This is a genomic window from Solibacillus sp. FSL W7-1436, assembly GCF_038007305.1.
GTDB lineage: Bacteria > Bacillota > Bacilli > Bacillales_A > Planococcaceae > Solibacillus.
The window spans coordinates 435172-492842 of the sequence record NZ_JBBOWV010000001.1 but is presented as its reverse complement, the minus strand read 5'-3'; the positions used below and the strand labels follow the sequence as shown (position 1 = coordinate 492842).

Below are 57671 nucleotides of genomic sequence, written 5' to 3'. Positions count from 1 at the left end.
TTACACTCTGACCGATGAAGCCTTGTCCAACTTCAAAGCTGTCACGTCCTACATCATCGCCCGTTTCCGCAAAGGCAGAAATTTTATTGAACTTGTTATGGTTGCGGATATCCTGAATGTAAAATGCGCCGTATACCGAATGTGTACGAGTCGTTAATGATTTAAGCAGTACTTCACCCAATTCATCCAGTGTATCGACACCTTGGTAGGCTGTTACAACTTCGGCCAAGTTCGTTTGGTACCATTGACGGTTTTCCATAGTTGTAAGAAGGGAATTCGTCGCCAGTACAAGGTCTTTTACTTCATCATTCGTTTTGGCAGTTATACGTTTTCGTACTTTACCGTCGGAAGCATTCATATCCTGAATCGCTTCGGTTACTTCGTTGATCGATCCGGCAATATTACGTGAAATAATTGTGAAAATAACGATCGTTACTGTCGCAATTAACGTTAAGATTGCAAAAAGACTATACGTTAATGCCGTGTTTTCATCATTAAGTTCAGTAACTTTTGCTTGAATCGCTTCTGTTTCAAATGTACGGAAAGTGGTGAAATCTTGCTGCAGGTTACTAATTGCCAAGCTGCTTTCAACACCATCGAACATTGAAAGTATTTCTTCGTTATCATTAGCAATTATCGCATTCATGAGAGGTTGACCGGTATTTTGAATCCAGTCTACGATACCGCTATGGACTACTTCCAGCTGTTGCTGACCGCTTGAAAATTCATTTACAATGGTGTTTAACTCATCATAGGAAGATTTCCATGTTGCCATTTCTTCATTGAATTTATTTAAATGCGTTTCATCGTCTGTAATTAAATAGCGATGTAAAGAGGATTCCATATTAAGAATTTGGCGTTCCAGATTATTTGACATCATACGCATTTGAGAATCATATTTAATAATGCCATTCCGTTCTGTTTGTAAACTTGTTATTTGATTATTCAAGACAAGCGCCGCAACGATTAAACATACTATGAGAATAATATATCCACTCGTAATTTTGAAGCCGATGCCCAATTTACGTTTTTTCTTCATGATGTTCTACCCTGCCTTTATTAAAATTTCTATCATCTAAGTATACTATAACTTACTAGAGTGTACGAATATGATGAATTAAAAAGTAGAAAGAATTCCAATGTTAATCGGGGACTCAATCAATTCGTATCTATTTTCCCGTAAATTCCGCCCCCGCCTCCGGTGATGGCAATTTGTCCTTTTCTTGATAAGTCGATCAGCACCGCAAGTTTTTCGGGAATAACGTTTTTCAGTTCTTCCAACGAAGCCTCGTGCAGAATATTCATCTCGGTTCCAAATACATCCAGCATTTTCTCGATTGTTTTAGATCCAATACCGGGGATAAAGTCGAGTGGAACTTGATGAATATATGGAGGCCTGCTGATTTCCAGTAGGGGGTTATCCGTTAATTCCACAATTCTTTTGGCAACGCCTTTAATCAGCTGTTCCTTTCCGCAATGAGGGCAGCGGCTATGACCTTCTTCTATTAATTGTTCACCGCAGTTGGCACAAACCGTTTCATGATACTTGCCAAGAAGGGGATTGAGTCCGTAATTGGCTATGATTTGTCTGCCTTCAATTTGATGGAGCGCTTTTCTTAGCTCTTCGAAATTAGCATCCATGACCCGGATTTTCTGATATTCACGGGCAAGCTTCCCTAAAGAGTGGGCATCCGAATTTGTAACAAAGCTATATGGGGCCAATTCACTGATTCCTTTAACCATCATTGTGTCCGAACTTAAACCGAGTTCAATTCCATCAATGAGTGTCGGATCAAAAACTTCCGTTAAGCTGCTTTTTACACCTTTTCCGAAAAGACTTTTAAACGGTGTAAATACATGGGCCGGTATAAACAGCCCGCCGAGTTCTCGAACCTTTTCCTGCAGTGTCCTGCCGTCACATCGCGAACGCTGTGTACTCAAATGGATATTCTTCTGATGAAGGCGCAGCCAATCTGAAAACTGCTTCATCTTTGTAAGTGTCGGGATATAGCAAAGGACATGGATCGGTCCGTGACAATTCGCATCATAAATCTCGATTTCCGTCCCTAAAAGGAGCGTCGTCTTTTTATAACGGATGCCGCCTTCAGTTAATTCTGTTGCTTTTTGTTCTTGAAGAAGCTGTTCTACTTCTTCGATTACTTCCGGTGATTGACAATCGATAATGCCGATTAAATCCAATCCTTTTCTAGAAGTAGCGGTTTCCAGAATATTTGTCAGCGTCAGGTTTTTGCTTCCTGTTATTTTGACTGCCCGTCCTTTATAAGTACGCCCGATATGTATATGTAAATCCGCATAAATTTCCTTCCACATCCTACCCACATCCTTAAAAGAGTTGTCTAATCAAATATACCCGAATTTCGAAGTTTATTTGCAACGGGAGAAGTTTTATTTACGACAAGCGGCCTAAAACGGTTTCATCCGAAATAAACCGATTGCCAGTATAAAAAAATCCTGCTGACAGGGGATTTGCCGATCAGCAGGACTACAACTATTAATTTAAATGACGGATTTTATTCCTTGCCATTTTTCCATTACGACATCTTCCTCAAATGTACTGATGATTCGATAGTTTTCGTCGTCTAAAATGCGGTAATGTTTGCTTAAAAGATTTTGCTGAAGTCGGTGATTTTTATATTCATCGATGTTCTTCCACCATATATAGCCGCCCATCGTTTTTTCACGTGGGGCAATGATGACATTATGCGCGGTAAGTTCGATGACTTCCATCGGATCGCCGCCAATACGGTTTTGCAATGTTTCACTATGACGGAATAGGGCACAGATCGCAATCGTTGTTGTCCAGTTTGCATAAGTCCGCTCTTTTTCGATTTGTACGAGCGTCTTTTTTGAAATACCCAAAATTTCGGCCATTTTATCTTGTGTGTAATTATTTTCTGTGCGGATAAGTTTCAAACTTTCCGATGTTATTTGTATGATAATATCTCGATCCATCGAATCACCTCGTGTAATAATACACTAAATATAACATAATACCATTTTAATTTCGACGAATTGAAATAAAAAATAGCCTGAGCAAAATCGCCCAGACTATTTTCATATCAGCAACTATTCGTCTTTTCCTTTTCCGAGCAGCTTGTTTGAAATGACAAGTCCGATTGCACCGATAATAATGAACGAAATCGAACGAATCAGAATGTCGAGCTCTGATAAATCAAAGAAAATCATCTTAATAATCCCGAAGAACAATAAGCCAATACCGACCATCTTCAGATTAGAGTAGCTTCGTTTTGCTGCAAGGAACAGCGAGAAGCAGGCGATGATGAAAATGAACACCGTATTTAGAATAACCGCGAAGTTCCAATTGATAAGATCATGGAAATTCATGAAATTCGTAATACTGAAAACCCATATAATCGAAATTACCATACTGGCGATCGTCAGTTTCTCAGTATTTTGGCTGAAAAATGCTGTGTAGTTTTTATAAATCCACCCTTGTTCCCAAGCATCTGCAACTATTGCCCACAGAATGGCAAAGTATAAAATGCGGACGATAAGGGCGACAATCACTGCCTGGTCGTCAACCCATACAGTGGAAAGTAAAACAAGTCCCGCAAACATGTAAACGCCAGTAGCAAGCCAAGGTAGAAATTGGCCGACGATCTCGCGTTTGACGACTAAAACAGCTGCAAAGGCAAACGCGATTACACTAAATGCTAAAAACGTTGTATAATGCTGCGGCATATACGCCCAGTCCAGTTTCCAAACATAAAGCAGGGCAACTAAATATAATAGGCACGGATAAATATCTTCCAATTTGAAAAGTTTCTTTTTCCCTTCAACCGGTGCAGCTTTATACTGAAGCAGCACTTTATAAAGTAAGACAAGCATTGCAATGACAAGAACGATGTTCAAATGCCTCAATGAGAAGAATGGCTCTACTCCATAAAACATTAAGACGAAAAAGGCGAGTACTGAAAACGTAATGCCCTTAACCCATTTCATGAATAAAATCGCATGCTTCACCGCAATGACCAGTCCGCCAAATGTGACGACAATCATCAGAAGGAGTGACAATTCGCTTGAAATATTGAGCTGTGTAATAATATTCAGCAGTACAATAGCCGATAATGTACCGAACATATCGATCAGCAGCCGTTCTGCACGTTTAAATACGATATATAAAGCACCTGCTACAATCGCAAAGAACAAAACAAGAGCGATGAGTAACGGAGTCTCTTCAGGAGATAGAATTCCGTTTATTACGGACAAGACGATGACAGTATAGGTGAATAGTAAACTGGCATGCAATTTAGTATTGCTAGAATATAACCGTAAGAAGCTTACAAGAAACAGACTGTATACAGCAATGATCGCAAATGCAAAAAAGACGAGGCGTTCATCATGGAATATCGAAACAACCGAAAGTGCTAAAACTGAAAAAGCAGTTCCGATAAAAAGTGCTCTACGCTGTGTATGCTTTAAAATAACGACTTGCACGACAGCGAACAGCAGCACGACGAAAATACCGATAATCACACCGCTAAACTGCATGTATTCCAGTAAATACGGCAGTAATAATGACGTAAAGACAACGAGTGCCGTCAATGCTTCATTTCCTTTAACATAGCTGATGAAAACTCCGTAAACAATGTAGATTAGTGCAAAAATCAGTGCTACGTACAAACTGAGGACATCATATAAAATGGCCCCCGCGGCAGTTGTCAATATCCCGACGATGAAGGCACCGCCGTATAGGGATAACGCGACAACCCGCGACCCTTTTTTCCTTTTCTCCATATAATAGGCACATGCGCCAAGACCAATCGATAATACAAAGCCGGCAATAATTTTGATGCTATCAGATAAAAAGCCGTAATCACTAACGAGTTTCAAGCCCCAAAGAACACCGAGCACTAAAATGACCGTAAAGATTCGCGGCAATGCACGAGTAAACAATTCTTCCAGTGACCGCTTTTCCTTTTTGGGAATCGGGTCTTCTTTAGGGGCAGCGACCGTACTGCTTGGTACAGGTAGTTTTTTGCGTACAAATGGTTTTACCGGTTCTTTTTGAAGGGGTACAGCTTGCTCTATTTTCACATGCTGTTTTAAATGCTGTACTTCTGTTTTTAATGAGCGTACTTCCTGTTCCAAAGCCGCAATCCGTTCCAGCATTTCTGGATCTCTTTCCACACAATCACCTCTTTCAATAAAAGTAATGATACTCTATTAGTGTAATTTTACACTTTTGTATTGTGGAAGTAAATGTTTTTGGAAAATTCATTTACTATAAAACGATTCTATCAATGAGGAGCGGGAAAAATAGTACAGGGATTATTTATGAGAATGTCATGCATATTATTTATCATTTGAAACTATAATTAAGTAATATAGAAATAAGTATGGTTAGTAGGGGGTAATATGGGCAATTTAATTATTTTTTCAATCATTTTTCTAATCGTCCTAGTAATTTTCATAAAACTGTTTTGTTCCTTTACCGCACAATTATATATTCGGAACCGTATACGAAAAGGAATCAGGCAGCATTTTAAACAGATTAAATTGGCAAAAGGCAATAAGCAACAGCTTTTTGACGTATATAAAAGTGTTTATAAAAGCGCCACAACAAAACCAAACCGAATATTTGCCTCCAGAGACCGGGATAAATTTGAACTGAAAGCAAATACGGAATTGAATCGTATGACGAGAAATCCTTTTACAAAACTGTATGCAAGCGCATTAACGTATTCAAAAGGATTGTTTACATGCCTTTTTCTCGTGGCGACAATTCTTTCGGGCGGAATTTTGAAAGAGGAAGTAAAAGCCTCTTCATTGACTTTACCCACAGTGGACGAAAACATTCAACTGAAACTGAATGTTAACCTGGAAGATAAAATCGATCAGATCGTGACCAGCTTTATGCAAGGTGAAAATAAACTGCAAAGCTTTAAATTTCAGGATTTGGCGAATAAGAAGGTTGTTCCCGTTTATGATGTAAAAGATTTACCGCAGGCAGTGACAAATGTAGAACAGTTAGGGCAGGCAATCGCCCACCATATGTCGCAGTTTGAACATCAGTTTACGGTGTACTATGAAGGGGACGTTTCCGATTTTGAAACGACTATAGATGAAGTATTTGCATGGCTTGAGGTAAATGAACCGTATTTATGGGCGGTCATGGGCGAGTTTTCAACACGTGCCAAATACTATGGCAATAAAGTCGAATGGCATGCAACGGTAAACTATGATTTAACAGCAGAAGAAAATGCCGTTGTGCTAGGGAAAATCGATCAGATTATAAGTACAATTCCGCAGGACGCAACGGAATCGGAGAAAGTGAAATTTGTGAATGATTATTTAGTCGTGCACACAGCATACAATGTGAACAGTAAAGCGAATCCGCATACACCTTATTCTGTTTTAATGAATGGGGAAGGCGTCTGTGAAGGATATGCATTGGCCGCCTTATTAATGTTTGAAGCGCTCGGCATCGAGGCGAAATATGTTGTCGGTAATGCCGGCGGACCACATGCCTGGAATTTGGTGAAAGTGGATGGACAGTGGTATCACCTCGATATTACATGGAATGACCCGGTTCCGGATCAGGGAGACCGAGTCCATTATCAATATTTCCTCATAAGCGATGAAAAACTGTCAAATGACCATGAATGGACTAAATCGGATTATCCGAAAACATCTGTAAATGATTACCTTTAAAAAATAATATTGACAAAGGAATGTATTAACCACATAATACACTTATTAGGTGTATGAAGTGCTTAATACATTTTTTTATACATACTGTATTAAGTGGTTAGTACAGATTACCATTCGTCGTATTTTTTTGCGGATAGTGTACTAAGTGGGTAATACACGAAAGGAGCTGAATAAGGTGGATGTGAAATTCAATAACCGGGATCCTGTATACGTGCAGGTTATCCGTCATTTTAAGGAACAAATTGCAAAAGGTTCGTTTGCGCCAGGGCATGTTATCCCATCTAGACGGGAGTTGGCCAATCAGCTCAAAATCAACCCGAATACAGTGCAGCGTGCCTATAAGGAAATGGAGGAGCAGAAATTGATTTATACAGAAGGAAATATGCCAAGTTGCATTACGAAAGATGAAGCTGTACTAAAAAGTGTACGTGAAGAATTAATCAGTGAAGCGGTGCAAGTATTTATCAGTTCCATAAAATCAATCAATGCGCCACTTCCCGAAATAATGGAGCTCGTACAGAAACAGTATGAGGAGGCGGAGCAGCGTGATTGAAGTTAAAAATGTCTCTAAAAAGTTCAAAAGAAAGCAAGTCCTGAAAGATATGAGCTTTACTGCAGAAAAAGGGCAAATAACATGCCTGATCGGAATTAACGGTGCAGGAAAAACGACCATTATGAAATCAATCATGGCGCTCACTCCGATTGACCGTGGCGAAATACTAATCGACGGCAAAAAAATAAGCAAAGATGCTTTTGAAAGAATTACGTATATTCCGGACCGTCTGACAATGTCACCAAACTATACAATTGCGCAAAGCTTCGATTTTATGGCCGATTTTTATAAAGTGTGGAATGAACAGCGGGCAACAGAACTCCTTGCCTTTTTTCAACTGGATCCGAGCGATAAAATTTCAAGCCTGTCAAAAGGAAACACGGCAAAAGTCAATTTGCTGCTTGGCTTGGCACTGGATGTGGACTATATATTGATGGATGAGCCGTTTTCAGGAATCGACATCTTTTCAAGAGAACAGATTGCCAATGTCTTTACAAGTCATTTAATTGAAAATCGCGGCGTCATTATTACAACACATGAAATTAATGATATTGAACATTTAATCGATAAGGCAGTGCTCATTGGGGACGGCCGTGTATTAAGAGAAATGAATGTAGAAGAGATGCGGGAAACAGAAGGCAAATCCGTAGTAGATGTAATGCGGGAGGTGTATGTCGGATGAATCACTATATAAAGCTCGTCAATTTTGAAGTGAAACGATTCAGCAAACTTTTTCTAACTTTAATCATTGCGGTAATAGCAACCCAAATTACCGGGGCCATTGTCACCTCTTCGCTTTATGTAAGCAATGCGGAAACAACGATGGTGCGTGACCAAATGACAGTAAGCAACTATATACAAACCTATGGTGCGTATTCACTGCAGAACTTTTTATTTTCGGAATACTTCTTTCTATCCGTTATATTTGCAGCAGCTTTACTTATGATTTATGTGTTTTTTATTTGGTATCGTGACTGGTTAGGGAAGTCATCGGTTATTTATCGTTTGCTCATGCTGCCTACAGCACGCAGAAATGTGTATTTCGCCAAATTGACAACAATATTGCTTTTTATTTTCGGTTTAACAGCAATGCAAATCATCTTACTGGAAGTTGTGAATCAAATTACTCAACGAATAGTACCTGACCAATTATGGATGGATGAAAGTATAATTTATATTTATTCTACTGAAGTACTGGATTTATTGTATCCGCAATCACCTTTATTGTTTGTTTTCTATTATGTAATTGGCGTTACAGCTGTTGCAGTAATTTTCACCTCTATTTTATTTGAACGCAGCTATCATATTAAAGGGATTTTCCTGGCATTCATCTATTGTGTGATTTCAGTAGTCATTGTAATGATTCCAGTGATCATTCAAATAATTACCAATTATTTTTATACGAATGAGATTTATTTAATCGTTACAGGATTCAGTATTTTAACGACTGCACTTGCGATTTATTTAGCAGATTATTTATTAAAACGAAAGATTAATGTGTAGAGGAGGGGAATGACATGAAAAAATATTGGCAACTTTTTTTAATTGCCGGAATAATCGTTGTAACGTTTACTGTGCACTATATACAAGTAGCGAACGCAAAAGGTAAAGAGTATGATTTTACATTCGAAAAAATTTCAGGCGATGATAAATATATAGATTCATTGATGTTCAAAACAAGCCTTCAATATGGCATGGTCTACAATTCACTTCTTATTAGTAAAGATGAATCCTCGTTAATCGAATCTGTCCATAACCGGGAAATTCCTTTGATGTTTCAAAAACTTATAGATGAGCATAAAAACTTCATGCGAGGTAAAGCATTAATTGCCAATAACTATTTTGAGGACGATACGAAGCTTATTTATATGAAGGAACCTGAGGAAGGCTGGAAAGTAAAAGCAGGGGACACATACAGTTATGAAGTTGATGTACTGGATAAAGTAAAAGATGAGAAAACGTCATTTTCCATCAAGTCACAGCTGGATAATAGATATAACTGGGTTTTTTACAGTGATATTACAGTTGTGAATAATGAGCTTAAACTTATTGTAAAACAAGTTGATAATGACGGAAGCGAAAAAATGTATCATGTAATTATTGATTTGAAAAAACAGCAGCTGCTGAGTGAAACTTTACTTGAAGAAGCAACAATGGACGAAACGACAAGAAGAAGTATTGATTCCCACAATTCTTATTCAAATTTAGGTCATGAAAAATACCATGTCTATTCTATAAGTTCTGTTGATTTGAAAAGTCCTGAACAAGATGTTACTTCACGTCAGTTCAGCGCATTAAATACGGAAACGAATGAAATAACAGATATTCAGTTACCGGAAGGTTTAGATCAGAACCTGCAAAGTATTGAAGTGGATGATAATTATTTAGTTATCGCCTATTCAACAAAAGAGGAAATAGTCATTTACAGATATAATATCGGACAGCAGAGATGGCTTGAACCGATTACTGAACCGTATCCTGGAAAGATATTAATCCCTGAATTTAACAGCACGACTTCACTAAACGGAAAATTTTACGTCATGACAGAAGTGAATAACGATTATGTACTCAAGATTTTTGATATTGAACAAGGTACATTATTATATGAAGGAAAACTTATCAATAATAATATGAAACAAAAATATTATATTCACATAACTGATGTATATGAATCAGAAAAGTAATTGAAAAGACTTAAAACTCAATGAATTTGGCTACCAACAGATTTTTGGAGTATATAATAGAAAGACGCTTAATCGAGGCATGTGCGGGAAATTTTTAAGATATTCCGACAAACCGTTATAAATTAATGTATTATCTTCAATTCAATTATTCCATTCAATGGGTAAAGAAAAGAAATAAGCTTAGATGTACGTAACAAATCCCGCTATCTTTTATGTTAGCGGGATTTTTTATCTTCATAGAGGTATGTTCGTTTACCGAGAGTATTTAATGCTTAAGCCAAACTTCAACTTTTTCTTTACACCCAACACCAATTTCAACTCTCAATAGTATAGTCTTAAACAAATGATTGACTGAATATTCACATTTATTTACACTGAGGAAAATAGGCGACATAGAGAGACAGCTAGAACGAGACAAAGGAGAGGGTATGTTGTGTTTAAATGGAAGAGCAAAGAGCAGTTAAGGCAATTATTATGTGAACTTGTACAAGTAAAAAGTGTTTCAGGTTCACAGGCAGAAAAGGATTTTCCTGATATTGTAGTGAATAAACTGTCGGAGCTGGCGTATTTCAAAGAAAACCCTGGCCATTTAAATCGAACATATTTGAGTGATGGGCGCAGTTTTATTAGCGCATTGGTCAAAAAATCTCCAAATACTAAAAAAACAGTCGTATTAATTAGTCACTTTGATGTAGTGGATGTGCAGGACTACGGAAAATGGAAACAGTTTGCTTTTGATCCTGAGAAGCTAACGGAACAATTTTACTCGATAAAAGACGATTTGCCTGAAGCAGTGCGGGGTGATATGGAAAGCGGAAACTGGCTATTCGGCAGAGGAACAATGGATATGAAGTGCGGGCTTGCCTTGCATATGTCTATAGTTGAACAAGCGACATTCGGAGAGTATGACGGCAACATTCTTTTATTGACTGTACCGGATGAAGAAGTAAACTCTGAAGGAATGCGGGCAGCGGTTCCAAAACTTGTGCAACTTTCGGAAGAGCATAATCTTGAATATACAACAATATTAAATTCAGAGCCGATGTTCAGTAATTTTCCTGGCGATAAAAATAATTACTTCTATACCGGATCTATCGGAAAAGCATTGCCGGGCTTTTTATGCTACGGGAAGGAAACCCATGTCGGGGAACCGTTCGGAGGACTGAATGCAAATTATATGGCGTCGGTGCTGACAGCTGAAATGGAATTAAATACGGATTTTTGTGAAAAAGTGGGCGAAGAAATGACGCCGCCACCAACGAATTTAATTTATCGCGACTTGAAAACGGAGTATTCCACACAAATTTCACATCGGGCTGTGACACTATTTAATTTATTGTTATTTGAAAGAAGCATGACAGACGTTGTTTCATTGCTCCAGCAAAAAGCGATCAAAGCGGCAAATGAAATCGAACAGTCCTATATGAACAAAGCTACGAAGTATTCACAGCATACGGAATTTACACCGCAGCAATTGAAAGTGAAGGTCATGACGTACGAAGAAATTTACGAATATGCGCTGGAGAAATACGGGGAAGAGCGGGTTGAAAAACTATTGTCCAATTATGACAGCGAAAAAGACGACCGGGAACGAACGATTGACCTCGTTGATCAACTAGCTGCGTTATGTAATGAACTGGCACCGATGATTGTCATTTTCTTTGCGCCGCCATTTTATCCTGCAATCAGTTCAGGGAAAAATGGACTCATCAGTAATCTTGTAAACGAGTTGAAACAATATATGCATGAAACATTTAATATGGAGTTTACCATTCAAAACTACTTTGCCGGAATATCGGATTTAAGCTATGTAGGGTTGAACTATGAAAACAGTTCGATTGAGTCGCTAATAAACAATATGCCGGTTTGGGATAAAGGCTACTCGCTGCCGATCGGGGATATGAAAGAGCTGACTGTACCGGTGCTGAACATCGGTCCGGTTGGAAGAGACCCGCATAAATGGACAGAGCGGCTTGACGCGGATTTTGCATTTGGAACATTGGTGGATCTACTGCAATTGACGATTGAAAAATTATTCGCTGCGCATTATGAGGTGAATGAACAAATAGTGAGCAATTAATAATCTGCCTTTAAGGTTTATCGTTAAATTTATGATACAGTGGGAATACTAACCGCGAAATAGAGCGGAGTTGGAGGATTATGATGACAAATACAGTAGACGAACTATTAGAATCGCTCGTGGCAGCGACAGTAAATAATGAAGTGAAATGGAGTAAAGGTACGGAGCAGCTGGAAGAGGTGTTGGAAGAAGTATACGGCAACACGGAAAAGCTTTATTTCTTCTTTGATGAAGAAGAAGGTTCAAACATCGTTGTAGCAACGTATCAATATTACGAAGGCGAAGTAGAAGCCGATGAATTTTTAAAAGACGGCATGAGCCTGTTTGTCATTGACGCAGATGATTTTGAGATTTTAAATGAAGTAACAGATGAAGATGCGGATGATGCAAAATTATTCCCGGCTTTAATGGAAGCAATTGAAGAAGTGAAGTAAGCTTAAAAAAATGTAACGGGTGTGAACGGTTTTAGAATCGTCTGCATCCGTTATTTTGTTATGGCGGATCCTATATTCCGGGTGAGAAAAAGCGTGTGTGGATTTTATTAGAACAATAGAGTGGTTTATTAGAAGAAATTCAAGTGATATTAGAAGAACGGGGCTGGATATTAGAAGAAATACATACTTTATTTGAACATCCGGGACACTTATTAGAACAAACCGCACTTATATTAGAAGATCGGCAATATATTAGAACAAATAAATTTATATTAGAACTTCTGCGGATATATTAGAGAATCCGACCAATGCCCGCTGGATCATAGTGCACCCCAGCACCCCCACCAAAAAAACGCCCGGTAACCAACCCGGGCGCTCCACTTAAACAATCAATAACCGCTATTCAGCACATCGAACCCTTTCACCGCTAATGGCACTTCACCAAAGGACTTCTGGCCGAACTGTTCCTCGATATAAATTTCCGCCAGCAGCTGCTCGCGTTCACCGGCCGTTTCACCATGCTTCACCGCAACAACTGCTTCGTATAGACGAGCAAGCTCCTGCATGAGCGGTTTCGCCTCCACTGTTTGCATTGCCGGATCCAGTGTGACAAATACTGCAAAGCGCTGCTCCACGACAGAGGCCAGCTGCTGCAAATAAGGATGGTTCGTCTGCTGCAATTCATTCAGCAGCGTAATATGCGCATTCTTTTGTACGAGGCGAATAAGCTCATGTGCCAAAATGTTCGCTGTTCCTTCCCAAACGGTTAATACTTGGGCATCGCGAAGCAGGCGAGGGAGTACGAAATCCTCGATATAGCCATTGCCGCCATGAAGTTCAATCGCTTCATGCGTAAACTCGATCGCCCATTCTGCTGTTTCCTTTTTCACTAACGCAATTAACAGGCGGACAATCTGCTGTTCTTCTTCTGAAGCATTCCCGCTTACAACTTCATCATAGCGCGACACTAAATCGAACAACGCGACAAGTGAAGCATGCCATTTCGCGTGCAATGCGCCTAACGTATGCTTCACCATCGGAAACTCGGCAACTGTTTGTCCAAAGGCGATACGCCCGTTTGTATAATGAACCGCTTCATCCAGCGCACGTTTCATAATGCCGACCGATGCTGCGGCATTACAGATCCGGGACAGGTTGAGTGCCTCGAGCATATAATAGATGCCTTTGGAAGGATCCCCGACAACATATGCTTTTGCACCGTTAAACTCGACTTCTCCTGACGGGACCGCCTTTACGCCAAGCTTATCTTTCAATCGGCGGATCGTAATGTGATTAAGCTCACCATCGTCGTCACGCCATGGGACAGCAAACAATGTTAAGCCGCGTGAACCTTCTTTGGAATTGGTTGTCTGACGGGCAAGCACCATCGCAACTCCGCACATCCCGGCATTCGATGCAAAGTACTTTTCACCGTATAAACGCCATTCACCTTGTTCAAGGCGTGCCTCCACGACATTCGCACCAACATCTGATCCACCTTGGCGCTCCGTTAAAAACGTAGCCCCTTCAAATAATTCCGTTTCGCCTGTTGCACAAATATGCGGCATAAACTTCTGCTTCAGCTCTTCGGATGCATAGTGCTCGAATAAATACGCTGTCGCCATCGTCAATGTGACAGGACAGTAAAAACCTGGTTCGGTTTGTGATAGCAAATAGCCTTGCGCAAAGCTGTATACATAATTGCCTTTATGGCCTAATTCGGGAATGTCTTTATGGATATAGCCGACAATCCCTGTTGCATAAGTTTCGGCAACCGTTTGTTTATAGCCTTCGTTCACAATGACTTCGCTTACTTCATCGCCGTATGCATTATAGCGGCGTAATCGTGGTTCGCCTTCCCGGTCCGTCACTTTGGCACGGGCATCGATCGGTCCGGCACAAAGCGCACCGAATGCCGTCAGCCGTTCATCCGCATAATTATAAAAAGACGGAGAAAGTTTTTGCTGTAGTAGCTGATGCAATGTTTGATCGGATTCATAAAAATTCTGGCTCTTTTCACGTTTATTGGCTAATACTTGCATTTGCTTCACCTCTTAGCTGCTGTTTTAATATTTTCCCGGAAGCATTGCGCGGAAGTGCTTCCGCTTGTTCAAAGATTTTCGGGATTTTAAATGCGGCAAGTTTCCCTTCCAAGTGCTCGCGGATTTCCTGCTCGGAAACAGGGACTTTTGCACAGTAAACCGCTTTTACAGTTTCGCCCCATTCAGGATGCGGTACACCGAACACCGCTACTTCAAAAATAGCGTCATGCAGCAGCAGCTGATCCTCTATTTCTTTCGGGTAAATATTGACGCCGCCTGAAATAATTACATCTTTTTTACGGTCGACGATGTAAATATAACCTTCCTCATCGATGCGGGCTAAATCGCCCGAACGCACCCAGCCGTCAACGAAAATGTTTTTCGTTTCTTCCGGATTTTTATAGTATTCTTTCATATTGCCTTCACCATATAAAATGATTTCGCCAATTTCACCAGGTGCCACATCTTCATTTAATGCATTAATCACACGCAGCTCTGTTCCAAACGGTGCTCGCTTACCGATGCTTCCTGCCTTGTGAGGGTGATCCGCAGCATGTAATATCGACCCGCTCGGACCGGCTTCCGTTAAACCGTACACACATACTAAGTTGTCCGTATTAAACTGCTGCTGAATATATACGACTTCTTTTTCGGAAAGCGGTGCGCCTCCGTACACCCACCACTTCATTGACGACAGGTCCGCACTTGCGATACGAGGTGAGCCGGCAGTTAGAAGGTAGGCAACAGGTGCCCCGAAGAAGTGCGTCGTTTTGTATTTTTCTACCGTATCTATTAACAAGTCAGGCGTAAATGTCGGTGTGAGCACAGCTGTTGCCCCGACTAAAATGACCGTGACCAAAAACAAATTCAATGGAGCAGAATGAGTTAGCGGCATCATGATGAGCATCCGGCTTTCGGGTTTTACTTCCATTTCAATGGCAATCATATGGGATACTGCGAGGACATTGCGGTTTGTCAGTAAAACGCCTTTTGGATTGCCGGTTGTGCCGGATGTATAAAGTAATGTTGAATCATCATCCTCCACTAGATCACAGCAAACGACCTCATTTTGGCCAGCTGCCTGGAATTGATCGAAGCTTTGCCAGTCATGGACAGCAGGACCTGTTTTTACTTTTAGACCATTGAACATAATCGTAGCGGCCTGTTCGAAAATCAGCTCATGGACAAAGATCGCCTTCGCGTCACTATGATTGAGCACATACTCAATTTCGCGTGTGACAAACTTGGCATTGATCGGTACAACGACAGCCCCCATACGCTGAATGGCAAAGTAAAGCGCGACGAACTCTTGCACATTTGGCATGAAAATCCCGACTTTATCGCCTTTTACGATTCCGCTTGCACGCAATGAACCGGCGATTTTATTAACTTGGTCATCCAACTGTTGATACGTCGTTTCCTGGCCGAGACTAATGACAGCAGTTTGATTCGGATACTTTCTTGCATGACGAGCTAACAGATTAGAAATATTCATGATTGGTCCTCCAATAATAGAATTAGTTTTTCCTGAAAAATAGCTTCCGTCTTTTCGATTTCTTGACGGATTTCATACAACTCTTCAATCTTTTGGTCAATTTCCTTTATTTTTTGCTGACCGTATTCGATTGTCCGCTCCAGCTGTTTAATACCTGTACGATCAAGGTCAAAAAGCAAAATCATTTCCTTAATTTCTTCCATAGAAAAGCCATACTTTTTTCCTCGGATAATTAGCTTGATCTTTGCCTCCTCCCGTTTGGAATAATGGCGCATTCCATGATGAGGTCGTGTCGGTTTCAATATTCCGAGCTCTTCATAGTAGCGCAGTGTTCTCGGTGTGAGTGCATATTCTTTAGCGATCGTTTTAATGGATTTCACATAAGACACCCCCATTGGAAAAATTATACCATTTACGTTAACGTCAATTTAAAGAGAAATAAAGTATAAAACAGAAAAATATTTATTGAAGGCAGAAATAAGGGGGAAGTAAAGGGCGGGTATTTAGTCCGGCGAGTGGAAAATAAGTATAAAGCATATTAAAGACAGCGAGTTTCTCAATGGAGAAGCCGCTTTTTTGCTTGAATTCTTATAAATTTCTAATTATATAAATAAATAATACGAATTAAGCGATAATCTCATTGACAATCATTATCATTTAGATTTATTATTTAGGAAGCGATAATGATAATTGTTATCAATAAATTCCAAGGGGCGCTATTCAAATGAAAACGAAAAAGTTCTATTCTTTAATGACAATACTTTTCGTAGCGATTGGTTTACTGGTTGTTGCGGGTTGCTCGGATAAAGAAACAAGTACAGAAGTGAATAAATCAAATGAAACAACAGGTTCTTCAAATTCAGAAGATTCGGCAACGCAATATCCAATCGTAATCAAACATGCATTAGGTGAAACAGTAATTGAAGAAAAACCGGAGCGTGTAGCAACAGTTTCATGGGCAAACCATGATGTAGCACTTGCTTTAGGTGTTGTACCGGTAGGGTTCTCGGCAGCAAACTACGGTGTACAGGATGAAAGCGGTATGCTTCCATGGACAGCAGAAAAATTAAAAGAGCTTGGTGAGGAAAATCCGAACATCTACCAAGATACAGATGGCATAGATTTTGAAGCAGTTTCAGATTCAAATCCGGATGTGATTTTAGCGGCATATTCAGGGCTTACTCAAGAAGAGTATGATACGTTAAGCGAGATTGCACCGGTTGTTGCATATCCGGAAACTCCGTGGGTTATTACATGGCGTGACCAAATCCTATACAACGCAAAAGGTATGGGTATGGAAGAAGAAGGTCAACAATTAATCGCTGATACAGAAAAATTAATTCAAGATAAAGCAAATGAATTTCCTGAAATCAAAGGTAAAAAAGCAGCGTTCGGTATGTTTAACGCGACAGATTTATCAAAGTTCTATATTTATACACCAGCTGATCCGCGCGGTGAATTACTGGAAGAGCTAGGTATGGAATATCCGGAAAGCATTAAAGCGCAAGTTCAGGATGAAAGCAGCTTCTACATCGAATTAAGTGCAGAAAATGCAGATGCTTTAAACGATGCTGATATTCTGATTGCATATGGTGATGACAACACATTAGCAGCACTTCAGGCAGATCCGATTTTAGGTAAAGTACCTGCAATCAAAAATGGCACGGTTTTAATCATTCCTGACAACACACCACTTGCTGCTGCAGGAAATCCGAACCCGCTGTCAATTCAATATACAATCGACGAGTATGTAACTTTAATTTCGGAAGTTGCGAAAAAGATAAAATAATATGAAAAGTACATCCGTTTTAGAAAAGAAGCAAATTATGATGCCGCGAAATTTTATCAAAGTATTATTACTTTTGATAATTTTACTCGGGCTATGTATACTAGCATCACTTGTATTTGGTTCGCGGATGATAGGCTGGACAGATCTTCTGAATGGGTTATTCCATTCAGAGGCTCAGTCTCATGAAGCGAACGTCGTAAGGCAGCGTGTGGTAAGAACTATTTTCTGCTTACTATGTGGTGCAACATTAGGAGTTTCCGGTGCGCTTATGCAATCGGTAACACGTAACCCTATTGCAGATCCAAGTATATTAGGTGTCAATACAGGGGCATCCCTTTTTGTCGTTTGTGGCATTGCCTTTTTAAATATCAGTTCAGCAAATCAGTATATTTGGCTTGCGATAGCGGGTGCTTTTATTACCGCTATTTTTGTATTTGGGATCGGTTCAATGGGGAGAGGTGGCGCAACACCATTAAAGCTTGTGCTTGCAGGTGCTGCTACAAGTGCAATTTTATCCTCACTGGTCGTTGCAATAATGATACCAAGAACGAATGTAATGGATCAGTTCAGATTTTGGCAGGTCGGAAGTGTCGGTTCCGGGAGCTGGGATTCCATCACATTATTTATTCCATTTATTGTAGTAGGACTATTTGTTGCCTTAATTACAGCTCCGGCATTGAATGCGATGGCATTGGGTGATGATGTTGCGACAGGGCTGGGTGTACGCACGGGTACTGTAAGAATTGCAGCGGCATTAGGTGGCGTATTATTATGTGGTGCTGCGACGGCATTGGCAGGTCCAATCGGCTTTATTGGTTTATTAGCTACACATATCGTACGTCTCGTAGTAGGTCCTGATCTACGTTATATTATTCCGATGTCAGCATTGTCGGGGGCAATTATTTTAACCTTTTCCGATGTGATCGGAAGGCTTCTTGGCAGTCCAAGTGAGCTCGAAGTTGGAATTGTGACGGCCTTTATAGGTGCGCCGATTTTAATTTTAATTACGATGAAAGCGAAAATGCGTGCAATATGATGAATGAAACGATGAAGATGATTAAGACGTCAAGATTAAAAAGAAAACGCCGGTTTATAATGATGACTTCCTTGCTGGCAATCATTTCGCTAGTTCTTTGCGGTTTGATGCTTATGCTCGGCAACACGATTTATCCGGTGCAGGATGTCATAAAGGTTTTACTAGGTGAACAAGTGAAGGGAGCATCCTTTGCGGTAAATACAATTCGTTTCCCTAGAATGGTGGCCGGTTTGTTTGCAGGCTTTGCATTTGGTGTCGGGGGCTATATTTTCCAGACGATGCTGCGCAACCCGCTGGCAAATCCGAATGTAATCGGGATTACAACAGGTTCAAGTGCTGCAGCTGTATTTTGCATCATTGTATTAAATGCAAGCAATACGGCCGTATCCATCGCAGCTGTAATCGGAGGGCTTGCAACAGCTGTCTTTATCTATCTGCTGGCAAAAGGCACTTCCTTTTCGATCGGTCGACTAATTTTAATCGGTATCGGGATTCAGGCGATGCTGACGGCCTTTATCAACTATCTGATGCTCATTGGGGATACACATGATATTCCGGCTGCAATGAGGTGGCTGAGCGGCAGTTTAAACGGTGCAAAATTAACGAACTTATATCCGTTAATTCTTATCGTGTGTATTTGCACACCGATTTTAATGTATTTTGCAAAGCGTCTGGAAATGCTGGAGCTTGGTGAACAGGCGGCGACGTCTCTAGGCGTCAATACAAATCAAACGAGAGTCATTCTTATTATTACGTCGGTGCTTATGATTGCATTGGCGACAGCTGCAACGGGTCCGATTGCCTTTATTTCATTCCTGGCAGGTCCTATTGCCAAAAAATTAACAGGTGTCGGATTTTCGGGTCTTATCCCTGCAGGTTTAATCGGGGTCATTTTAGTACTGGCGGCAGATCTTATCGGACAGTTTGCTTTTGAGACACGCTATCCGGTAGGGGTTATTACAGGGATAATCGGTGCACCATACTTAATTTATTTATTAATCCGTATTAATCGGAAAGGAGATTTATGATGAAATCGACACATACATTCCAAACGGAAAATCTTGTTGCAGGCTATGACAACAAAGCGATTTTACAAGGTGTCAGTCTAGCGATTCCAAGCAATAAAATCAGCATTATTATCGGTTCGAATGGGTGTGGGAAATCGACGCTTTTAAAAACGATGGCACGATTAATCAAGCCGATCTCCGGCCAAGTATTGTTGGATGATAAATCGATTAACAAAATCCCGCCAAAACAGCTTGCACGTGTTTTAGGACTTCTTCCGCAATCACCGATCGTTCCTGAAGGGATCACGGTTGCAGACTTGGTTGGCCGCGGCCGGTTTCCGCATCAGAGCTTTTTAAAGGGCTGGTCAACTGAGGATTATGATGCAGTTGCGGAAGCGATGGAAATGATGAACATTACCGAACTTGCCGACAGTCATATCGATGAGCTTTCAGGAGGGCAAAGACAACGTGTATGGATTGCAATGGCACTTGCACAGCAAACCGACATTTTGTTTTTGGACGAACCGACTACATACTTGGATATTACGTACCAAGTTGAGATTTTGGACTTATTGACGGATTTAAATAGTAAATACGGAACGACAATTGTAATGGTACTCCATGATATTAATTTATCCGCCCGCTATGCCGACTATATTTTTGCTTTACATAAAGGTCGACTTGTTTCAGAGGGTACACCAGCAAACGTAATTACGAGTGAATTGATCAAAGATATATTTAATTTAAACTGTGTTGTCACACAAGATCCTGTTTCGGATTCGCCTTCTGTTGTACCAATCGGAAGACACCATTCGAAATCCGCAATGCTCGTTTAGCTGCAACTTAGTCAATGGAATCCGGAGGCGATTTCGCGAAAAGTGTTATTGTCCGACAAATGAAAAGAATGGAGTGTTTCGAATGAACGATATTTATGATGTAACGATAATTGGCGGTGGTCCTAGCGGATTATACAGTGCGTTCTATGCAGGGTTGAGAGATTTAAAAACGAAAATTATTGAATTTCAGCCGACGCTCGGCGGGAAGCTTCACGTTTATCCTGAAAAGATCATTTGGGATATCGGCGGTATGCCTCCAACACCAGCACAGCAAATCATTGAAAATCTCATTAAACAGGGACTGACATTTAAGCCAACCGTATGTCTAAATACGAAAGTCGATTTCATCACAAAAAAAGAAGATATATTTGTGATTGAGACAAGTTCAGGCGAAAAACACTATTCGAAAAAAGTGATTGTTGCAGTAGGCGGGGGCATTATTAGCCCGATTAAATTGCATATTGAAGGCGCGGAAAAGTATGAAGTATCGAACTTGCATTATACAATTCGAGGCATTCAAAGCTTTAAGGACAAGTCACTGCTGATTTCAGGCGGAGGCAACTCGGCGATTGACTGGGCAAAGGACCTGATCGGTATTGCCAAGCAGATTACCGTCATTTACAGAGGCGAAAAGCTATCTGCGCACGAAGCACAAATCCGTCATTTACAGGATAATGGCGTTCCTATCATTACAAATACACAGATTAAAACACTTGTAGCGAATGAAACGAAGACAAAAATAGAAGAAGTTATTTTGGAAAATGTCGTAACAAAGGAAACATCGAAAATCGTAGTGGATGATGTCCTTGTAAACCACGGCTATGACCGGGATTCTTCCTTTTCTTTTGATGCGGCACTATCTCCTGAAAAAGATAAAGACTATGACTATTATTATTTGACGGACGGTAAAGGGCTGACATCGGTTGACGGTATTTATGCTGTTGGCGATATTTCCAAATATGATAATAAAGTATATTTAATTACTGGTACATTCCAAGATGCTGTCAATGCGATCAACGCCATCAAAATCAGCCTTGAACCGACAGCAGATCAGTTTGCAAAAGTTTCTTCGCATAATGAAGTGTTCGAAAAACGCAACCGTGAACTGATGAAGGACATGCTCGTGAATGGCTAGTATGATGAACGAATAATTACAGAGGCTGGGACATAAGTAGAATTACCGTTAAATAAGAGGAAAGACATTATTAAAAAACGGATATTTGAAAAATTGATTGGAATGCAGGGCGACTCCTGCGGGAATAGCGTGACGCCTGAGACTACAGGCTCAGGCCACGCCCGCGGAAAGCGTCCCGGAATGGAAATCAATTTTAACGTTCAGCAAAAAAGTGCTATTTTTCTCTCAGAGAAAAATAGTGCTTTTGGGTAATGTCACGGCCTCTTTTTCATTGATGATGGAAGGATAGTAATCAATTATAATGGAAGTATTATGGAATATGTGCAATGCGTGAAAGGAAGGCGAAGTGCTATGGTTTTCCAAAGAGTAGCTGATTATAAGTGGCTCTTGATTGCCTGTGTCATTTTACTTGGCAATATGGTTGTCTATCAGTTGTCGTTTGTTTCCGCACTTTCAGAGGAGCAAGTACGCGGAATGGTCATCGGTTCACTAATTGACTGTGCGGTTGTATCACCTGCGCTTCTCTTGCTGCAAAAGGGTAAATGGACAGTCAAAAGTTTTGTTGTCTTTGTTGCTGCGGGCATTTTATTTGTTAGGCTAGTCATCCCGAATGGATTGATGGAACCTTTCCGTTATATAGCTTTTTCTGCGATCGCTGTTGAAGCGGGATTGGTTTTTGTGGAATTAATTATTTTATTTGTTTTCATAAAATACTTACCGAGCATCATTCGGGCGGTCAAACTAGAACAGGAGCAACTTATTTTTGCGTTTCCTCGGATTGTAGAAGAGAAAGTGAAAGATAACGTATTAATGAGAGTACTTTGCCAGGAGATACTCGTTTTTTATTATGCGTTTTGCAGTTGGAAGAAAAAACAGCCAGGCGGATTTACTGTTCACAAAAATACGATGTATGCAGCTGTATTAGTGATGATTTTTCATGCAGCTTTATTTGAAGCAATCGCATTTCATTGGTTTTTCCATGACCGTATGCCGATTTTAGCTTGGGGCCATACCGTTCTCTCACTTTATGGACTCCTATTTTTGCTGGCAGATTCCCGCGCATTAGTACTAAATCCAGTCCGTATCGAAAACGGAAATTTATATCTTTCCAACGGCTTATTGAAACAGACCAAAATTGACCTGAAAAATATTTCGCAACTGCATACGTCTGTTCAAGATGAAAAGATTCATCATTTTAAAGTGATAGGAAATACTGTGGAACAGCCTGATTTTGTACTTGAACTGAAGGAATTGCAGACGATTCAAATAGTTGGCGGATTTGAAAAAAAGGCAAAATATATCGGGATTTATGCAGACACGCCAGCCCTTTTACGTAACGAAATTGAGTCAGCAATAGTAGAGAAATAGTGTAAAAGATGAAGAAAGAGGGTATAGATTATAGAACGCAATGTTATGAGGTGAAAAGATGAACATTCGAATATTAGGTTATAAAGATGCCGAACAATATAAACACGTTAGATTACACGGGCTTTTACATTCTCCAACATCATTTAGCTCGTCTTTTGAACATGAGAACAATTATACGGTCCCGGAAATTGAACAGCGTCTTCGTCCGCAAGCCGATATATTTACGCTTGGGGCATTTGAAGAGAACGAGCTGATCGGAATTGCGACATTTAAAAGAGAAACGGGTGCAAAACTGAATCATAAAGGTGTTCTTGTCGGACTCTATGTTATGCCTGAATCAAGAGGAAAAGGCGTAGCGCGGGATATGATAGAAGAACTGTTGCGCCTATTAAGAGAAAATGATGGTCTTGAACAGCTGCATTTAACTGTCGAGTCTACAAATGAACAGGCAATCTCTCTTTACGAATCACTAGGATTTAAGCGATTTGCAAAGGAAGAGCGTGCCCTGAAGGTTGAAGGCAGCTACTATGATCAAGTATGGATGGTAAAAGAGCTATAACGCAAAAAAGTAAAAGCAGTTTTTCTGCTTTTACTTTTTTTGCGTTAAATAGCGCTCCCTGCAGAGCCTTTTGATAAACGTTCTGAAATGATCAGGACAATGAGGATTAAAATGATCTGCAGCACACCATATGCGCATGCTGTACCGAACTTGAAGGCATACAGCTTCTGGAATATGGCAACCGACAGAGGAATCGTTGATGTATTATAAATCAAAATCGATGCGACGAACTCCCCGATACTTTGCACAAAAGCGAGCAATGTCCCGGCTAGAACGCCAGATAAAGTAAGCGGGATGACAATTCTTCTGAATGTATACCACCACGAGGCCCCTAAACTTCGCGAAGCCTCTTCCACGGACTGATCCAACTGCATGAGGGACGCGGATGTTGACCTGAAGACAAGCGGCAAATGCCGGATAAAATACGCAAGCGGTAAAATCCAGAATGAACCGATCAATACTTGATTGAATGTAAATACGCTTTCCGTGGAAAACGCAGCGATTAAGTTAACAGCTACAACTGTACCCGGCAATGCCCACGGGATCGTAATTAGAATATCGAGTGCTGTTTTTCCTTTGAAGCTAAGTCTGACCATCGCATAAGCAGCAGCAACACCGAATATAATATTGCCGACTGTTGCGATGAAGCCCATTTGCAGCGAGTTCCAAATTGGCCGCCATGTGCGTTCATCCGTAAATAGCGCTTTATAATGATCAAGCGTATATTCGGTCGGCAGAATCTGAATTGTCCAGGCACCGTCTTTTGAAAATGAAATTAAAATCAGCACTAAAATCGGCAAGATTAAAATTAGCGTTCCGATGAAGGAAAGTGTAACCGCTAAATACTTCAAAGGCTTCGAGCTCACTTCCGAACGGTGAACACTGATCCCTTTACTTAAATTCTGATAGTTACGTCGGTTTTGATACCAGCGCATAATAAGCAAAAAGGTAATGGACACGAATGATAAAATGGTCGACTGCGTTGCCGCCATATCCAAATTGCCGTTTGTCCGTGATAAATAAATTTGCATCGTCATTGTACGTTCAACCCCGAACATGAGTGGCGCTGTATAGGATGCCATCGACACCATGAAAACGAGGAGGGAAGATGCGATTAAAGATGGGGTAAGCATCGGCAAAATAATCTTCCGCCAAACGCGTATCCTGCTTGCTCCCAGGCTGGTTGCGGCTTCTTCCAAAGAAGGATCAAGCCCTTTAATAGCTGCAGAAGCGGTCAAATAGAAGTACGTATACATCGTAAACGTATGAACAACAATGACACCCCAAATCCCTTTTAATGCAAACGGAACATCTTCCAATTGAAACATCTGCTGGAATAAGCGCGGGAAGATGCCGCTTTCACCATATAAAAATGTAAAGGATAAAACTCCGACCAAGGGGGGCAATGCCATCGGGACAAGTACTAAAACAGAGAGAAGACGGCGACCCGGAAAGTCATAGCGTTCCAGTAAAAAGGCCATCATGACCCCGACAACAGCACAGCAGATGACACTGATGATCGATATATAAAAGCTGTTCCAAAGTGCCTCCAGATTGGCTGTACTTTCTAAACTGAAAAACTTCTGATAGTTTGCCAGCTGATTGTCTCCGGCAAAACTCTGAATAAACGTTGAGTAAAATGGATAAATAACATAGGCAAACAATATTAAAAACAGCGGGGAGATAAGAATATAGACAAAATAGCGTGATTGTGTAAGACGAGACCACCAACTCGCTTCGTATGTGTCAACGGATTTTTTGCTCATTGTGTGCCTCCTCTCTTATTCTCCTAGGAAATAAATATTTTGTTTCGGGATATGTAGTTCAATCATATCGCCAGCTTGCAGTATTGCAGTACCCCGACTAATAATCATTGCTTTTAATGTAGTATCATTCCATTTGATAAAGTAATTTACGCTGATTCCGGTAAATTCGATCAGCTCGACGATACCTGTAACGGTGTTTTCACCAGGACCGCTTTCAAATGCTTCAGGACGGACGGATACATAAATTTCGTCTCCGATTGCTACTTGAAGACCCGCTGCCAAGTTTTCTGTCAGGCCTTGCAGTTCAAGTCCTTTATCATTTGTAACGGTAATCATATTGTCTTCAATCGATTTTACTTTCATCGTAAGCAAGTTTGTCTCTCCGATAAAAGTAGCGACAAAGCGGTTGTTTGGCCGATGGTAAATTTCCTGTGGCGTACCGATTTGTTTGACGACGCCATGCTCCATTACCATAATCCGGTCGGACATTGCCATCGCCTCAGTCTGGTCATGGGTAACGTAAATTGTCGTCACACCCAGTTCCGACTGAATCCGTTTGATTTCAATCCGCGTTTCCTCACGTAATTTTGCATCCAAATTGGATAATGGCTCATCCAGAAGCAAAATGTCAGGTTCAATGACAAGCGCACGTGCCAAAGCAACACGCTGCTGCTGACCACCCGATAATTCATTGATTTTGCGTGAGCCATATGGACCTAGATGAACAAGCTCGCGTATCCGGTCAACCTTTTCTTTGATCGTTTTTCTATCATATTTCCGGATCTCCAGACCGAATGCAATATTTTCATTGACTGTCATATGCGGGAAGAGTGCATAGTTTTGAAACACCATTCCAATATTCCGTTTATTAGGCTGCAATGTTGTGACATCCTGATTGTCAAAGTAAATTTTACCTTGAGAAGGGTAGTAAAATCCGGCAATCATCCGTAATGTTGTTGTTTTGCCACACCCACTCGGACCTAGAAATGTAAAAAATTCACCCGATTTTATATCCAGCTCTAAATCTTTGACGCTCACGACATCACCGAATTTTTTTGAAACGTCGTTAATACGAACAGCTTTCATCCAATCCAACTCCCTTCATACCGACAAATTAGGAAAAGAAAGACCTCTTGATTCAGAGGTCTGTCATATAACTACTATTTGCCTTTTCCTTTAATATTTGTATCCCAATACTCCATCCATTCCGCTTCTTTATCGGCCATTACTTGCCAATCGATATCCAATGGTTTTAAATCCAAGTCTTTATACCAGTCCGGCATTGCATCCGCCGCAATATCCGTACGTGTTGGAATTTGGTAATACTCTTTAGAAAGCTCTACCATTGTCTCCTGATCGAACAGGAATTCCATAAATAATTTAGCGTTCGCTTCATTTTTAGCATTGTTTACGATACCTACTGCATCGACTAAGATCGGTGCACCGCTTTCCGGATAAATAAAATCAAACGTGTAATCCGTTGTATGCTTTTTCAGTAAAATATCTTGCAGGTTCCATAAAGAAATTGAACCTTCCTGGCGTGCCAGTTTTAAATACAATGCGTTAGGATCCTGTGTATATTCTTTCGTATTCGCATCAAGTTGCATCAGCCAGTCATAGCCTTTTGACGGATCATCGGCACCCTGACGGAAAATCATAGAAGAATAGATTGTGCGCATCGTTCCCGAAGCAAGAACTCCGCGAATTAAAATTTCATCTTTCCACTTCGGATCAAGTAAATCATCCCAATCCTGTGGACCTTCTTCCGGTGACATGACATCACTGTTAATCATAATGACTTCAGGTAACAGCATTTCACCGACCCAGCGATTTTCTTCATCTTTGTGAAGAGGGTCAATGGAATCGACAAATGAAGGATCCCACTGTAAAAGTAAATCTTCATTTGCGGCAACCATCATCGCTGACTGTGTACCGCCCCACCAGAAATCACCTTGCGGATTGGCTTTTTCACCACGCACACGCTCTAAAATCTGCTGTGCACCCATTGTCATATATTCCACTTCGATATCCGGGTAACGCTCATTAAACTTTTCAATAACACCCTGTACCATGTTTTCGTCACGCCCTGTGTAAATGACGAGCTTGCCGGAAGCATTTTCTTCTGTCCCTTCTGTCGTGCCGCTATCGCCTTGAGTTGAATCATTTGTCGTCTCTTCGGAGTCGCCGCACGCAGCCAAAACTAATAAAAGAGCTGTAAGAATAAGAGAAAGCCAAGTAAATCTTTTCATTCAATGTCCTCCTTACATATAGTTTTCATGCAGAATAAAGGATATCTATTCCAATTTCATTTTATCTACAATTTTTTTAATATTCAAACAAATATCCCTATAACTTTTAATTTTTTACAGTTCACATGATTGAGGGAAAGGAATTTTTAATTGAGATTTTCTGAATGGTGGAAGGTTAAAAGGTTATTTGCCAAGTTAAATAGGTGAAAAATTGTTTTATTTAAATTTATTAAGGGAATTATAAAAGCATCAGCACAACAGCGGTTTACCCATTGATTTGGAATTACATACGGTTGGACGTGCTTCTCATCTCACGAATGATGGAACTTAAATTACCGGAGGAGTGAAAATATGAGTAAAAGCAATAAAGAAATTGCATTGCAAATTTTAAATGAAAACAGCATTGGCGTTATGGCCACAAATAATAACGGTGTACCGAACTCACGCTATATGACATTCGACTACGTAGAGTCGAAACTGTATACGGTGGCACAGGAAGATTCGGAAGTAGTGCGTGAAATTACGGAATATGGCGGTACCCATATTTTATTAGGGTATGAAGGCGAAGGAATACTTGAAACGTTTCTGGAGATCGAAGGCAATGCGGCGACAACATTAAATGATGTTGTGAAGCAGCAGCTGCTTGAAAAATATCCGGAGCATGCGGACGGAAACTTTGTGCTAATTCAAGTTACGCCGACACGAATGAGAATTATGAATAAAAACGGAAAAAACCAGGAAGAGATTCAACTATACTAAGGGAGGCAGCGTAATGGAAACACTAAAAGAAAAAGTACTTTCAATTATTAAAGACCATAAAATTGGGACAATGGCTACATTAAATGGACGCCACCCTTATGTCCGCTACATGACATTTACTAATGAAAATTTTACGCTCTATGCGACAACAACCGAAGACTCTCAAAAAGTGTACGATCTGAATGAAAATCCTTATACACATATTTTACTGGGCTATACTAAGGAAGATCTTCATACCCCGTATTTAGAAATTACAGCAAAATTGAGCGAAGTAAAGGATGATACATTGAAGTTGAAAATCACAAACTTCTTTAAAGATGTTTTTACTTCAGAAGACGGGGATATGGTGACACTTCAATTTGATCCAATCACAATCAAATTAATGAATGATGGTGAACCACAGGAACTGAAGCTGTAACCTTTTAATTTATTTACGAAGTCAGCGAAGCAATGGCGATTATTGTCATTGCTTTTTCTGTTGCTGAAGTTGACCGTGAGATGAAAACAACAGGAAGAGTTTGTCCTGAATTGAGCTATTAGTCGCTCAGCCAATTACACGCTCTGCTATGAAAAAATACAGGTAAGTAAAACAGCAAAGAAGCAGCATAATAAGTAAAAGCTCTTATGGCACAGTAATGAACACTGCCGCATAAGAGCTTTTATATTTAGGTTAGAAGCATTGGAAAGTCAGTATTGAATTTCGGTTAACGGAACTGAATATCCAGCCGAAACGACTCCATCTAAAGCCTAATATGACATTTGGCGCAACGAATGTCGGGAAGAACCAGAAGCTGCTACCGTTTCTTTGCCATATAAACGTATTGCGGTACATACAGCGTCTTATACCACTGGAACCTTGCTGAGAATGGCTAGCGGAAAGTTGCTGCATTTGCGGAGTGAAACTAGGGGGTGGTCCCATTGGCATTTGCGTATTGCCTCCAGGTCCTCCACCAGATCCGCCTCCGGGACTTCCAGGGAAGCCGCCGGGGCCGCCGCCACCTGGGAAACCTCCAGGCCCACCTCCAGGGAATCCCGGTCCAGATCCGGGGAATCCACCCGGGCTTCCTGGGAAACCTCCTGGGCCTGGTCCTGGTGGGGCTGGGAAAAACTGTTGTTGAAATGGTTGTCCTTCAGGGCTCTCATCAAAGCGTTCAAACGGATTTTGATACAACAAGCATACCTTCTTTCTTCAGTATTCTTTGTAATGTATGTAAATGCAGGTAAGCGCCAATAGGAATTCGCCTATTAATAGTTGAAATACCTTAATGATTAGAATTTTCGCCCAAAGATGGATTTTCTTTAAGATGTTTTATTTCATAAGGAATTAGGGGAAATTGTTAACGTAATCACAATTACTTTATTGAAAGATAGAAGATTTGAAAAATATGCGTAACTGGACTAAAATCACTATGAAGATGAGAAAGAGAAGTGAAATTATAATGAAAAAATATTTGTTTGCTATCATCCTATTATTGTTGGCAGGTTGTAGTAATGGAGAAAGTTCAAAAGTTACATTTACCGAGAAAGAGGCAGTACCATTCGAAATTGTTAAGTATGATGAAAAAATTGCACCGATCTATGAATCACTCGTTCCGCATATTGCCTATGCAAATACACAAGGACAATTTGAATCACTGCAAGGCCGATTTGATGTAGACAATTTCACAATTGATATGGATAAGTATATGGCCGTATTTATTGTCACTTATTCGGGCAGCTGTGGTACTTCAGTCGATAATGTTTACGAACATGATAATTACTTGGCGGTTCAATTGATTGACAATGTCGGACAAAAATGTGAAGACGAAGGTATGCCCCATACATTCGTTCTTCAAGTAGAGAAAGATGAGTATGAAAAAGTCCAATTATATAACGGCGAAATTATTAAATCTTCAGTCGATGTTGAATAAATTTATTAAAGGTTTTCAGCTTTGTTTCAATCAAAGCTGAAAACTTTTTTTGTAATTTTATATTTTTGGGCACAATTAATTGTGATTGGACAATAAAAACTATATAATTTTCTTAAACTGTAACGTGATGGTTTTGGGGCAGAAATTCTCTTAAAAGAATTAATAACTTCATCATTATTGTTTGCATGTTCAATAGGATAGTCGGGTACATAAGAGAAAGACCAAATTATTATTAAATCATTTTGGAGGTGAATCCCTCGCGCTGAGGGAAGTAATTGGACGTAAACACCATATTAAACATCATTTTATTAATTATTTTTTTAGGTTTAACCGCATTTTTCGTAGCAGCAGAATTTGCTGTCGTAAAAATTCGTAAATCGCGTATTGATCAATTGATTTTAGAAGGCAATAAAAAAGCGGTCATTGCGAAAAAAGTGGCAGGGGACCTGGATTATTATTTATCAGCCTGTCAGCTTGGAATTACAATTACAGCAATCGGTTTGGGTGCTTTTACGAAGCCGTATGTAAAAGAACTGATGCATCCTGTATTTGACTGGTTAAATGTTTCGGATGTAGTAGCTTCGGCCGCTTCTTATATAATAGCACTTGCCATTGTAAGTTATTTGCATGTTGTCATTGGTGAAATGGCACCAAAAACGTTAGCGATTCAGTTTTCCGAGAAAGTGACATTAATGCTTGCAGGACCGCTTTACTGGTTCGGTAAAATTATGTATCCGTTTATCCAGGCGTTAAACGGCACTTCGCGTTTACTGTTACGAGCAATCGGTGTTAAATCAGCAAGCGAAGAGCAGGCCTATTCAGAAGAAGAACTGAAAATCATTATGGCACAAAGTTTTCAGGGCGGCCAAATCGACCAGCAAGAACTGAAATATTTAGAAAATGTATTTGCTTTTGATGAACGGGTTGCAAAAGATATTATGGTGCCACGAACAGACTTAGTTACAATCGACAAAGATATGAACGCCGAAGAGATTATCCGGATTTTGGATGAACATAACTATACACGCTATCCTATTGTTGAAAATAATGATAAAGACCGCATTATTGGTGTCGTCAACGCCAACAAGCTCCTTAGCTATATCGTTTCAAATCGGACGGTACAGCTTGAGCAGTTTTTAACGAAAGTCCCATTTGTTTTAGGAGTGACGAGTATCCAGGATGCCCTGTTAAAAATGCAGAAGGCAAAAGTGCATATGACGGTTATTATCGATGAATATGGCGGTACAGCCGGTATATTAACGATGGAAGACGTTTTGGAAGAGCTTGTTGGAGAGATTCGGGATGAATTTGACGAAGATGAAGTAGATGATATCCGTAAGTCAGGGGAAAACGAGTATACGATTAATGGACGTGTACTGCTCGATGAACTGGAAGATCGTTTCGGATTTGAGTTTGAGGACAGTGACGAGATTGATACAATCGGGGGCTGGATTCAGCATACGAATATCGATTCCATCAAAAACGGAGAAGAGCTTCAAATCGGTGATGAAATAAAATTCGACGACCATATTTGGGTTATTTCAGATATGGACAATTATCAAATCAAGGAAGTTGTATTAAGACAATATAAACTTCAGCAGTAAATGATCGTTACTTTAGATGTCTTGGAGGTGAATCCCTCATATTTCGGGGGAATTAATTGGACAGTATTATAATTATAAATTTAATTTTAATTGCGGTATTTATATTGTTGACAGCCTTTTTCGTTGGGGCCGAGTTCTCGATTTTAAAAGTGCGCATGTCACGGATTGATCAGCTTATCGCAGAGGGCAATAAAAAAGCCGTCACTGCAAAAAAAGTAACACAGGATCTGGATTATTATTTATCAGCCTGTCAGCTTGGGATTACGATTACAGCGTTAATTCTTGGTGCACTCGGTGAACCGACCGTAGAGAAAATGCTTGAGCCTGTTTTTGAGTATTTCAGCATTCCGGCCGCGGTTGCGACAGCCCTTTCTTATGTAATTGCGTTATCGGTTGTTACTTTTTTGCACGTAGTGCTTGGCGAGTTGATGCCAAAAACACTGGCCATCCAATATGCTGAAAAAATGACACTAATTTTGTCACCGCCGCTATATTGGTTCGGGAAAATTACCGGACCGATTATCTCCGTATTAAACGGATCTGCTCGCGGGTTGCTAAAAATCTTTGGTGTCAAACCTGCCGGCCACGATACAGTTTACTCGGAAGAAGAGCTTAGACTGATTGTGACGCAAAGTTACGAAGGCGGTGAGATCAATCAGACAGAGCTTGCCTATCTGGAAAATATTTTCGCTTTTGATACGCGGAAGCTAAGGGAAGTCATGATTCCGCGCAGTGAAATGATTACAATCGAAAAAACTTATACATTAGAGCAAATTCTTGCTGTAATTGATGAATACGAATTTACACGTTACCCGGTCATTGAGCGTACTAAAAATACAGCAGCTTTTATCGGTTTCATAAACTCTAAGGAGATGCTGACAGATATTGCTGCAGGGCGTACGAATCCTTTCACTACGTACATTCGTGAGATTCCCCGCTATAAAGAAACGGTAGCGATAAAAGATGTGTTTTTAAAAATGCAGCTATCGCGCAACCATATGGCAATTGTAACGGACGAAAAAGGAATCACAATCGGTCTAGTGACGATGGAGGATATCTTGTCCGAAATTGTGGGAGAAATTGAAGATGAAGATGATGGGGGAATTATCGTTCCCTCAACATAGTAAAAGGTCGTAAATGATGGTCGTATCGTCCATTATATACGGCTTTTTTGCTGTATTGACGAAAGCGTACAAATAGATTATCAGGATAATTGTCGTTATAATTGAAAGTATAAGGAGCTGAAGAAAATGCAATGTGGGGCTAGATGCTTCCTAGTGGAAATTGAGCATAATGGCGAAAAAAAGCAAGTTCAGGTAAAAGCAAGATCGTCAGTACGTGCCAGAAAAACCGTACGCATTCAATACGAAGACGCCGTAAACATCCTGTCCGTAAAGGAAGAAAAATAAAGGTGAGCAACCAACAATGAGGTTGCTCATTTTTTATTTGTTTACTTGTTCTGCTTTTCCAGTTTTATTTGTTTAACTAAATTGACAATTAACATAATGATTCCGACTGTACAGAATAGAAGACTGAAGATAAATAGTATCAGCCATGCTGTTATGCTCCAATTAGTTGTGAAGAAGATGGAACTGATTAATAAAAGGATCCCGATAAATAAGACAAGATAGCCCTTTTTAGATAATGACACTGTAAAACCTCCTTAAATACATATCATAAAAATAACATAATGTAGGCTGACTTATCTATTTAAATGGTTCCATTGCTTAATAGAAGGCTGATTTTCATCTAGTCCGGGTGTATTGTGCTTATGTTACAATTCGGTAAAGGTATACTAATTCATGAAAAGAGGCGCAGTGCATGGTACAATCGCTCAACCAATTTATTCAAAAGTGGATGCCGGTATTAACACCGCTCAGCTTAGTCATCGGTGTTCTGCTCGAAAAAATCGGGACACATTTCCTTTTTCTAGTCCCGTTATTATTTGCAGTGATGACTTTCATCAGCAGTTTGAATCTGAAATTCCGCGATATAAAAGTTTTTAAACAGTACCCTAAAACAATTTTATTTATGATCGCTTTTCTACATATTCTTATGCCTTTATGGGCGTTCTTTCTGGCCGAGCTCATATTCGATGACCGCCTCCTGACAATCGGATTCCTCATCTCCGTTGCCGTACCTACAGGGGTTACGAGTGTCATTTGGGTGACGATCAGTAAAGGAAATCTGCCTTTATCACTCGCCATCATTTTGATCGATACATTGCTTGCTCCGATACTTATGCCTTTAATTTTGCATTTAGTTGTCGGGGAGTCCATATCGCTAAATACGCCAGCGCTTATTTTTGATCTCATTTGGATGATTGTTCTGCCTTCGATAGTAGGTATCCTCGTCAATGAATGGACAAAAGGAAAGCTGTTCGAACAATATGGGAAACCAATGTCTTTAATTTCAAAAATCTGTTTGTTCGGAATTATTATGATTAATAGTAGTGCGATCGCTCCGTATGTAAAAACAATCGATTTGGAGCTTGTGAAAGTGATTGCCGTTGTTCTGTTTTTAGCAGTTTCGGGTTATGTATTTTCTCTTTTACTAGGCCGTCTATTTTGGAAATCGGAGGCGGACCAGGCGACTTTTGTCTTTAATGGAGGAATGCGGAATATAGCGGTAGGGGTCGTTATCGCTACTACATATTTTCCTTCGAAAGTAGCAATGCCGGTCGTTTTCGGGATGTTATTTCAGCAAGTATTAGCTTCAATATTTTATAAAATAATTCAAAAAAATTCAGCGACAGAGTAAAGACGCATATGAATAGTGTACTGTGGAAAAATACAGTTGTGTTATTTAGTCGCACATTGTATTATTGTTCTAGAGAAATCATTAAATTTTGAAGAGTTATATTAAAATGAGCTTCAGTCGGAGAATTGTTGTAGTGTAATAATCAAATCAATTACTTGTCTCAAACATCCAGAAGCAATGTAACATCTTAGAATAGCGGGGGAAATTATGAAGAGAATGTTCGAGAAATGGAACAGTATTAACTTAGTAAACCGTATTATTGTTGGTATAATTATTGGCATAATTTTAGCACTGACGATTCCTGAAGCAGTAAGTGGTATTACCATTCTGGGGACTCTGTTCGTTTCAGCTTTAAAAGCAGTTGCACCGATTTTGGTGTTTGTGCTTGTCATTAATGCGATTGCTTCACATGCTGGCGGCAAAGCAACAAATATGAAGATGATTCTTGCTTTATACGGGGTTGCGACATTAGCGGCAGGATTTGTAGCAGTCATTGCAAGCTATATCTTCCCGACAGTATTAACATTAAAAACAGCAGCACAGGATGTGACTCCGCCTAGCGGAATCCTTGAAGTATTTGAAACATTACTGTTCAACATCGTGACAAATCCGGTAACAGCCATTATGAATGCAAATTATCTTGGCATTTTAGCTTGGGCAGTTGTTCTAGGGATTGCTTTAAAAGCATCCAATGATTCTACAAAAGGTGTTATTGCGAATTTTTCGGATGCAATTACGAAAGTTGTACAATGGATTATTAACTTAGCACCATTCGGTATTTTAGGAATAGTATTTGAAGCGATTTCTACAACAGGACTTTCAGCATTAGGGGAATATGCCCGTCTAATTCTGATTCTTGTAGGGACAATGTTCTTCGTGGCACTCGTTGTGAATCCGCTGATTGTATATGCGGTAGCAAGAAGAAATCCGTATCCTCTAATTTTTACATCTATTAAAGAGAGTGGAATTACAGCCTTCTTCACACGTAGTTCAGCGGCCAATATTCCAGTCAATATGGCATTGGCAGAAAAGCTGAAATTAGATAAAGATACATATGCTGTATCGATACCTTTAGGTGCAACAATCAATATGGGCGGAGCAGCGATTACAATTTCCGTGCTGACGATGGCAACTGCTCATACATTAGGAATCGAAGTTGATTTCCTCACTGCGGTCATCTTAATGGTAATGGCTGCAGTATCAGCTGCAGGTGCATCTGGTGTTGCGGGCGGCTCGCTGTTACTGATTCCGTTAGCGTGTAGCTTATTCGGGATTTCGGACGATATTGCGATGCAGGTCGTGGCAATTGGTTTCATTATCGGTGTAATCCAGGATTCTTGTGAAACAGCATTGAATTCTTCAACAGATATCGTATTTACAGCAGCTGCTGAATATGCGAAAGAACGTAAACAAAACTAATAAAAACTGTGCTGAACGGAATCAATTCCGGTTCGGCACAGTTTTTTATTGTTAAATGAGCATCGCCAACAGAAATGTGGCTATTATAATGTTCTAGATTTGAATGGTCTGCAGCAGAGAAAATAAATGTGGAGAATCATATAAAGATAGGTTACCGATTGCTTCGGTCGATGTGTATATTTGGGTTGCTACAAGCAGAGAGTTAAAATGCATCCGATCCAATTTTAAAAAGCGACAGATTTCTTCATGCATATCATGGAGTGCCGGAAATTGGTGAACTTCAAACTTGGCGAGTGAGAGCAGGGCTATCGTATTGTAACGGTGCGTTGTAAGTGTTATTTCTGTCTTTTTAATATACGTCGTCAGCTCTTTTAACCGGGCAAAGGTTTCGTGATGAAAATCTCCTGTTCCGATTGTTAAAATGACAGCTGTATTGGTCGTGTCCTTTGTACGTTCAAAACCGATTGACACAAGTGACTGATAATACTGTTCCACACTATTTGCCAGTACTTTTGTGTCTTCCGCCCGTCCGGCAAGCATCGCACTAGTGGAAAGTTTTAATGGTGCATGTTTTACGCTTTCTTTGTCCATAAAATCTTTAATTAACAGATCGATTCGCTCGATCTGTTCTTCAGATTTTAAATAGGCAGCCGCAATATAGCTGTCATCATGGCGGTTAAACTGCTTTGTCAGTATTTTATGTAGATTTAAAGTTTCACTGACTTTTTCAGGTTTGTTCGCATAATGAACAAAGTATGTATTAATGATTTCAGTATTAATCCGGGCAAAGTTATACCATTTTGTATTGGTTTTGATCTGCTGACGGACTTTTTCATAATCTTCATAGTTGAACACGATATTGCGGACAGTCAGCTTTAATGCAAGGTCAATATAAAAATATTTTGCATCTGCCCCAAAATATAAAACGATTTTATCAATGTTTGTAAAAAATAATTGTAATTGAGCATTCATCCCGATCACCTCTTCCTTAATACGTACGTTTTAAACGGGGAGAAGTTTCATTAAAATACACGGGAAATAATAAAAACCGTTTACAAAATACAGCATAAATCGATAGAGTATTGTATGATAAATAAGTGATAAATCAAATAAGAAGACCGTTGAACAGATTGAGAGGTAGTATAGTAATGACTCGACAACCATTTTTACCGATTATTGTCGGTACTGATATTAATGCATATAACATGGCGATTTCTTTCCATGAAGAATATAAAATCCGTCCGATTCTAGTAGGAAAAGGTGTTTTGCCTTTTACGAACTTGAGCAATATTCCGCGTGCGATTGAATATGACAAAAAACTTGGTGAACCGGATCAGTTTGCCAAAATATTAATTAGCGTAGCGAAGAAATATGAAAATGAAGCGGAAAAACTGATTTTAATCGGTACAAACGATTTATACGTCCGTTTAATCATTGAAAACCGTGCAATTTTAAGAGATTACTTCGTGTTCAACTATATCGATGAGAATTTAATGAATGACTTGCAGATCAAATCCAATTTCTATAAGCTGTGCGAACAATACGGCATCGATATACCAACGACTGTATTTTACGACTGCAAAACAGATGGTGCATTTGAAACCGAAATGATGTATCCGGTTATTATTAAACCGAGTAACGGAATTGAATACAGCCGTCATCCTTTTGAAGGCCAGGCGAAAGTTTTCAAAGTGGAAAGCAAAGAAGAAGTTCAAAAAGTAATCGATATGATCAAAAATAGCGGCTACCAGGAAGAACTCATTATTCAGGATTATATTCCCGGTGATGATACAGCAATGTGGGATTCGGTAGTCTATGTTAATGCAAAAGGGGAAACACAGCTTGTATCGTTTGCACAAGTTGTCCTTCAGGAACATACGAAAACAGCGATCGGCAATTACACAGCGCTTATAACCCGCTACAACGAAGAAGTGATGACGAAGCTGCGCGGCTTTTTGGAAGCGGTCGGCTATCGCGGGTACGGTAACTTTGATTTGAAATACGATGAGCGTGACGGGAAGTTTAAAGTGTTCGAAGTAAATATTCGTCAAGGTCGTTCTAGTTATTATATTAATGCAATGGGTCATAATTTGGCACGCAACTTTGTGGAAGATCTGATTTACGATATTCCGAAACCTTGCTCGTATTTAAAAGGAGATGTCCTGTTTTCAGTCGTTCCGAAAATTGTATTGAAAAAATTCGTTTACGATGAAACGGTGAAAAAGGATATTCGACGTCTGATCAAGGAAAAGAAACTTGTAAATCCGTTGTTCTACAAACAGGACAAGCACTTGAAACGCAAAATCTACATGTTTATTCGTCAGGTCAACTACTATAAAAAATATAAACAAAACGTATGGTAAAAAACAGCCGATTAACAGGAGCTTTCTGTTGATCGGCTGTTTTAATAATCTGAAAGTTTTGGACCAAAATGTTATAGTTAAAGAAAATTGAAAAGAGTGATATTTATGGCGGTACATACTTTTAAGTTAACGATTGACTGGCCAGGAGGGCGAAATGCGGTTGGGGACTTGAAAACCGAACGATTGCAGACACAAATATCGATTCCGCCCGAAATGGATGGACCCGGTGTTGGGACAAACCCGGATGAAATGCTCCTAGGTGCCGCGGCTACCTGTTATTTAATTACACTGGCGGCAATGCTGGAGAGAAGCCAAATTGACGCAAAGCTGGATTTGAAATCAGAAGGGCTTGTTGATGTGACAAACGGTGTTTTTACATACAAAGCGATCCACCATTATGTCGACATTGACCTGCAGAATAAAGAAGATGAACGTGCCCGTCGTATAGCGGAGCGCTATGCATATAAGGCAGAGGAAACTTGTATGATTAGTAAAGCGTTAAAAGGGAATGTAGAAGTGCATACACATTTAACTTTGACCTAAAGGGGCGATTTGAATGGATTTCATTTCAGTAATAATACAGCTGCTCATTGCATCAGCGCTGATATTCTTTATTAGCGGCCGTTTAATCGGCTCACAAATAAGTCTGATGAAAAGACTATTATCCGTGCTGATCAGTGTTTCACTGACTACCTTTGTTTTCTGGTATACATATTTGCGCGGATCGGACTATTATGACCAGGGAATCGTTTCAAATGTTGTCAACATAACAACTATTATCTGGTTCGGCAGTATGCTTCTTATTTCGATGCTGCTTTATCTGTTTTTCGAGTTGTTTGATTCGATAGAATTGAATGAAAACGGCACACCTGTCGGCAGACGTTCGTATTTTAAAACACTCATTACGTACTGGAAGCGTCAAAAACGTTTACGTGAAGTAGTGGGGATTGCTGTAACGAACGGAGTCACACGAACGATGAAATACGCCCGGGCCCGCGAAGATGAACGTGAACTGGCCAAAGCATTACGGGATACACTTGAGCAGTGCGGCGGGGTATTTATAAAATTTGGACAAGTACTGTCAACACGTAAGGAGCTTTTGTCTCCGATATTTATTGATGAACTTGAAAAGCTTCAGCAACATGTAAAACCCCTTTCCGAACAGCAAGTTGACCAAATCATTGCCGAAAACTTTAATGCGGGTACGAATCAAGTCTTTTCCTACATAAGTAAAACGCCGTTAGCTTCCGCTTCAATCGGTCAAGTACATAAAGCGGTGTTAAAGGAAACGGACGAACCGGTCGTTGTAAAGTTTTTACGGCCTGATGTAAAAAATATAATGCAGGATGATCTATCGATTTTAATGGAGTTTGCCAGATGGATTACCAGCAAATCACAGTGGGCCGAAAACTTGGGCTTTTACGATTTGGCGAAAGGCTTCAGCATGGCATTGAGGGAAGAAATTGATTTTAATATCGAGGCCCGCAATATGGAGCAGGTTGCCAAAATTGTAGAACGCGGCAGTATCGATGTGAAAGTGCCGAAAGTATACCGGGAATGCAGCAATTCCAATGTTGTCGTAATGGAATATATAAAAGGGAAGTCCGTTACTGTAGCAAATGATTTATTTACGGAGTTGGAAATTGACCGTCATCAGTTTGCGAAAACATTACTGTATTCGTTTTTGGAGCAAACCCTTATTTCCGGGATTTTCCATGCCGACCCGCACCCGGGGAATATTTATATTGAGGAAGCAACCGGACGTGTCGCGATTCTCGATTATGGAGCTGTCGGCCGTTTAGCTGAATTGCAGCAGGAAGGGTTAAAGTACTTCCTTGTCGGAATTCATCAAAACGATGCAGCGCTTGTTGTTGATGGGATTGCCCAGCTTGTAGAAAATGCCGAGCATATCAATCAGCACGAGATGGAGCAGGCAATTAGCCAAATTCTGCTGAAAATCAATTATGTATCGACTATCCCGACAGATGAGCTAATGTACTCCATTTTCTCTGTTGTGCGTGAATTTGGACTTCATTTCTATCCATCCGTCAACGTGGCATTACGTGCCATTGTGACATTGGACGGCACATTGTCCATTATTTACCCGGGATTCAGGATTTTCAGTGAAGTAAAAGACTTCTCCAATGATTATTTGAAATCAAGCTTCCTGAAACCGTTCAAACATCCGGCAGAGACGAAAGACTTAATCGAAGAAGAACTGGCACTGATGTTGCCGAATCTACGGAAAATACCGCGCCGTCTAGATCAGTTATTCAGAAAAGTGGAGAGCGGTAAAATCATTTTGCATCATGATATTTTTTCGGATAAAGCGAATTCCATGTTTGTAACACAGCTGTTTTCAAGGTTTGTTTTGCTGATGGTCGGAATTACATTTGGAATTATATCGGTTGCATTACTAGCAATCTCTCAATTTATTCATAATGCTTATGCAATTTATTTAAATACGGCTGCTTATTTAGGTTTGTTTTTATGTGCGATCTTGCTCGTACGATTATCGATTCAAGCAATCCGAGATATGAAGCGTACAAAATAGAGATCCTATTACGGGATCTCTATTTTTTTGTCCTTTTTCGCTTTAGCACTTTACTATAATAAAATACTAAATCGCTAGAAGATTAATGTATTAGCAGGTGAATAACTTTTTAGAAATAAAACGTACAAAGCCTTTAAAATAAGCTTTTTCAACTCAAGTATGATTTTAATTGTGAAATTTTAGTAGCAATTAACTGCTATTTAAACAATAATAAATTTGAGAGATAAGAATAGTTAAAAGGGGTGCGGTAAATGATTCAGTTAAACGGTCAAAATTTATCGATCGAACAATTGGGGCGTATTTTATATAATGGGGAAAAAATAGAAATAGCGGAAGAAGCGAAAGTACGTGTTGTTAAAAGCCGTGACGCAGTGGAACGGATTGTTCAGCAGGATAAAACCGTATACGGGATTAATACAGGGTTTGGAAAGTTCAGCGATGTGAAAATTGCAGAGCATGAAGTAAGCAAGCTGCAAGTTAATTTAATTCGTTCGCATGCATGCGGTTTTGGGGAGCCTTTTTCGGAACACGTTGCAAAAGCGATGATGGTGCTTAGATTAAATGCATTATTAAAAGGGTTATCAGGTATCCGCTTGGAAGTGCTGGAGCGGCTGTTATGGATGGTTAATGAAGACATAATTCCTGTAATTCCACAGCAAGGTTCACTCGGAGCATCCGGAGATTTAGCGCCACTTTCTCATTTAGTTTTAGCGGTCATTGGGGAAGGGGAAGTATTTGTAAATGGTGGTAAACATCCGTCACATGAAATATTTGAACAGCTGGGACTGCCGAAAATTGAACTGCAGGCAAAAGAAGGTCTTGCGTTAATCAATGGAACCCAGGCAATGACTGCACAAGGCGTAGTCAATTACTTGGAAGCCGAGAAACTGGCTTATGCAAGTGAATGGATTGCTTCAATGACGATGGAAAGTTTATACGGGATAATCGATGCTTTCCATCCAGCTGTTCATGAAGCGCGCGGCATGCAAGAACAAATGGCTGTGGCAGAGCGTATGCGTGATTGGTTAAAGGACAGCAAACTTATTACTCATCAAGGGGAAAAGCGTGTGCAGGATCCGTATTCGCTTCGCTGCATCCCGCAAATCCATGGCGCAAGCTGGCAAGTATTGAACTACGTCAAAGAAAAGCTTGAAATCGAAATGAATGCGGCAACAGATAATCCGCTCATTTTTGATGATGGCGGTTTAGTCATTTCAGGAGGAAACTTCCATGGACAGCCGATTGCGTTTGCGATGGACTTTCTGAAAATCGGTATGGCGGAGCTGGCCAATGTATCAGAGCGCCGGATTGAACGATTAGTAAACCCGCAGTTAAATGAAGGACTGCCTGCATTTTTAAGTGCGAATCCAGGACTTGAATCAGGCGCGATGATTTTGCAGTATAGCGCTGCAAGTTTAGTATCGGAAAATAAAACATTGGCACACCCTGCATCCGTTGATTCCATTCCGTCTTCTGCGAACCAGGAAGACCATGTATCAATGGGTACGACAGGATCTCGCCATGCACGCATGATTATTGCAAATGTAAGAAATGTACTGGCGATCGAGGCATTTTGTGCAGCACAGGCAGTGGAATACAGGGGTGTAGAGAACATGTCGCCCAAACTCTATGAGAAGTGGAAAGATATTCGCAATATAGCACCTGCTATGACGGAGGATCGTATTTTCAGCAAAGACGTGAATCGTATTATCGACTACTTGAAACCGAATGGGTAAGTATTTACAGCTACATTCTACCGGTGCTTTTGTTATAATAAGTGTTTAGTAGAAAGAGGAGATTTATTATGACAACAAAACCACATTTATTAATAGTTGATGGAATGGCGCTATTGTTTCGTTCATTTTTTGCGTCAGCCGCAATGAATCAATTTATACGTTTAGATGACGGGACACCATCAAACGGTGTTCAAGGCTTTGCCCGTCATGTATTGACAGCACAAAATCTGATGCAGCCGACACATTTGGCGGTATGCTGGGATATGGGCGCAGTTACTTTCCGCAATGACCTATACGATGGCTATAAAGCAAATCGACCTGCACCACCGGAAGAGATGCTGCCGCAATTTGATATGGCTAAAAGAGTATCGGAAATGATCGGGTGGCAAAACTTTGGTACACAAGGTCTTGAGGCGGATGATTTAATCGGCTCAATGATTGAGAAGTGGAAAGACGATGCACAAATTACTGTAATTAGCGGTGATAAAGATTTACTGCAATTACTAAACCCTTCGACAACGATTGCCTTTACGAAAAAGGGCTATACAGAATACGATGTTTATACGGAAGGCCGATTTGTAGAGGAATATGGCATTGCGCCAAAACAATTCGCGGAAGTTAAAGCGTTTATGGGAGACACGAGTGACGGTTACCCTGGGGTTAAGGGAATCGGACCGAAAACAGCGTTACAGCTAATTCAAAATCACGGTTCCATCGATGGCGTTTTAGAAGCGTTGCCAACATTAAAACCGGGTCAGCGTATTAAAATTAGTGAAAACGAAGCGATGTTACGCTTATCGCATCAATTGGCTACCATCCATTGTGAAGTACCAATTGACGTGGAGTTGGATCAATTAGCCTTATCTCCCTATGCTCCGGAGCTGTTTGATCATATTGAACAGCATGGCTATCGACTGATTGCAAAGCATGCACGTTCTATTTATAAATAAATGTAAAGAGGTTGTGCACATCTGCGCAACCTCTTTTTAATGGGAAATGATACGTTCCCCTTTGACTCTTACAAGCTCCACATCCACATTCCGAATAGTAGACTCGTCAAGAGGAATTTTCCCATCTTGCTCATACTTTTTCCATGTTTTCAAATTTTTTCGGTACAATATTTCAGATAACCGGTATATATCGGAGTCAAATTCTAATGAAGCTTTATAGGTTTGCTCGATTTCTTTTTTTACTTGCTCCTTAATCTTACTTTCTAATAAATCCATTTTATCTTCATTAAGCATTTCATTTGTTTGAACAACCAATTGAACTTGTAAATCGAATTGCACATTATTATCGGAAACAATTGGTGTAATTTTAGAACGCACTTCGTCAACTGTTGTCGTTGTATATAATTCTTCAAACTCTTCCGTTTTAACGGTAATATCTGAGCGGTCTGTTTCATTCTCTAGCCATTGAACACCTTTTAGGTCGTCGCCTAATAAGTTCCCTTTTAAACCAGAGTTCTTACCGAGAATGCTTATGCCTTTAAATGAATAGACAGGATCTGGTCCATCTTCCTTTGACCAGTTTTCGCTAATTTCGATAAATGGTATATTGGCTTCATGACTAGGTTCATTCAAATGAATCATAAGTTCCCGTAATTGTATAGGACGGACCCGGGATGACTGATTAAATGAACTGAGCGGGTCGAATACCTTTGAAAGGGTAATGGATTTATTAATAATGGGTGTGATGAGCAAAGCTTCCTTAAGTGGTGAATCTGTAATATAAGCCCAAGTTGTATACCTCCATTCCCTGTATCGGATAAGGGAATTGATAACAGGTTCTACTTTACCTTCCTTTGCGATATTTTCCGAAAAGAGAACATAGTTTAAATGCCCTAAAAAGAAGCGCTCATCCATCGTTTGATATAAATTAAAAAATGCTTCATCAAATGTCTTTCCTTTGGCAATCCCAACTTCAGCCTGCGTAGCTTCCGGGTTTGGCTGTTCGCTTTTAGCAATATTAGTGAAAGCAACAACTTGACTATAAATTTCATATTGACCATCTTTATAATCGATTCCTAGGCCAAGTAAATAATACATACGTTCAGGCTGATTTGTATCCCAGCAGCCAGCAACTAAAAGTAACAATGGAAATAAAAGCAATTTTTTCATTTTGTTTTTTCCTTTGTTTTATCTTTAACATTTAATACTTCCGGTCGTTTAGTGTTCGAAGTTGCTGGTGGACGGAAAAGGGACATTTTTATATTATCCCAGCTCAAATTGACTGCTATATTTAAATAAGGAACACCAAATACACGGATATTTGCGATATAAACAAGGCAAATATAGATCGATAAGAAGAAACCGAAAAGTCCTAAAATCGATGTAATAAGAATAAATACAATTCTCAGCATGCTGATCGTCGTAACGAAGGACTGATTGACAAGTGTAAAGGTAGCAATCGTTGAAATGGCTATGACAACAATCATTGCCGGACTAGTAATCCCAGCTCGAATGGCTGCATCACCTATAATTAACCCTCCTACAACACTGATCGTTCCACCTAAAATACTCGGTAAGCGTAATCCCGCTTCACGAAATAACTCAAACATAAAAAGCATTCCAAGCATTTCTATAGCTGCAGGAAGCGGGGAGCCCGTATTGGTTTGTACAACTGTCGCAAGTAATTGAATTGGGAGCTGCTCTTGATGGAATGTTGTTAACGCAAGCCAAAAAGCCGGTAGTAAAAGCGCTATTAATATGCAGAATAAACGTAATAATCTTTCTAACGAGCTGAATATGGATGGGAAATCATTATCCTCTCCGGACTTTAATAATGATAGAATATTGGTGGGCGTGATAATTGCGTATGCAATTCCGTCTACTAAAATGATAAATCGTCCAGTAACGAGTGATTGCATCGCAAAATCAGGACGAGCTGTAGAATCATTTAAAGGAATTAAATATGAAATTTTATTCATCCGTTCCATTATTAATTCACCACTTAAAATAACATCTGTATCGATTTCAGAGAGTTGTTTTTTTAATTGTTTCAAGATAGATAAATCTGCAATGTCATTAAAATATAAAATAGCGATCTTTGTTTTTGAACGTGTCCCTAACGTTATCTTTTCAACACTTAATGAATTCGTAGGCAGACGTTTGCGGATAAGAGCAATATTTACACCTAAATCTTCAATGAAGTTATCACGTGGACCTTTAATAGTTACTTCTAAGTTTGATTCCTCAGGGCTTCGATTAGGCTTGTTTTCAATATTGCTGCATAACAGTATATTTAAATTCTCGATATAAATAAGAACAAATCCGCTAAATACATTCGTAACAGCTTCTTGCAAACCTTCAATTTTCAGTAGCTGGGGAAGATGCAATTTCTGCATTAATACTGCCTCATCAAATTGTTCCTTTTGTTGGCATGCCATTCTTAATCGGGGTACGACTACTTCATTGAATAAATGATTATCTGTCATCGCTTCACAGGTGATGAGCATAACGTTGCTTGCAGGAAAGTTAAATGTTTGAAAGCGAATATCAGCACAATTATCAAATTGCTTTTTTAAGGTAGCGTATTCAATCATTATATTCCAACTTTCGCTTTTGTTTTCGATTTGCTAATATAAAGAGAATAATTGAAAGTACGAAAAAGAATAACGTAGTACTTATTAGAAAATATTGCCCCTTCCATTTGCTAAATATACTGTCATCAAGTAAATAAAGAGGCAGTGAGCAAAAAACAAAGATCGGAAAAATATATTCCCAAACTTTCTTCTTTTGACCAGTGAGCCCTAATAGCTCGATTGTTATGAATAATATAAAACCAATACGGACAAATGCTCCTGTAAGCCACTGGTAAATAGAAAAGAAATCGATATGGTTTATAAAGCTTCCGATTGAGGCAATTCGCCATTCTTCAAATGCGGGGTAGCGCTGTTTAGCAGCCTCAGTTGGTCCAAATTCGGCAATTGCCCCCAATAAGGGACCTAGTGTTAATCCAAATAGTAAAAAGAGCATGATTAATAAATGCCAAAATTTAAGCTTTGTTTTAAAGTGCTGCTGAATAAAAACGAGCAAATAAAGCTCAATAAAGCCGGAAGCAGGATAGACCATCGATTTGAAAACCGGTGTAAATCCATGCTCGAAAAATGGCTGCAGCAATGCATAGTCTTTCACTTGAATATTAACAAAAGCGATAAAGAAACCTAGAACTACGACAACAAACAATACGACAACATTGACCATCGTTATCGTTAATATGGAGGATGTTGCCAGTAAAAGGCATACAACAGTAAAAAAGAAAAACAAAAGCAATGGCGGCGTTTGCGGCAAAAAAGTTGTTGAAACCCATTGTAATGTTTCATGCATTGTAATAACGGCCATGAGAAGTAAGTAAAAAGCAATGATAAAGATAAGCACTTTACCCAGCTTAGGGTAATTGTTTAGTAAATACGTACGAAGAGACTCTTCTTTTATTTTTTTTATTGTAATAAGAGGAAGAACTAACCAGGGAATCATCAAAAATATTGAAAAAATAACAGAAAACCAAGCATCACGACCTGCTCCATGTAATAAGGATGGAATAATTGTGACGTGGTTTTTTAATCCGATGAATGTCATCGTTAAAAAAATAATATGTAAAAGACTAATAGAGCCAACTGATTTCATAATGTATCCTCGCAGTTTTTTTTACAGTAATAGCCAATCGACTAATCATTTATTCAGAAAAAAGAAAACAGCACTAGCATAAATGCTAATGCTGCTCCTTTTCGATTTTAACGAAGCTTAATATTTTGCGGTTGTCATCATACTTAAAAGTTCGGATTTGACTGTCACGATTGCGGCCTCCGTTATCATGAATGGTTAAGTATAGTTCATCGTCTTTTATTTCATAACCAATTAAAGGTACCCAGTGGTATTTATAGAGAGGGGTATAACTTTTCAAAAACTGCCCGGTAAAATACACATCAAACTTCATCGCTACCGGATTACCTAAGCGTAATTGCTCAATCGCCTGGGTTAATGTACATTCCTCGATACACCAGTCATCACCGAGTAATCGACGCAAGTTTCTGATCATCCGCCATTTAAAAAGTCCGATTTTTGTCCCGCCTAAAAATTTATAAAGTTCATTTACATCTTTTGTGCGGATTGTTTCATCTTCGCATAAGTAATTCAAAATAACGTGTGCAGTCGTAGGGCCGCATGCCGAGTTTTGATATTCAGGCCGGATATCCGAACTATATTGTGACCTGCCATTTACATTTAATAATACTCGCATACTCAAAACCTCCAAATTGTTATAAAGTAGTTTAATACCCACAATTAGAAAAAAATATCATAAAAAGTTGAAACTATAAATAATACAGCTCCGTCTAACGGTCAGCAATTAAAACAAAGGGGGGAAGAAAATGGAGCTTGAAGTGTTTATAAGAACACATGGCGAGGAATTGCTTCGACTTTCCTATACATACGTGAAAAATAAAGAAATGGCAGAAGATATTGTACAGGACGTGCTGTTAAAAGCTTATGAGCAGCGTGGGCAATTTCGTGGCGATGCGAGTTACCGAACGTATTTATATCGAATGACGATTAATCGTAGTTATGATTATTTACGCAGCTGGAGCTACAAAAATACCATTTTAACAAATAAAATTCAGGGAATCTTTAAAGGGACCAAATCTCCAGAACAGCATGTGCTTGAACGAAGCGAAAATCAATTACTCGGAAATGCGGTTCTTGAGCTGCCGGTTAAATATCGTGAAATAATAATTCTCTATTATTACAAGGAACTGAAAATCGATGAAATTGCACATTTACTATCCATTTCGGACAATACCGTGAAAACGAGACTTAGGCGTGGACGTGAAAAGTTAAGAGATCAATTAAAAGGTGGTGAATGGTATGACGAGTTCTCAAGTGAAGCAAGCAATTGATGAAACAATCGGCAGACAACCGCTCATGGATGAAGCATTTGTACAAAAAGTTCTGGACGGGAAACAGCATCGTAAAAAGCGGTTGCCCTTCATGCAGCCTGCCATCGTATTGCTATTGCTTTTTGTTGTAGGTGGAATGCTTTACTTTATGCCGCAATCGGATGAACAGTTGGCGGTCGATTCGGAAGATGAGAATATGTATTTGGCAAAGCCTGAACATTTTAATGACATGATGATGCAAAATCGTAGAGATAGCAGATTAATGTATGTATTTAATAATGGAACACTTTATTACACAAGCGATACACGCCTTTATTTAGAAAAACCTAAATCAGAAGATGAAATACCCTACTCGGGAGAATTATTCGAGGAAAGATATACAAATATAAAAATCAAAACAAAAGATAACCAATATTTCATTACAGGGGATGACGGGTTTAGCTGGACCTTGACACGGACTGCGCCTCGTATACTTGTAGACGAGAAGGGTACTGAATATACTATACCGATTGCTTTTGAAGATATACCTAGTACTAGTGATATTCTGCTGGATGATAAAATCCAATCGCTCGGGATTTATAAAATCGGCGGTCTTGGGACATATGCCTATACTTTAGAGGAAGATATAGATGAGGTAAATGAATTATTCAATCAGGCAACCGTGAATGAAGAGTACATTAGATTAAGCATACCTGAGTATAGGATTGATATCGAATATGAAAATGGAAATAGAGGAAGCCTGGAGCTAATGTTCAGTGAAAGCAATGATGCAAGCTATGTAAGTAAACATGATATAGTAAATAATACTTTAACGTTATTCAAAATTCCAAAAGCACTGGCCGATCATTTCCATCAATTAGCCGAGAAGATTGAAGAAATCAACAACGCCAAATAAAAAAACGAAAACTACCTCAAGCTTTTGGGGTAGTTTTCGTCTGTTTAAATTTAGCTGCATAAACCAACTGATTTGTTTTCGTATTCAGCATCATCCAATGCTTTTACCATGAAATGTGCCACGCTGGCTCTTGGAATTGAGCTTGAACCTTTTGGAACTGTATCGAAAGCTTCTTTATAATCGGTTTTTAACGGTTCATCTTTTAAGCCCATCGGACGTGCGATGGTATACGTAATATCTTTTGTTTTGTAATAGTTAAGCGCTGCTCGGTGATCCGCTAATGGATTTGCGAGCATTTTCATCATCAATTTACCCATCACACCTGGAATTTCTCCGTCTACTCCAGCTGAAGCGCAGTAAACTAAACGTTTTACGCCGGCTTTCTTCATACCGTTCGCAATGTTTTTGCCCATCGTTTCAAGTTCATTGGATTTTTTTACACCTGTACTTGAACCTAAACATGAAATAACCGCATCATGTCCTAAGACTGCATCAGCCACTTGGTCAGCATTGAATGCATCGCCTTGAATAATCGCTACATCTTTCGTTTTTAATTTTTCGGGTGTCCGTACAAATGCGGTAACTGTATGACCAGCCTTAACAGCCATTTCAACAAAATGCTGTCCCACGCCACCAGTTGCACCGAATACAATAATTTTCACGGTTAATGGCCTCCTTTTAATGCTGCTTTTTGAATTTTAATACCTTTCCACATAAAAGTAAGCATGATTGTGAAAATTAATATGATTAAACCTGCGATAAACGGGTATAGGATATCGATGTCATATAATGCGCCTGCAAGAAGAGGGCCCATAATATTACCGATGCTCATATAGGCATTGTTCATACCCATCGCAAATCCTTGTTCATTGCCAGCCATTTTTGAAATTAATGTCGTTAAGACAGGACGCAAAATGGATGTCGCAAGGAATATTAATAACGAAATTGCAAAGAACATCGTATAGCTTCCTGCGATAATCGACAGGAAGAAGCCGGAAGCTGTCACGATTAAAAATAATTTTAATACATTTACTTCTCCGATTGCTTTTACGAGGCGATCGACTACAAACAATTGCATAATAACACCGACCAATCCTGTTGATGTTACCATAAAGGCAATTTCCTGTGGTGTTGCGCCAAATTTATCATCTACATAAAGTCCAAGAACGGTTTCATAAGACATTAAACCGAAACTCATGATCAGTGTAATAATAAGTGGAATAAAAAATGGTTTTTTCACAGATAAAATAATATCCTTCACCATTGATGAATTTTCGTCTTGTGGAATTTCGACTTTCTCTTCCTGGCTCTCCGCCAATGTAAAGTACGAAACGACAAACGCAAGAAGCCCGACTACCGCTGAAACTAGAAGCGGTGTTTTAAGTCCGAAATCCGCTAAAAAACCTCCGATACCTGGTCCGATTACAATACCGAGTGACATCGAGGCTGAAATAAAACTATTACCTTTTGCACGTTGATCCATTGTTGTAATATCTGCTACATATGCAAAAATTGCAGGAATCAGGAATGCACAGCCGATTCCGCCGATAGCGCGTGATAAGTAAAGCAGCCAAATGGAATCAGCAAAGTAGAAGATAAACATCGAAATAGCTAGTGTAAGCAGTCCGATATTAATGAGCGGGCGACGACCATACTTATCCGTCCATTTCCCCCCGATAGGTGATACTAAAAATTGTGCGAATGCAAAAATCGCAATGATTAAACCTGCAGCTGTCCCGCCTTGCCCAATTTCTTTTAAATAGGCAGGGATAATTGGAATGATAATCCCGAAGCTCCCAACAGCAATAAACATGTTAAGCATAAGTAAAGCGAGCTTTTTTCGTTGATTTGAAGTCATAAATTTTCCTTTCTTACAATAAAATTTCACGTAATCCATTGTAATTAAAAAACCCCATTATGACTAGCGCTTTAACTTAGAAAAATAAACAAAATAAATCCAAAAGCGGTAAACTTTTGGATTTATTCGTAAATACATATTATGCTTGTGCGTTTAAGAATTCTTCTACTTGTGCAGGTGATTTTGCATTAGCGCTATGTAAGTGTGCTAATTTTTCACCGTTTTTGAAGATTAGTAATGATGGAATACCCATTACTTGATATTTCTCCGCTAAATCCGGGAAGTTATCACGGTTGATTGAATACCAGTCATATTGATTGTACTCTTCAATAATTGGATCGATAAACATATCCATACGTGTGCAGTCCGGGCACCAGCCAGCGAAGAATTTTACGATTACTGGTTTTTCAGTGCTTGTTAGTTCTGTGAATTGTTCAATTGTTGTAATTTCTTGCATATTAATCACGCTCCTTATGCCCATTGTACACGATTAGAACAGCTTACGAAAAGTAATTTAGCTTAATATATGTACCTTCTAGCAATAAAAATATAAGAATAATAAATTTATTTAAAATTGCGAGAAAATTATTGCTTAAATTGTCAAAATAATCTACACTAAGAACAGAAAAGCTGTTTGAAGTTTTTTTTTGATTTCAAAATGAATGACTGTTCATTCAAGGGAGAAGGGGGAAGTGCTCGTGTCTTACAAAATTGAAAAAGTAGCGGTTTTAGGTTCAGGGGTAATGGGTTCAGGGATTGCAGCACATTTGGCGAATATCGGGATTCCTACATTGTTATTGGACATCGCTCCGGGCGAACTAACAAAGGAAGAAGAAGCTAAGGGGTTAACACTTGATTCAAAACCTGTGAAAAACCGTTTTGCAGTTTCGGCAATGCAAAAATTACTGAAGCAAAAACCAGCACCACTTTCATCGAAAAAAAATCTAGCATTAATTACACCAGGTAACTTTGATGATGATTTAGAAAAGCTGAAAGATGTTGACTGGATTATTGAAGTAATTGTAGAAAGATTAGAAATTAAAAAAGGCTTATTTGAAAAGATTGATGCTGTACGTAAACCAGGCACAATCATTTCATCAAATACATCAGGGGTCAGCATTAACGCAATGGCGGAAGGGCGTTCAGAAGATTTCCAGGCGCATTTCCTTGGGACACATTTCTTCAACCCGCCACGCTATTTAAAATTACTGGAAATCATTCCGGCTAATACGACAAAACCGGAAGTTGTAAGCTTTATGCAAACATTCAGTGAGGATGTATTAGGTAAAGGTGTTGTTATCGCAAAAGACACACCGAACTTTATCGCAAACCGGATCGGCACATACGGCCTTATCGTGACAATGAACGAAATGATTGCACGCAACTATACAGTAGGTGAAGTAGATTCGGTAACTGGACCACTAATCGGCCGTCCGAAATCTGCGACATTCCGCACATTGGATGTTGTTGGTCTTGATACTTTTGCACATGTCGCAACAAATGTATATGACCAGACAACAGGTGAAGAACAGGCAGTATTTGAAGAATCACCTGTTTTAAAGAAAATGATCGCAAATGGCTGGATCGGCGCAAAATCGGGTCAAGGATTCTTCAAAAAAGTAGGGAAAGAAATTCTGCAGTTGAATCTTTCAACATTTGAATATGAACCGACTACAAAACTGGTTGCTCCATCACTGGAAATGGCAAAACAGGCAAAAGGTCCAGGAGGCAAATTAAAAGTTTTAATTTATGCAAATGACCGCGTTGGGGAACTGTTGTGGAATTCATTTGCACCGACATTGCTTTACTCTGGAAAATTAGTAGGTGAAATTGCAGACGATATCATTGCAATCGACAATGCAATGAAATGGGGCTTCGGCTGGACTCAAGGTCCGTTTGAAATGTGGGATGCAATCGGCATAGAGAAATCAGTCGCTAAAATGAAAGAAGAAGGCCGTGAAATTCCTGAATTCGTTACCGGATTATTAGAGAAAGGCCTGAAAACATTCTATTCAGAAATCGACGGCGACCTAGCATACTACAATGGTTCAGAATATGTAAAAGTACCGGTGAATGAAAAAGCGATCGACTTAAAACGTTACAAGAAAAAACACGGTGTGATCAAATCGAATTCAGGTGCAAGCCTGATCGATTTAGGTGACGGAATCGCATTACTTGAATTCCACTCGAAATCAAATGCAATCGGTTTAGACATTGTACAAATGATCAACTATGCCATTGATGAGGTGGAGAAAAACTTTAAAGGTCTTGTGATCGGGAACCAAGGTAAAAACTTCTGTGTCGGTGCCAACCTTGCGATGATTTTAATGGAAGCACAAGATGATAACATTTTCGAACTGGACTTTGTTATCAAGTCATTCCAGCAGGCAATGCGCCGTATTAAATATTCAACAAAACCGGTTGTTGCGGCACCATTCCAAATGGCATTAGGCGGCGGAGCGGAAGTATGTTTACCGGCTGCGCATATTCAGGCATCAGCTGAAACATACATGGGTCTTGTCGAAGTAGGTGTTGGCCTAATTCCAGGAGGCGGCGGTAACTTAGGCCTTTATCAAAAATTCATTAAAGGCTTGCCGAATGGCGTAGATGTTGACTACCAGCAAATCGCGAACAAAGTGTTCGAAACAATTGCAATGGCGAAAGTTTCGACTTCTGGTGAAGAAGCACGTGAAAATAACTTCCTGGACTTTGCGGACGGTATTTCAGTAAATCCGGATCACTTGATCTATGATGCAAAACAAGCAGCACTTGCACTTGCAGATGCAGGCTATAAAGCACCGGTGAAAAAGCCGGTGAAAGTAGTGGGCGCATCAGGTTATGCAACATTGTTATTAGGGGCTCAAGGCATGTTCGATTCAGGCTACATTACAGAGCATGACTTGAAAATCGCGAAGAAACTTGCGTATGTAATCGCAGGCGGTAAAGTACCGTACGGAACAGAAGTTTCTGAAGAGTATTTATTAAACCTGGAAAAACAAGCGTTCCTAGAACTGGTTGCAGACCAAAAATCACAAATGCGTATGCAGCACATGCTCGTAAAAGGAAAGCCGTTACGTAACTAATAGAAGTCCGTGCCGCAGTAAGCGACAGACTTTTTCTTTAAACGATAGATTCGTTGAAATATTTTGCCGGCAGCTAGCTTACGAGTTTACCTGCTGGCCAATCACAAGGGGGAAACATCAATATGCGTGAAGCCGTTATCGTTGCAGGAGCACGAACGCCAATCGGACGTGCGAAAAAAGGATCACTTGCGAACACTCGTCCAGATGATTTTGGTGCAGTAGTAGTAAAAGAAGCATTAAAACGTGCGGGCTATGAAGGCCCGGTTGATGATTTAATTATGGGTTGCGCAATGCCTGAAGCAGAACAAGGGATGAATGTTGCCCGCCTAGTTGGGGCATTGGCGGGGCTGCCGGATGAAACACCGGCATTAACAGTTAACCGTTTCTGTTCATCAGGACTGCAAACAATTGCCTATGCAGCAGAGCGTATTATGCTTGGCCATGCAAAAGCAATCGTTGCAGGCGGTACAGAATCGATGAGTATGATTCCGATGACTGGTAATACAGTTCGTCTAAACCCGAAAATTGCTGAAGAGGCACCACAATATTATATCGGTATGGGTCACACAGCCGAAGAGGTAGCGAATCGCTACAATGTAACACGTGAAGAGCAGGATGCTTTTGCAGTACGTTCACACGAATTAGCTGAAAAAGCGATTAAAGAAGGAAAATTCAAAGATGAAATCGTTCCGGTTGAAGTAACGGAATATTTTGTCGATGAAAATAACCAGCTGAAAGAAAAGGTTACGATCTTTGATACAGATGAAGGGGTTCGTCCAGGTACATCGGTGGAAACGTTGGCGAAATTACGTCCAGCATTCAATGTAAAAGGTTCTGTAACAGCAGGAAATGCTTCTCAAACTTCCGACGGTGCAGCAGCAGTACTTGTAATGGACCGTGAAGAAGCGGAGAAACAAGGAATGCAGCCACTGGCGAAATTCCTGGGATTTGCTGTCGGGGGAGTTCCACCGGAAGTAATGGGGATCGGTCCAATCGTAGCAGTGCCGAAAGCACTTGAAATTGCAGGGATTACACAAGATCAGGTAGACCTATGGGAAATTAACGAAGCATTCGCATCACAATCTATTCAAGTAGTTCGTGAGCTTGGGATTGATATGGAGAAAGTGAATGTTAACGGAGGGGCAATCGCATTAGGCCATCCACTAGGTGCAACAGGTACGATTCTTACAGTGAAGCTGATCAACGAATTAAAACGCCGCGGCGGTAAATATGGTGTTGTAACAATGTGTATCGGCGGCGGAATGGGCGCAGCAGGGGTATTTGAAGTTCTTTAATTGTCCGGGGAAATAAAAAATCACAAAGGAAACTAGGGAGGAATTTATAATGGCACATACAACGAACAGCATTATTAAAGGTGGCGGCTTTTTAATCGAGGACGTGGATATTAACCGCGTAATTACACCGGAAGATTTCACAGATGAACAAAAAATGATTGCTCAAACAACACAGGAATATGTAACGAACGAAGTGTTACCGGTTGTTGAAAACTTGGAGCACCATGAGTTTGATCATTCTGTACGCCTATTAAAAACAGCAGGTGATTTAGGTTTACTAGCAGCTGACGTACCTGAAGAATACGAAGGCTTGGGCTTAGACAAAATTTCTTCTGCATTAATCGCAGAAAAAATGTCACCGGCTGGCGGTTTCTCAATCACGCATGGTGCCCATGTAGGGATCGGTTCATTACCAATCGTATTATTCGGTAATCATGATCAAAAAACGAAGTACTTGCCGAAATTGGCTTCAGGTGCATTAATCGCAGCATATGCATTAACAGAGCCAGGTTCAGGTTCGGATGCATTAGGCGCTAAAACAACAGCTAAGTTAAATGAAGCAGGCACACACTATGTATTAAATGGTGAAAAGCAATGGATTACAAATGCAGGCTTTGCAGATGTATTCGTTGTTTACGCAAAAATCGATGGCGATAAGTTTACTGCATTCATCGTTGAGCGTTCATTCCCGGGTGTTTCTGTAGGTCCGGAAGAGAAGAAAATGGGGATTAAATCATCTTCAACTCGTACATTAATTTTGGAAGATGCGGAAGTGCCTGTAGAAAACCTGCTAGGTGAAGTGGGCCGCGGTCATATTATCGCGTTCAACATTTTAAATATCGGACGTTATAAATTAGGGGTAGGTACTGTAGGTGCATCAAAACGTGCATTTGAATTAGCAGTTGCCTATACGAACCAACGTCAGCAATTCAAAACAAAATTATCGGATTTCAACTTAACGAAAGAAAAAATCGCATCAATGGCTTCTCACATTTATGCATCTGAATCTTTAAACTATCGTACAGTTGGTTACTTTGAAGACCGTTTAAGCCAGTTGTCTGACGAAGAGCAAAAAGACGGCAAATCAATCGCAGCAGCAATCGCCGAATATGCTATTGAGTGCTCGATCGCAAAAGTATTCGGTTCTGAAACATTGGATTTCGTAGCGGATGAAGCGGTTCAGTTACACGGTGGTTACGGCTTTATGGCTGAGTACGAAGTGGAACGCATTTACCGCGACTCTCGTATTAACCGTATTTTCGAAGGTACAAACGAAATTAACCGTATGATCGTACCGGGCACATTTATGAAAAAAGCATTAAAAGGTGAGTTACCGCTTTTACAAGTAGCGCAAGAACTGCAAAACGAACTATTAATGCTTATGCCTGAAGAAATTGGTCAAGGTGCATTAGAGCAAGAGAAATATTTAGTGAAAAATGCGAAGAAGATCGCAGTACTTGCAGCAGGTGCAGCAGCACAACGCTATGGCGCAAAACTGGATGCAGAGCAAGAGCTGTTAGTGAACATCGCGAATATTGCGAACCAATTATACGCAATGGAATCTGCAGTAATCCGTACACAGAAAGCAATCGAGCGTGACGGAGAAGAAAAAGCAGCACAAAAAATTCTTTATACTCAAATTTTCTGTCAGGAAGCATTCGCAGAGATCGAAAAAGAAGCGAAAGAAACATTAATCGCTTCAGTTGAAGGTGACGATGCACGTATGATTTTATCGGCATTACGTAAATTAACGCGCAACAACCCTTACAACTTAATTCCGAAAAAACGTGAAGCTGCAGCGAAACTGATC

Annotated in this window: 52 protein-coding genes (2 of these 52 only partly in view); 32 read left to right on the top strand and 20 right to left on the bottom strand. The window is 39.9% G+C overall.

The features are described 5' to 3' along the window. The 4 genes from MKX73_RS02505 to MKX73_RS02490 all read right to left on the bottom strand — a co-directional run. Positions 1 to 1039, bottom strand: partial view of an ATP-binding protein gene (locus MKX73_RS02505; protein ID WP_340716145.1) — the start only. The gene continues 1667 nt to the left of window position 1, outside the view; only the first 1039 of its 2706 coding nucleotides appear in the window; its start codon is at positions 1037 to 1039; the stop codon falls past the left edge of the window. 119 nt (positions 1040 to 1158) lie between these two features. Continuing rightward, on the bottom strand, positions 1159 to 2331 hold the full coding sequence (locus tag MKX73_RS02500) for an endonuclease Q family protein (RefSeq protein WP_340716144.1): 1173 nt from the start codon (positions 2329 to 2331) through the stop codon (positions 1159 to 1161). A 186-nt stretch (positions 2332 to 2517) separates the two neighbouring features. Then, positions 2518 to 2973: a helix-turn-helix transcriptional regulator gene (locus MKX73_RS02495; protein ID WP_340716143.1), complete on the bottom strand. Its 456-nt coding sequence runs from the start codon at positions 2971 to 2973 to the stop codon at positions 2518 to 2520. 114 nt (positions 2974 to 3087) lie between these two features. Further along, complete coding sequence (locus MKX73_RS02490) at positions 3088 to 5172, bottom strand: DUF2339 domain-containing protein (protein WP_340716142.1); 2085 nt, start codon at positions 5170 to 5172, stop codon at positions 3088 to 3090. Between the two features lie 228 nt (positions 5173 to 5400). Between MKX73_RS02490 and MKX73_RS02485 the strand changes: the two genes are divergently transcribed. The 7 genes from MKX73_RS02485 to MKX73_RS02455 all read left to right on the top strand — a co-directional run bounded on the left by MKX73_RS02485 (position 5401) and on the right by MKX73_RS02455 (position 12447). Next, the gene (locus MKX73_RS02485) at positions 5401 to 6696 is read left to right on the top strand and encodes a transglutaminase domain-containing protein (RefSeq protein WP_340716141.1); all 1296 of its coding nucleotides are present in this window, start codon (positions 5401 to 5403) and stop codon (positions 6694 to 6696) included. 175 nt (positions 6697 to 6871) lie between these two features. Continuing rightward, positions 6872 to 7249 (top strand): GntR family transcriptional regulator, encoded by a 378-nt coding sequence (locus tag MKX73_RS02480; protein WP_340716140.1) that lies wholly within the window; start codon positions 6872 to 6874, stop codon positions 7247 to 7249. Further along, positions 7242 to 7931, top strand: a complete 690-nt coding sequence (locus tag MKX73_RS02475) for an ABC transporter ATP-binding protein (protein WP_340716139.1) — start codon at positions 7242 to 7244, stop codon at positions 7929 to 7931. Before MKX73_RS02480 ends, MKX73_RS02475 begins: the two co-directional genes overlap by 8 nt. Continuing rightward, entirely contained in the window at positions 7928 to 8752 is an 825-nt protein-coding gene (locus MKX73_RS02470; protein WP_340716138.1) for a hypothetical protein, read from the top strand. The genes MKX73_RS02475 and MKX73_RS02470 overlap by 4 nt, the downstream gene beginning before the upstream one ends. Positions 8753 to 8766: 14 nt before the next feature. Next, positions 8767 to 9933 carry a hypothetical protein gene (locus MKX73_RS02465; protein WP_340716137.1) on the top strand — a complete coding sequence of 389 codons (1167 nt, stop codon included), beginning with the start codon at positions 8767 to 8769 and terminating at the stop codon, positions 9931 to 9933. Between the two features lie 433 nt (positions 9934 to 10366). After that, a complete protein-coding gene (locus tag MKX73_RS02460; RefSeq protein WP_340716136.1) occupies positions 10367 to 12013 on the top strand; it encodes a M20/M25/M40 family metallo-hydrolase in 1647 nt (548 codons plus the stop codon). 83 nt (positions 12014 to 12096) lie between these two features. Next, positions 12097 to 12447, top strand: coding sequence for a hypothetical protein (locus tag MKX73_RS02455; RefSeq protein ID WP_340716135.1), 351 nt, complete (start codon positions 12097 to 12099; stop codon positions 12445 to 12447). A gap of 389 nt (positions 12448 to 12836) precedes the next feature. Here the strand turns inward: MKX73_RS02455 and MKX73_RS02450 are convergent, their stop codons facing one another. From MKX73_RS02450 to MKX73_RS02440, 3 genes are read right to left on the bottom strand one after another with little or no spacing between them, the layout of a single operon-like run. Beyond that, positions 12837 to 14489, bottom strand: coding sequence for an acyl-CoA dehydrogenase family protein (locus MKX73_RS02450; protein ID WP_340716134.1), 1653 nt, complete (start codon positions 14487 to 14489; stop codon positions 12837 to 12839). Next, positions 14470 to 15984: a class I adenylate-forming enzyme family protein gene (locus tag MKX73_RS02445; RefSeq protein ID WP_340716133.1), complete on the bottom strand. Its 1515-nt coding sequence runs from the start codon at positions 15982 to 15984 to the stop codon at positions 14470 to 14472. The genes MKX73_RS02450 and MKX73_RS02445 overlap by 20 nt, the downstream gene beginning before the upstream one ends. Beyond that, on the bottom strand, positions 15981 to 16364 hold the full coding sequence (locus tag MKX73_RS02440) for a MerR family transcriptional regulator (protein ID WP_340716132.1): 384 nt from the start codon (positions 16362 to 16364) through the stop codon (positions 15981 to 15983). Before MKX73_RS02440 ends, MKX73_RS02445 begins: the two co-directional genes overlap by 4 nt. A 344-nt stretch (positions 16365 to 16708) precedes the next feature. Between MKX73_RS02440 and MKX73_RS02435 the strand changes: the two genes are divergently transcribed. The 7 genes from MKX73_RS02435 to MKX73_RS02405 all read left to right on the top strand — a co-directional run bounded on the left by MKX73_RS02435 (position 16709) and on the right by MKX73_RS02405 (position 23714). After that, the gene (locus MKX73_RS02435) at positions 16709 to 17773 is read left to right on the top strand and encodes an iron-siderophore ABC transporter substrate-binding protein (RefSeq protein WP_340716131.1); all 1065 of its coding nucleotides are present in this window, start codon (positions 16709 to 16711) and stop codon (positions 17771 to 17773) included. A gap of 1 nt (position 17774) precedes the next feature. Then, positions 17775 to 18809 (top strand): FecCD family ABC transporter permease, encoded by a 1035-nt coding sequence (locus MKX73_RS02430; protein ID WP_340716130.1) that lies wholly within the window; start codon positions 17775 to 17777, stop codon positions 18807 to 18809. Beyond that, positions 18806 to 19837 carry a FecCD family ABC transporter permease gene (locus MKX73_RS02425; RefSeq protein WP_340716129.1) on the top strand — a complete coding sequence of 344 codons (1032 nt, stop codon included), beginning with the start codon at positions 18806 to 18808 and terminating at the stop codon, positions 19835 to 19837. Before MKX73_RS02430 ends, MKX73_RS02425 begins: the two co-directional genes overlap by 4 nt. Further along, positions 19837 to 20652, top strand: a complete 816-nt coding sequence (locus MKX73_RS02420; RefSeq protein WP_340718830.1) for an ABC transporter ATP-binding protein — start codon at positions 19837 to 19839, stop codon at positions 20650 to 20652. The genes MKX73_RS02425 and MKX73_RS02420 overlap by 1 nt, the downstream gene beginning before the upstream one ends. 82 nt (positions 20653 to 20734) lie before the next feature. Beyond that, positions 20735 to 21787 carry an NAD(P)/FAD-dependent oxidoreductase gene (locus MKX73_RS02415; protein ID WP_340716128.1) on the top strand — a complete coding sequence of 351 codons (1053 nt, stop codon included), beginning with the start codon at positions 20735 to 20737 and terminating at the stop codon, positions 21785 to 21787. Positions 21788 to 22138: 351 nt separating this feature from the next. Then, positions 22139 to 23155, top strand: a complete 1017-nt coding sequence (locus MKX73_RS02410; RefSeq protein ID WP_340716127.1) for a hypothetical protein — start codon at positions 22139 to 22141, stop codon at positions 23153 to 23155. A gap of 58 nt (positions 23156 to 23213) precedes the next feature. Then, positions 23214 to 23714, top strand: a complete 501-nt coding sequence (locus tag MKX73_RS02405) for a GNAT family N-acetyltransferase (RefSeq protein WP_340716126.1) — start codon at positions 23214 to 23216, stop codon at positions 23712 to 23714. Between the two features lie 44 nt (positions 23715 to 23758). Here MKX73_RS02405 and MKX73_RS02400 read toward each other — a convergent pair whose 3' ends face one another. From MKX73_RS02400 to MKX73_RS02390, 3 genes are all read right to left on the bottom strand, one after another. Beyond that, positions 23759 to 25480 carry an ABC transporter permease gene (locus MKX73_RS02400; RefSeq protein ID WP_340716125.1) on the bottom strand — a complete coding sequence of 574 codons (1722 nt, stop codon included), beginning with the start codon at positions 25478 to 25480 and terminating at the stop codon, positions 23759 to 23761. A 15-nt stretch (positions 25481 to 25495) separates the two neighbouring features. Then, positions 25496 to 26566 carry an ABC transporter ATP-binding protein gene (locus MKX73_RS02395; RefSeq protein ID WP_339195622.1) on the bottom strand — a complete coding sequence of 357 codons (1071 nt, stop codon included), beginning with the start codon at positions 26564 to 26566 and terminating at the stop codon, positions 25496 to 25498. A 74-nt stretch (positions 26567 to 26640) separates the two neighbouring features. Continuing rightward, positions 26641 to 27729, bottom strand: coding sequence for an extracellular solute-binding protein (locus MKX73_RS02390; RefSeq protein WP_340716124.1), 1089 nt, complete (start codon positions 27727 to 27729; stop codon positions 26641 to 26643). 351 nt (positions 27730 to 28080) lie between these two features. Between MKX73_RS02390 and MKX73_RS02385 the strand changes: the two genes are divergently transcribed. Together MKX73_RS02385 and MKX73_RS02380 are read left to right on the top strand one after the other, a co-directional pair. Then, the gene (locus MKX73_RS02385) at positions 28081 to 28488 is read left to right on the top strand and encodes a pyridoxamine 5'-phosphate oxidase family protein (protein WP_340716123.1); all 408 of its coding nucleotides are present in this window, start codon (positions 28081 to 28083) and stop codon (positions 28486 to 28488) included. Between the two features lie 13 nt (positions 28489 to 28501). Beyond that, the gene (locus MKX73_RS02380) at positions 28502 to 28906 is read left to right on the top strand and encodes a pyridoxamine 5'-phosphate oxidase family protein (protein ID WP_340716122.1); all 405 of its coding nucleotides are present in this window, start codon (positions 28502 to 28504) and stop codon (positions 28904 to 28906) included. A gap of 252 nt (positions 28907 to 29158) precedes the next feature. On the opposite strand, the gene MKX73_RS02375 is transcribed toward MKX73_RS02380, so the two are convergent. Then, positions 29159 to 29659, bottom strand: a complete 501-nt coding sequence (locus MKX73_RS02375) for a hypothetical protein (protein ID WP_340716121.1) — start codon at positions 29657 to 29659, stop codon at positions 29159 to 29161. Positions 29660 to 29927: 268 nt separating this feature from the next. On the opposite strand from MKX73_RS02375, the gene MKX73_RS02370 reads away from it, so the two are divergent. The 4 genes from MKX73_RS02370 (at position 29928) to MKX73_RS02355 (ending at position 33411) form a co-directional block, all read left to right on the top strand. After that, on the top strand, positions 29928 to 30398 hold the full coding sequence (locus tag MKX73_RS02370) for a Fe-S oxidoreductase (RefSeq protein WP_340716120.1): 471 nt from the start codon (positions 29928 to 29930) through the stop codon (positions 30396 to 30398). Between the two features lie 275 nt (positions 30399 to 30673). Beyond that, positions 30674 to 32002, top strand: a complete 1329-nt coding sequence (locus MKX73_RS02365) for a hemolysin family protein (RefSeq protein ID WP_340716119.1) — start codon at positions 30674 to 30676, stop codon at positions 32000 to 32002. 56 nt (positions 32003 to 32058) lie between these two features. After that, positions 32059 to 33126, top strand: coding sequence for a hemolysin family protein (locus MKX73_RS02360; RefSeq protein WP_340716118.1), 1068 nt, complete (start codon positions 32059 to 32061; stop codon positions 33124 to 33126). A gap of 126 nt (positions 33127 to 33252) precedes the next feature. After that, the gene (locus tag MKX73_RS02355; RefSeq protein ID WP_340716117.1) at positions 33253 to 33411 is read left to right on the top strand and encodes a hypothetical protein; all 159 of its coding nucleotides are present in this window, start codon (positions 33253 to 33255) and stop codon (positions 33409 to 33411) included. Between the two features lie 41 nt (positions 33412 to 33452). On the opposite strand, the gene MKX73_RS02350 is transcribed toward MKX73_RS02355, so the two are convergent. Further along, entirely contained in the window at positions 33453 to 33653 is a 201-nt protein-coding gene (locus tag MKX73_RS02350; protein WP_340716116.1) for a hypothetical protein, read from the bottom strand. A gap of 170 nt (positions 33654 to 33823) precedes the next feature. Between MKX73_RS02350 and MKX73_RS02345 the strand changes: the two genes are divergently transcribed. Both MKX73_RS02345 and sstT read left to right on the top strand, forming a co-directional pair. Next, positions 33824 to 34762, top strand: a complete 939-nt coding sequence (locus tag MKX73_RS02345; RefSeq protein WP_340716115.1) for a bile acid:sodium symporter family protein — start codon at positions 33824 to 33826, stop codon at positions 34760 to 34762. Between the two features lie 207 nt (positions 34763 to 34969). Then, on the top strand, positions 34970 to 36181 hold the full coding sequence (gene sstT, locus MKX73_RS02340) for a serine/threonine transporter SstT (RefSeq protein WP_340716114.1): 1212 nt from the start codon (positions 34970 to 34972) through the stop codon (positions 36179 to 36181). 93 nt (positions 36182 to 36274) lie between these two features. Here the strand turns inward: sstT and MKX73_RS02335 are convergent, their stop codons facing one another. Next, positions 36275 to 37153, bottom strand: coding sequence for a DUF4003 family protein (locus MKX73_RS02335; RefSeq protein WP_340716113.1), 879 nt, complete (start codon positions 37151 to 37153; stop codon positions 36275 to 36277). Positions 37154 to 37329: 176 nt separating this feature from the next. On the opposite strand from MKX73_RS02335, the gene MKX73_RS02330 reads away from it, so the two are divergent. The 5 genes from MKX73_RS02330 to MKX73_RS02310 all read left to right on the top strand — a co-directional run bounded on the left by MKX73_RS02330 (position 37330) and on the right by MKX73_RS02310 (position 43784). Beyond that, a complete protein-coding gene (locus tag MKX73_RS02330; protein WP_340716112.1) occupies positions 37330 to 38544 on the top strand; it encodes a carboxylate--amine ligase in 1215 nt (404 codons plus the stop codon). Between the two features lie 105 nt (positions 38545 to 38649). After that, positions 38650 to 39087 (top strand): SACOL1771 family peroxiredoxin, encoded by a 438-nt coding sequence (locus MKX73_RS02325; RefSeq protein ID WP_340716111.1) that lies wholly within the window; start codon positions 38650 to 38652, stop codon positions 39085 to 39087. 13 nt (positions 39088 to 39100) lie between these two features. Next, on the top strand, positions 39101 to 41098 hold the full coding sequence (locus MKX73_RS02320; RefSeq protein WP_340716110.1) for an ABC1 kinase family protein: 1998 nt from the start codon (positions 39101 to 39103) through the stop codon (positions 41096 to 41098). Positions 41099 to 41349: 251 nt separating this feature from the next. After that, complete coding sequence (hutH, locus tag MKX73_RS02315) at positions 41350 to 42834, top strand: histidine ammonia-lyase (RefSeq protein ID WP_340716109.1); 1485 nt, start codon at positions 41350 to 41352, stop codon at positions 42832 to 42834. A gap of 68 nt (positions 42835 to 42902) precedes the next feature. Next, a complete protein-coding gene (locus MKX73_RS02310) occupies positions 42903 to 43784 on the top strand; it encodes a 5'-3' exonuclease (RefSeq protein WP_340716108.1) in 882 nt (293 codons plus the stop codon). A gap of 36 nt (positions 43785 to 43820) precedes the next feature. Here the strand turns inward: MKX73_RS02310 and MKX73_RS02305 are convergent, their stop codons facing one another. The 4 genes from MKX73_RS02305 to MKX73_RS02290 all read right to left on the bottom strand — a co-directional run bounded on the left by MKX73_RS02305 (position 43821) and on the right by MKX73_RS02290 (position 48075). Next, a complete protein-coding gene (locus MKX73_RS02305; RefSeq protein ID WP_340716107.1) occupies positions 43821 to 44954 on the bottom strand; it encodes a Ger(x)C family spore germination protein in 1134 nt (377 codons plus the stop codon). Continuing rightward, positions 44951 to 46378: a spore germination protein gene (locus tag MKX73_RS02300; protein WP_340716106.1), complete on the bottom strand. Its 1428-nt coding sequence runs from the start codon at positions 46376 to 46378 to the stop codon at positions 44951 to 44953. The genes MKX73_RS02305 and MKX73_RS02300 overlap by 4 nt, the downstream gene beginning before the upstream one ends. Further along, positions 46371 to 47462, bottom strand: a complete 1092-nt coding sequence (locus tag MKX73_RS02295; RefSeq protein ID WP_340716105.1) for an endospore germination permease — start codon at positions 47460 to 47462, stop codon at positions 46371 to 46373. The genes MKX73_RS02300 and MKX73_RS02295 overlap by 8 nt, the downstream gene beginning before the upstream one ends. Positions 47463 to 47547: 85 nt before the next feature. Then, complete coding sequence (locus tag MKX73_RS02290; protein WP_340716104.1) at positions 47548 to 48075, bottom strand: C39 family peptidase; 528 nt, start codon at positions 48073 to 48075, stop codon at positions 47548 to 47550. Positions 48076 to 48205: 130 nt separating this feature from the next. On the opposite strand from MKX73_RS02290, the gene MKX73_RS02285 reads away from it, so the two are divergent. Next, a complete protein-coding gene (locus MKX73_RS02285) occupies positions 48206 to 48730 on the top strand; it encodes a sigma-70 family RNA polymerase sigma factor (RefSeq protein ID WP_340716103.1) in 525 nt (174 codons plus the stop codon). Further along, a complete protein-coding gene (locus MKX73_RS02280) occupies positions 48699 to 49625 on the top strand; it encodes a hypothetical protein (RefSeq protein ID WP_340716102.1) in 927 nt (308 codons plus the stop codon). Before MKX73_RS02285 ends, MKX73_RS02280 begins: the two co-directional genes overlap by 32 nt. Positions 49626 to 49675: 50 nt before the next feature. Here MKX73_RS02280 and MKX73_RS02275 read toward each other — a convergent pair whose 3' ends face one another. From MKX73_RS02275 to MKX73_RS02265, 3 genes are all read right to left on the bottom strand, one after another. Beyond that, on the bottom strand, positions 49676 to 50287 hold the full coding sequence (locus tag MKX73_RS02275) for an NAD(P)-dependent oxidoreductase (RefSeq protein ID WP_340716101.1): 612 nt from the start codon (positions 50285 to 50287) through the stop codon (positions 49676 to 49678). Positions 50288 to 50289: 2 nt separating this feature from the next. Next, complete coding sequence (locus MKX73_RS02270) at positions 50290 to 51483, bottom strand: MFS transporter (RefSeq protein WP_340716100.1); 1194 nt, start codon at positions 51481 to 51483, stop codon at positions 50290 to 50292. Between the two features lie 139 nt (positions 51484 to 51622). Further along, positions 51623 to 51940 (bottom strand): thioredoxin family protein, encoded by a 318-nt coding sequence (locus tag MKX73_RS02265; protein ID WP_079524204.1) that lies wholly within the window; start codon positions 51938 to 51940, stop codon positions 51623 to 51625. Between the two features lie 241 nt (positions 51941 to 52181). Between MKX73_RS02265 and MKX73_RS02260 the strand changes: the two genes are divergently transcribed. The 3 genes from MKX73_RS02260 to MKX73_RS02250 form a co-directional block, all read left to right on the top strand. Next, positions 52182 to 54566 carry a 3-hydroxyacyl-CoA dehydrogenase/enoyl-CoA hydratase family protein gene (locus MKX73_RS02260; RefSeq protein ID WP_340716099.1) on the top strand — a complete coding sequence of 795 codons (2385 nt, stop codon included), beginning with the start codon at positions 52182 to 52184 and terminating at the stop codon, positions 54564 to 54566. A 122-nt stretch (positions 54567 to 54688) separates the two neighbouring features. Continuing rightward, a complete protein-coding gene (locus tag MKX73_RS02255) occupies positions 54689 to 55861 on the top strand; it encodes an acetyl-CoA C-acetyltransferase (protein ID WP_340716098.1) in 1173 nt (390 codons plus the stop codon). A gap of 49 nt (positions 55862 to 55910) precedes the next feature. Further along, positions 55911 to 57671, top strand: the 5' portion of a protein-coding gene (locus MKX73_RS02250) for an acyl-CoA dehydrogenase family protein (protein WP_340716097.1). Its footprint extends 24 nt past the window's final position; only the first 1761 of its 1785 coding nucleotides appear in the window; the start codon lies at positions 55911 to 55913; its stop codon lies beyond the right edge, outside the window.

What these genes read in the sequence shown, in the direction of transcription:
- MKX73_RS02500 (WP_340716144.1), bottom strand. Translation starts at nt 2,331, where the DNA reads ATGTGGAAGGAAATTTATGCGGATTTACATATACATATCGGGCGTACT.
- MKX73_RS02495 (WP_340716143.1), bottom strand. Translation starts at nt 2,973, where the DNA reads ATGGATCGAGATATTATCATACAAATAACATCGGAAAGTTTGAAACTT.
- MKX73_RS02485 (WP_340716141.1), top strand. Translation starts at nt 5,401, where the DNA reads ATGGGCAATTTAATTATTTTTTCAATCATTTTTCTAATCGTCCTAGTA.
- MKX73_RS02470 (WP_340716138.1), top strand. Translation starts at nt 7,928, where the DNA reads ATGAATCACTATATAAAGCTCGTCAATTTTGAAGTGAAACGATTCAGC.
- MKX73_RS02465 (WP_340716137.1), top strand. Translation starts at nt 8,767, where the DNA reads ATGAAAAAATATTGGCAACTTTTTTTAATTGCCGGAATAATCGTTGTA.
- MKX73_RS02455 (WP_340716135.1), top strand. Translation starts at nt 12,097, where the DNA reads ATGACAAATACAGTAGACGAACTATTAGAATCGCTCGTGGCAGCGACA.
- MKX73_RS02450 (WP_340716134.1), bottom strand. Translation starts at nt 14,489, where the DNA reads ATGCAAGTATTAGCCAATAAACGTGAAAAGAGCCAGAATTTTTATGAA.
- MKX73_RS02445 (WP_340716133.1), bottom strand. Translation starts at nt 15,984, where the DNA reads ATGAATATTTCTAATCTGTTAGCTCGTCATGCAAGAAAGTATCCGAAT.
- MKX73_RS02435 (WP_340716131.1), top strand. Translation starts at nt 16,709, where the DNA reads ATGAAAACGAAAAAGTTCTATTCTTTAATGACAATACTTTTCGTAGCG.
- MKX73_RS02430 (WP_340716130.1), top strand. Translation starts at nt 17,775, where the DNA reads ATGAAAAGTACATCCGTTTTAGAAAAGAAGCAAATTATGATGCCGCGA.
- MKX73_RS02425 (WP_340716129.1), top strand. Translation starts at nt 18,806, where the DNA reads ATGATGAATGAAACGATGAAGATGATTAAGACGTCAAGATTAAAAAGA.
- MKX73_RS02420 (WP_340718830.1), top strand. Translation starts at nt 19,837, where the DNA reads ATGAAATCGACACATACATTCCAAACGGAAAATCTTGTTGCAGGCTAT.
- MKX73_RS02415 (WP_340716128.1), top strand. Translation starts at nt 20,735, where the DNA reads ATGAACGATATTTATGATGTAACGATAATTGGCGGTGGTCCTAGCGGA.
- MKX73_RS02410 (WP_340716127.1), top strand. Translation starts at nt 22,139, where the DNA reads ATGGTTTTCCAAAGAGTAGCTGATTATAAGTGGCTCTTGATTGCCTGT.
- MKX73_RS02405 (WP_340716126.1), top strand. Translation starts at nt 23,214, where the DNA reads ATGAACATTCGAATATTAGGTTATAAAGATGCCGAACAATATAAACAC.
- MKX73_RS02400 (WP_340716125.1), bottom strand. Translation starts at nt 25,480, where the DNA reads ATGAGCAAAAAATCCGTTGACACATACGAAGCGAGTTGGTGGTCTCGT.
- MKX73_RS02395 (WP_339195622.1), bottom strand. Translation starts at nt 26,566, where the DNA reads ATGAAAGCTGTTCGTATTAACGACGTTTCAAAAAAATTCGGTGATGTC.
- MKX73_RS02390 (WP_340716124.1), bottom strand. Translation starts at nt 27,729, where the DNA reads ATGAAAAGATTTACTTGGCTTTCTCTTATTCTTACAGCTCTTTTATTA.
- MKX73_RS02385 (WP_340716123.1), top strand. Translation starts at nt 28,081, where the DNA reads ATGAGTAAAAGCAATAAAGAAATTGCATTGCAAATTTTAAATGAAAAC.
- MKX73_RS02380 (WP_340716122.1), top strand. Translation starts at nt 28,502, where the DNA reads ATGGAAACACTAAAAGAAAAAGTACTTTCAATTATTAAAGACCATAAA.
- MKX73_RS02370 (WP_340716120.1), top strand. Translation starts at nt 29,928, where the DNA reads ATGAAAAAATATTTGTTTGCTATCATCCTATTATTGTTGGCAGGTTGT.
- MKX73_RS02355 (WP_340716117.1), top strand. Translation starts at nt 33,253, where the DNA reads ATGCAATGTGGGGCTAGATGCTTCCTAGTGGAAATTGAGCATAATGGC.
- MKX73_RS02345 (WP_340716115.1), top strand. Translation starts at nt 33,824, where the DNA reads ATGGTACAATCGCTCAACCAATTTATTCAAAAGTGGATGCCGGTATTA.
- sstT (WP_340716114.1), top strand. Translation starts at nt 34,970, where the DNA reads ATGAAGAGAATGTTCGAGAAATGGAACAGTATTAACTTAGTAAACCGT.
- MKX73_RS02335 (WP_340716113.1), bottom strand. Translation starts at nt 37,153, where the DNA reads ATGAATGCTCAATTACAATTATTTTTTACAAACATTGATAAAATCGTT.
- MKX73_RS02330 (WP_340716112.1), top strand. Translation starts at nt 37,330, where the DNA reads ATGACTCGACAACCATTTTTACCGATTATTGTCGGTACTGATATTAAT.
- MKX73_RS02325 (WP_340716111.1), top strand. Translation starts at nt 38,650, where the DNA reads ATGGCGGTACATACTTTTAAGTTAACGATTGACTGGCCAGGAGGGCGA.
- MKX73_RS02320 (WP_340716110.1), top strand. Translation starts at nt 39,101, where the DNA reads ATGGATTTCATTTCAGTAATAATACAGCTGCTCATTGCATCAGCGCTG.
- hutH (WP_340716109.1), top strand. Translation starts at nt 41,350, where the DNA reads ATGATTCAGTTAAACGGTCAAAATTTATCGATCGAACAATTGGGGCGT.
- MKX73_RS02310 (WP_340716108.1), top strand. Translation starts at nt 42,903, where the DNA reads ATGACAACAAAACCACATTTATTAATAGTTGATGGAATGGCGCTATTG.
- MKX73_RS02305 (WP_340716107.1), bottom strand. Translation starts at nt 44,954, where the DNA reads ATGAAAAAATTGCTTTTATTTCCATTGTTACTTTTAGTTGCTGGCTGC.
- MKX73_RS02300 (WP_340716106.1), bottom strand. Translation starts at nt 46,378, where the DNA reads ATGATTGAATACGCTACCTTAAAAAAGCAATTTGATAATTGTGCTGAT.
- MKX73_RS02295 (WP_340716105.1), bottom strand. Translation starts at nt 47,462, where the DNA reads ATGAAATCAGTTGGCTCTATTAGTCTTTTACATATTATTTTTTTAACG.
- MKX73_RS02290 (WP_340716104.1), bottom strand. Translation starts at nt 48,075, where the DNA reads ATGCGAGTATTATTAAATGTAAATGGCAGGTCACAATATAGTTCGGAT.
- MKX73_RS02285 (WP_340716103.1), top strand. Translation starts at nt 48,206, where the DNA reads ATGGAGCTTGAAGTGTTTATAAGAACACATGGCGAGGAATTGCTTCGA.
- MKX73_RS02280 (WP_340716102.1), top strand. Translation starts at nt 48,699, where the DNA reads ATGACGAGTTCTCAAGTGAAGCAAGCAATTGATGAAACAATCGGCAGA.
- MKX73_RS02270 (WP_340716100.1), bottom strand. Translation starts at nt 51,483, where the DNA reads ATGACTTCAAATCAACGAAAAAAGCTCGCTTTACTTATGCTTAACATG.
- MKX73_RS02265 (WP_079524204.1), bottom strand. Translation starts at nt 51,940, where the DNA reads ATGCAAGAAATTACAACAATTGAACAATTCACAGAACTAACAAGCACT.
- MKX73_RS02255 (WP_340716098.1), top strand. Translation starts at nt 54,689, where the DNA reads ATGCGTGAAGCCGTTATCGTTGCAGGAGCACGAACGCCAATCGGACGT.